Raw genomic sequence first — 57,671 nt, 5'->3', positions numbered from 1 at the left:
CCACCGGGGTAAATGGTCTGATCAAGTTATTTGAAGGTTGCTGCCGCATGGCAAAAGACGATTATATTGAAATGGAAGGCGAGGTGATTGACACCCTGCCAAATACCACTTTCCGCGTAAAGCTGGAAAACGGACACGTGGTAATTGCGCACATCTCTGGAAAAATGCGCAAAAACTACATTCGTATCCTCACTGGCGATAAGGTCAAGGTGGAACTCACCCCTTACGACCTGAGCAAGGGCCGCATTACTTACCGCGCCCGTTAAACTGCTCGCCTGGGGAAGTGCCTTACGGGCCGCTTGTCCAGACAAAAAAAAAGCCACCGCAAGGTGGCTTTTTTCGGTTGAACCTGACGTAAAGTCAGGCTGGAACCGCAGTTTTTATCGCCAGCTCATCACCCTCGATAGTGACCGCAACACGCCCACCCTCTTCTGCCAATTCACCGAACAACACAGCTTCGGCCAGGGGCTTGCGCAGCTTGTCACGAATCAGGCGCGACATTGGACGCGCACCCATTTTTTCATCATAACCACGAATTGCCAGCCACTCGCGGGCCTCATCATCTACAGCCAAGGTTACGCGGGAATCATCAAGTTGCGCCTGCAGCTCAACAATAAACTTGTCCACCACCGTCTTCACCACATCCAGCGGCAATGACCCGAACTGGATAATGCTATCCAAGCGATTGCGGAATTCCGGCGTGAACATTTTCTTGATCTCCTCCATGCCGTCGGTGGAGTGATCCTGATTTGAAAAGCCAATAGAACGCCGACTCATCAGCTCAGCACCTGCATTGGTGGTCATGATGAGAATAACATTGCGGAAATCAGCCTTGCGGCCGTTATTGTCAGTCAGAGTACCGTGATCCATCACCTGCAATAACAGGTTAAACACCTCTGGATGTGCTTTCTCAATTTCATCCAGTAACACAACACTGTGGGGATGCTTGGTCACAGAATCAGTCAGCAGTCCGCCCTGATCAAAACCGACATAGCCCGGCGGAGCACCAATCAGACGGGAAACCGTATGGCGCTCCATATACTCGGACATATCGAAACGAATCAACTCGATTCCCATCACTTTAGCCAACTGGCGACACAGCTCAGTCTTCCCGACACCGGTTGGGCCAGAGAAGAGGAAGGAACCTATGGGCTTCTCCTCCGCACCGAGACCCGCCCTGCTAAGCTTGATCGCCGTACTCAGCGCCTCAATGGCACTATCCTGGCCAAACACAACCATCTTCAGGTTGTCGTCCAATTTGGATAACTGTTCCTTATCCGATGCCGATACGCTCTTGGCTGGAATCCGGGCCATTTTCGCAATCACGGACTCAATTTCACCAACTCCAATTACTTCCTTCCGAGTCTCCGCAGGTAGCAGGGATTGGTAGGCGCCGGCCTCATCAATAACGTCAATTGCTTTATCCGGCAGGAATCGCTCGGTGATATGGCGACTGGAAAGCTGTGCCGCGGCATCCAGGGCCGCATCGGTAAAACGCACCTTGTGGTGGTCTTCGAAACAACTCCGTAACCCCTGCAGGATTTGGATGGTTTCTTCAACCGAAGGCTCACTGACATCAATTTTCTGGAAGCGCCTGGAAAGTGCCCGATCTTTTTCGAAAATCCCACGGTACTCAGTAAATGTCGTTGAGCCTATACAGCGCAGCTGGCCACTGGAAAGCAGTGGCTTAAGCAGATTGGAGGCATCCATCACTCCACCGGAAGCCGCACCCGCACCGATAATCGTGTGAATTTCGTCAATAAACAGTACTGCGTGCTCGCGCTTTTTTAATTCAGCCAACAATGCTTTAAAGCGCTTTTCAAAATCTCCCCGGTATTTTGTCCCGGCCAGAAGGGAGCCAAGATCAAGGGAATAAATAGTGCTGTCTTTGAGCGGTTCAGGAATATCTTCGTCCACTATACGGCGAGCAAGCCCCTCAGCAATGGCGGTCTTACCAACACCAGACTCACCAACAAGCAGCGGATTGTTTTTGCGGCGCCTGGCCAGAACCTGGGTTACCCGTTCCACTTCGGGCCCACGCCCTACCAGGGGGTCAATGCGGCCGAGGATAGCCTCTTGGTTCAGGTTGGTCGCATAACTTTCCAGTGGATCGGAGCCACCTGGCTCTGCACCCCCGCTGATCTCTTCATCAACCTGTTCAGGCGTCGTATCGGAGCCATGGTGGTGATTATTACCACTGGATCCTACGCGGGAAATGCCATGGGTGATGTAATTCACCACATCAATACGAGCAACACTCTGCTGTTTCAGATAGTAAACAGCCTGACTTTCCTGCTCACAAAAAATAGCAACGAGGACATTAGCCCCTGTGACTTCCTTTTTACCGGATGACTGGACATGGAAAACGGCCCTTTGCAGGACCCTCTGGAACCCGAGTGTGGGCTGAGTCTCACGGTCTGTATCAGCCTCTGGGATTAATGGCGTTGTGGAGTCTACGAACTCCAGCAACTCACGTCGCAACGCGCTTAGATCGGCTCCACAGGCATGCAACACATCAGCCGCAGATTCATTGTCCAAAAGCGCCAGCAATAGGTGCTCTACGGTCATGAATTCGTGCCGTTTAGCGCGCGCACCCTTGAACGCCAGATTAAGCGTTACCTCTAAGTCCTTGCTGAGCATCTAAACCTCAAACCCTAATCGCCAATATTTCCCGCCGACTCCGCTGGTAGGCGCGCACCCTTTGCCGGCGTCTATATCCTGGCTGATTCCCTTCAGGTGACGGGACCCTTGTTTAAAAGCAGCTCTATTCAAGATCAATCTTCTTTACTTTCATCCGCCTCAATTTCGCATAACAGGGGGTGCTCATTCTCCTGGGCGAATTGATTGACCTGCGCGGCCTTTGTCTCCGCTATATCCCGAGTATAGACACCGCACACTGCTTTTCCCCGCGTGTGTACTTGCAGCATCAACTGCGTGGCGCGCTCCCGGTTGACTGAAAAAAACAGTTCCAAAGTCTCTACAACAAAGTCCATGGGGGTGTAGTCATCGTTGAGCATAATGACCTTATACATGGGAGGCTGCTTTAACTTGGGTGGCGCCTCCTCCAGTGCAAGCCCGCCATCGGAATCCTCCAAGTCGTAACTGTCTCCCTCTGACATATCGGAGCTTAGTGTAATGATCTGCGGAATACTCATAACAATTATCAATGAATTTTTTAAAGCCTCGATGTTGCAACCTGCGCAACCATCAACAACCTGCCATTGTAACCTTATTTGACCAACGACACAGAGACATCACAGAGTCCACCTGCGTTTCTTGACATTCCCATACCAGTTGACTACAAGAGTTAGTGCCTGCACGTTCACAGCCGTTAATCGCAGATAGGATCGCAGTCGATTAATCCGCAGGTCAAATAAATATAAAAACTCTGTAAGGTGGCCAACTGGTCACTCAGGCAATTAGAGGGAATTCGTTATGCCTACCGGTACCGTGAAGTGGTTCAACAACGCAAAGGGATATGGGTTTATTCTTGCAGATGAAGGAGGGGAGGATCTGTTCGCGCACTATTCCGCCATTCAGATGGAAGGCTACCGAACCCTGAAAGCTGGTCAGCAAGTCACCTTTGATATCGTCAGGGGCGATAAAGGCTACCACGCCGCCAATATTTCTACTGTGCCCTCGGGCGATATGCCCACTGCCAGCAAACCTTCCATTCCAAACTCCGAACCGGCCTATGCCGAGAGCGCGAGAGAAAAGGAAGCGGAGGCTCTCGACTAGCCTTATTGCGGCAAGTTCGCACGCAAAAAAAGGCCCTTCACTGCACAGTGAAGGGCCTTTTTACTATCGGAACTGAGCCTCAAAGCCCGGCATCCAATTTGGCACCTTTATGCCATGTGCTTGATAACTTCGTCACCAAACGCAGAACAGGACTTCAGCTCAGCACCGTCCATCAGACGCTCGAAATCGTAGGTTACAGTTTTGGCTTCGATAGCACCTTCCATGCCCTTGATTACCAGGTCAGCAGCTTCGTTCCAGCCCAGGTGACGCAGCATCATCTCAGCGGAAAGAATCAGGGAGCCCGGGTTAACTTTATCCTGGCCAGCGTACTTGGGCGCAGTACCGTGAGTCGCTTCGAACAGGGCAACGTCGTCGGACAGGTTTGCGCCCGGAGCGATACCAATACCACCAACCTGTGCAGCCAGTGCGTCAGACAGGTAGTCACCGTTCAGGTTCAGGGTAGCAATTACGTCGTACTCCGCCGGACGCAGCAGGATCTGCTGCAGCATAGCGTCAGCAATTACGTCCTTAACAACGATTTCCTTGCCAGTCTTCGGGTTCTTGAAGCTGTGCCAGGGGCCGCCGTCCAGCGGCTGAGCGCCAAACTCGTCGCGAGCCAGCTCGTAACCCCAATCAGCGAAGGCACCTTCGGTGAACTTCATGATGTTGCCTTTGTGTACCAGGGTTACAGAATCGCGATCCTGGTCGACAGCGTACTGGATAGCCTTGCGCACGAGACGCTTGGTACCTTCTGCAGAAACCGGCTTAACACCGATACCACAGTTCTCAGGGAAACGGATCTTCTTAACACCCATCTCGTCCTGCAGGAACTTGATAACTTTCTTAGCTTCGTCAGTGTCGGCTTTCCACTCGATACCAGCGTAGATATCTTCGGAGTTTTCACGGAAGATAACCATGTCTACCTTGTTCGGCTCTTTAACCGGAGAAGGTACACCGCTGAACCAGCGCACCGGGCGCTGACATACGTACAGATCCAGCTCCTGACGCAGGGCAACGTTCAGGGAACGGAAGCCTCCACCTACTGGAGTGGTCAGAGGGCCTTTAATGCTAACAACGTAGTCTTTGATCGCTTCGAGGGTTTCAGCCGGGAACCAGTCGCCAGCGTAAGTCTCTGCCGCTTTCTCACCGCAGTAGATTTCCATCCACTCGATTTTCTTTTCGCCGCCGAAAGCTTTTTCTACAGACGCGTCGATCACCTTGCGCATTACCGGGGTGATATCCACACCGATGCCGTCACCCTCGATGAAAGGAATAACCGGGCGATTCGGAACATTCAGCGAACCGTCGGAATTGACTGTAACTTTTTCGCCGTCTGCCGGCACTTGGATATGACCCATATTGCGTAAACTCCCAAAATTCTATGACTTTTTAGGTCCAGCGTTGCTTGCACCGCTCCCCCGGGACCATTGGGCGGGGATAAAAAACGGCGGGATTATAGCAGCCTCGGTTAATTTTTGTAGTTGGATTACAATACTCAATTTTTCTTATGGCAAAGATTATTCTCCTCAACAAGCCTTTTGGCGTATTAAGCCAATTTACAGATGATCAGGATCGCGCCACTCTGGCTAACTATATCCAGCACAAGGGATTCTATGCGGCGGGCCGCCTGGACTACGATTCTGAAGGTTTACTACTGCTGACTGATGATGGAGCGCTACAACATCAAATCAGCCACCCCAAGCGGAAGATGCCCAAGACCTATTGGGCCCAGGTGGAGGGTGAAATTACTGATGATGCTCTTTATATGCTCAGGCAAGGGGTAGACCTGAAGGATGGCCGAACCGCACCGGCCAAGGCCAGGCGCCTGCCTGATATGGAGCCCTGGCCCCGCACACCGCCAATTCGCGAACGCAAGTCGATTCCAACCAGCTGGCTGGAGCTGACTATTTCCGAGGGGCGGAATCGCCAGGTAAGGCGGATGACTGCAGCGGTCGGCTTCCCTACCCTGCGGCTAATCCGGGTGGCGATAGGCAGCTGGAAGCTCGACTCATTAAAGCCTGGCGAGTATCGAACAGAAGAGGTTTTTGGCGCCCCCAAACCCCGAACAAAACCAGCACTCAACCGCAATCGACCTCGCCGAAAGCGATAATCTATAACGGAAGATCAAAGCGGTCTTGGTCAAATGGGGCGTTCGCAGGTAAAATTCGCCCCCCTTTCATGCCAGTGAAGTAGTGACTGTTCTTCTTATGCCTGATTCCACCCTCAACAAACAGCCAAAGCGCATCATCGTCGGTATGTCCGGCGGTGTGGATTCCTCTGTAGCCGCACACCTGCTGATCCAGCAGGGCTACCAGGTGGAAGGCCTGTTCATGAAAAACTGGGATGAAGATGACGGCACAGAATACTGCACCGCCAAGGCAGACCTGGCGGATGCCCAGGCAGTCTGTGAAAAGCTTGGTATCAAATTACATACCGCTAACTTTGCCGCAGAGTACTGGGACCATGTATTCGAATATTTCCTGGCAGAGTATAAAGAAGGACGCACCCCCAACCCGGATATCCTTTGTAACCGGGAGATCAAATTTAAGGTTTTCCTTGAATATGCCGAGGTTCTCGGGGCTGATGCGATTGCTACCGGGCACTACACTCGCCGCCGTGATATAGATGGCCGCACCTATCTACTCAAAGGACTCGATGGCAATAAGGATCAAAGCTATTTCCTGCACGCCGTTGGAGAAGAAGAGTTTGCCCGCTCCCTTTTTCCGCTGGGGGAGCTGGAGAAACCGGAAGTCCGACGTATTGCCGAGGAAAATGGCTTAATTACTCACAATAAAAAGGACAGCACCGGTATCTGTTTTATCGGTGAGCGTCGCTTCAAGGACTTTCTTGAGCAATATCTGCCCGCACAACCCGGGGATATGGAAACGCCGGAAGGTGAAACAATGGGGCGTCATGCGGGCCTGATGTACCACACCATTGGCCAGCGCCAAGGCCTGGGTATCGGCGGCGTAAAAGGCGCCGGTGAAGAACCCTGGTATGTTGTGGGTAAGGACCTGGAGCGCAATGTATTAATTGTCGCACAAGGCGCACATCATCCCCTGCTATACGCAACTGGCTTAGAGGCTAGCCAGACGCACTGGATTAACGCAGCCGCACCAGGTGAAACATTCCGCTGCCAGGCTAAAACCCGCTACCGCCAACCAGACCAGGACTGCACAGTGCATGTACAGGAAAATGGGAGCTTGGTCGTAGCGTTTGATGAGCCACAGCGTGCCATCACGCCAGGTCAATCCCTGGTACTGTATGATGGCGAGGTTTGCCTCGGTGGCGCGGTTATTGAGCGAGCCACAGGCATCGGCTCCGCCATACCGGAAAAATACAAGAAGCACTAAGGAGCAATTTTGAATAACTGGCGGGATCAGGCATTGGCACTGGCCGGAATTTTTCAATCCGCAACTCTGGTGGAGCGCCTTGCCAAAACTGGCACGGCGCCCCAGGCGCAACTGGAAACGGGGGTGTACAGCCTCTTCCAGATTAACCCCGACCGCACTGAGGATATTTTTGCAGGGGCAAAGCACCTGCTGCCCGGCCTTAAGGTCTCCAAACAAATATTGCAGTCCCGGCAACATCCCGAGTACACAGATTGCCTGCGCTACACACTCTCCGTCCTCTACTTGCAACGACAATTGAGCAAGAAAAAGGACCTGCTTTCCGTTATCGGCAGCCGCCTGGAGAAAGCCAAGGGTCAAGCCGAACACTTTTCACTGACTCACGAAAATATCTTTTCCAATCTGGCCAGCACCTATAGTGACACCCTCGGCACCTTCCGCTTTCGTATTCAGGTTCTCGGCGATTTTAACTACCTGCAACAGCAACGTATCGCCAATCAAATTCGCTCAATGCTGTTTGCCGGTGTTCGCTCGGCGACACTATGGCGACAGCTGGGTGGGCGTCGCCTACACCTGTTGTTCCAACGCAAAAAGCTTTTGCGTGCGACCGACGAATGGATCGCACATATCGAATCTATAGAACACTAATCCCGGAGATTTACTATGACAGTTGAGCTTTCCGCACTCACAGCGGTATCCCCTATTGATGGTCGCTACGAGAGCAAGACTGCCCCCCTGCGTGAAATTTTCAGTGAATACGGCCTGATCCGCGCCCGCGTTGAAGTGGAAGTACGCTGGCTGCAAAAACTTTCCGCACATAAGGAGATCGCCGAAGTTGAGCAGTTTGACGAAGCTGCCAACAAGCTGCTCGATAGCATTGTGGCCGACTTCTCCCTGGAAGATGCTGAACGCATCAAGGAAATCGAGCGCACCACCAACCACGATGTAAAAGCGGTTGAATACTTCCTCAAGGATAAAATCAGCAGCAATGCCCAGCTGGCAACAGTGAGCGAATTCGTACACTTTGCCTGCACCTCTGAGGACATCAACAACCTGTCCCACGCCCTGATGCTTCGCGCAGGTCGCGACAACGTCATGTTGCCTGCGATGGAAGCCCTGATTGACGCTATCGTAGACCTGGCCCAGGACTTTGCCGACGTACCCATGCTGTCCCGTACTCACGGCCAGACAGCCAGCCCATCTACTGTTGGTAAAGAACTTGCCAACGTGGCCGCGCGCCTGCGCCGCCAGGTAGCACAGATTAAAGCAGTACCGCTACTGGGTAAAATTAACGGCGCGGTAGGTAATTACAACGCTCACCTGTCCGCCTATCCCAATATTGATTGGGAGCAAAATGCTGAAGAATTCATTTCTTCCCTGGGCCTTACCTGGAACCCCTACACCACCCAGATCGAGCCCCACGACTACATTGCTGAGCTGTTCGACGCTGTTGCCCGCTTTAACACCATCCTGATCGATTTTGACCGCGATGTGTGGGGCTATATCTCCCTGGGTTACTTCAAGCAAAAAGTCGTTGCCGGTGAAGTTGGCTCCTCCACCATGCCGCACAAAGTTAACCCCATTGACTTCGAAAACTCCGAAGGCAACCTGGGTATCGCCAACGCCGTATTCCAGCACCTGGCAGCCAAACTTCCAGTATCCCGCTGGCAGCGCGACCTGACAGACTCCACCGTGCTGCGCAATATGGGGGTGGGTGCGGGCTACTCCACCATTGCCTATGCCGCCACCATGAAAGGCCTGGGCAAACTGGAAATCAACCGCGAGCGCCTGGCGGAAGACCTGGATAATTCATGGGAAGTATTGGCAGAGCCGATCCAAACGGTTATGCGTCGCTACAACATTGAAGAGCCTTACGAGAAACTGAAGGCCCTCACCCGTGGCCAGGGCATCACCCGTGAAACCCTGAAAGTATTTATCGAGAACCTGGAGATTCCCGCGGAAGCCAAGAGCGACCTGCTGGAAATGACTCCGGCATCCTATATCGGTAACGCCGTGGAACAGGCTCGTAAAATTTAAACGAGTCCGGCTACCAGCCGCACCTGGTGCGGCTGGTCATCTTTTAAAAAATACAAAAGTACGCTGGATAGTTTCCGAGCCTCAGAATATCCAGACACAAACCCCAGCCTTCTGACAGTGAGAGTTACCGTGGCCAGCCCCCTTACCCACCTTGGCGACATGCCCATCGAAGTTTTTATGCGTGACTATTGGCAGCAGAAACCCCTGCTGATACGCAATGCTTTCGCCAATTTTGAGTCGCCCATTTCCGGGGAAGAACTCGCAGGTATGGCCCTGGAGGAAGCGGTCGAATCTCGCTTGGTATTGGAGAATGGCAAGAGCGGTCCCTGGGAGCTGCGCACAGGTCCATTCACTGAAGAAGATTTTCTTTCCCTCCCTAAAACCCACTGGACCCTGCTGGTACAAGCTGTCGATCAGTGGATGTCAGAAATTGCTGAACTGAAAGATTTCTTCCGCTTTATCCCCGACTGGCGCCTGGATGATGTGATGATCAGTTACGCCGCCGATAAGGGCAGCGTTGGTCCCCACTACGATCACTACGATGTGTTTCTTCTCCAGGCCGAAGGCAAGCGTTTGTGGCAACAAGGCCCCAAGGTGGATGAAAGCAATCCTCGCCTTGAAGGAACGTCCCTCAATATCCTGAAAGAATTCGAAGCAGAAAACAGCTGGGTACTAGAGCCCGGCGATATGCTTTACTTGCCGCCCCAATACAGCCACTGGGGAATAGCCGAAGGCGGATGCACCACAATTTCCATTGGTTTCCGCGCCCCTTCCGCCGCCGCGATCCTCGAAGATCTCGCCGCTGAAATCGCTATGGATTTACCGGACAGCCAGCGCTACACCGATGCCGGTGCTGAAGTGGCGAAAAACCCAGCGGAAATTGATCCCGCCTCTGTTGCCCGCCTGCAACAACAGCTCGGCGAGTGGCTGCAGCAACCGGAAAAAATCGCCCAGTGGTTTGGCGCGGTTATGACTGAAGCAAAATACCCGGACACAGTGGCATTGGATGCAGATGACGCAGTAGATTGGCGCGAGCAGATGCCCAAGGGAGTACAACTGGTATTAAACCCCGCCTCCCGCGCTGCCTTTTGCCGCGAACCAGCCACTTTGTTTGTTGATGGTGAGGCCTTCCCCTGCCCACTGGTATTTGCCGAACAGTTCGCTGACTCCCATGAAGTAACCTGGAATGATATCGAAGCTTTCCCGGAAATAGCCGAAGTCAGCGGCCTTCTCGATCAACTGGTTGCACAGGGCACATTGATCTATCCACCTGAGGACTTCTGAAATGGACACTCTCATTCGCCCAGCTGAATGGAATAGTGAAAGGGAGAGAATTCGGGCAATTCGAGAAGCCGTATTTGTGCGAGAACAAAATGTTCCCATGGAATTGGAGTGGGATGATCAAGAAGAAAGCGCACAACACTTCCTGGTTTTTCGTACAGGCATTCCAGTTGGCACTGGTCGGTTGACAACAGATGGTAAGATTGGCCGCATGGCGATTAGCAAAGCTGCCCGTGGCCTGGGACTCGGTGCTCAACTACTAATAGCAATCTGTAATCATGCTAAACAGCATGGTTATCGCAAAGTCTACCTTCACGCCCAACAACATGCCAAAGGCTTTTATGCTAAAGCTGGTTTTACAACGGAGGGGCCTGTTTTTTATGAAGCCGGAATCCCTCATATTAAAATGTTGCAAGAGTTCGGCTGCCCCTTACAAAAGAGTTAACCGTAGTATTACACTGTACAGGCCTTTCCCATCAGAGACTAATCAGCCTCGACAAAGACATAACGCTCCATTAGGTAAGCTAATGGAGCTATACCCACAACGTACGTTATCCAAAGCGCCAATCCCCAATAGGGATTAAAGATTGTTAAGAGACATGCCAAAATGCTGGTCAGCAACATGACCATGCTCACTAATAGCACCCTTTTCCCACTCACACTCGCTCTATTTGGAGCAATAAACCACATTCCTGCAATTGCCAGCGCAGCAACTGCGTAACTGATGGACAATAAAATTACCGACCAGGCTTGATCTGGATACTCTCCCAACAAAGCCGATGGAAAAGGAATAAAAGCAACCGCACCAAGTAATAGAAAGTTAAGGCTGGTAAAGCCCACAGACTTAGACTCATGATCAGCCATCAAGTGATTGTGGTTGAGCCATAAACGACAAAGGATTGCAACACTCAATAGCCAGGAAAATATATGAGGAATCTGTTGCTGCATTTTGGTTTGAAAATCCTCGCCCGGCTTAATATCTACCAAGTCAGGAATTTGAATGTTAAACACCAGCAGGGTCATGGCGATAGCAAAAACGCCATCACTGAGTGCATTGATACGACTAGACAAAAAGGACTTGTGTTGCATCATTTCTATCGCGCAAAGCTAGCTATTACTAAGTTAAGTCCAAACCCTTCTTTTAGCCGCTGCTAGCGCAAATAGTCGCCCTTTGTTCGCTATATAACTTCAACCTTACCTTCTGATTACCGAATACTCGGATTTTTAAATTAATTAGTTAAACAATATGATAACGACTTTGTAAGTGTATAGTTTTTACATTTACTGTTGGCTAAATATGCAGTCCCCAAGCTGTATTCAAAAGATAAAAGACTTGATGCTAATGCTATTGGTGGGTCAATCGATTCCCAGCCCTTTCGCTGCGGGAGAAGCATCCAGCAGCGAAAGGTTGCTGTTCACTTGCAATTGCATATGGCGCCACAGGTATTTACGAACCCTTCGCACTTGGTAGGTCGATAGATGAGTAACAAGTAGCCAAAATTCAAGCACTACTCCCAGGAGAAGACTGCCAAATTAATTGGCTCTAAACTCTCTCCACCTCCTCTCTTTGCAGGGTAGCGACCGTAGAAATACTGGCGGTATAATTTCCTCTAGAGACAACACGCCCGACCCGCTCTCCTAAATATACTGCAGTTAGCCGATCCAGCTCATGAATACCACCCCCACTCTCCTCTACGGCAATCAAACCCAACTGGCAACCACCTCGATTTCTCCCTTGTATATCCCGACTAGGTAAGATATCGAGAGGGACCCAGAGCATTCCCATTTGGGAGGAAAATATCTGCAGGGCCTGGATGGTATTAAGCTGATCTCCACTGTAGTTGCTGCCAATAGTAAAACCCGCAGCCAACTTGTCCGCCCATTTAAGCTCACTGTAACGATCACTGGCAGCATCTATAAATGACTTAAATTGCGCTGAAACATTCCCCATAAAAGTTGGCGAACCCAGCACAATCGCCTCACACTCGTCCAACTGAGCCATTATTCTTTGGTTATCGAAGCGCCCTGCCCGTATATGCTGTCCCTCAACAGCCAAGGCTACCCCCTCACACCCGGTTAGATTATTAACCCCCTTTACAACAGCTTCTGCGAGTGCCTTGGTAGTGCCGCAAACTGAATGGTAAACAACTCCCACCTTAATCATGAGGCTACTCTGCTGATTGTTGCACCGACGTTTTTTGTACCTTGATGGAAAGGCTGCCCCTGAAAAATACTGGCCAGCCTCCGATCAACTTCGGCACCTGTCGGCACCTCAATACCAAATACATCCAACAAAGTTTGGCGAAGCTCCTTAACATTGGCGAGCATTATTACGCTTTTGGGGCCAATAATCGGCTGGTAGCTCAATTGACGATTGATCAAAGCATGTCGCCCCTCGGAAAATGCCCGCGCTGCAATCAAGTGTTCTACAAAGCGGGATTCCCGGTGGGTGCAGCAATACCAATTGGCGATTTTATAATCACCAGCCGTACGGGGGCTCAAATCAAAGCTATACATAGCTTGCCAAACCCCCTCGACCTTTACCTGTAACAGGTAATCTCTATTATCTGTTCGGGTCAAACGATAAGTGCCGTGGGGAGTAGTCTGGAGATCTGTGGAATCCAAACGCATCGGCGCAGTGAGTGTATTACTGCCAAACCCTGCATCCAACAAGTAAGGGACTTCATCTACTTCTACCAACAGTATCATGTGTGATTGTGCAGGTTGATGTCCCACAGGGGTTTGCCAAAGGACACGCGCGGCAAGGCCGATAACTGCAAAGCCTATCTGCTGCAAAGCAGCGCGCAAGAGAGCATTCTGCTCGAAACAGTATCCCCCCCTCAAGTGGCGTACGAGCTTATCCTCGATAGCGGAAATTTCAATATCTACTGCCCCCCCTAAAAAAGATGTCACATTCTCAAAAGGAATTGTCCGCACATGATGGGATAAGAGACCCTTGAGCGTCGGTAAATCAACAGCAGGCATGCGGTTATAGCCGATACGCTCCAAGTAACCTCGCAAGTTGATTCTTTGTGTTTCTGCGGTCATTTGTCTCATTTCCTCTTTGCCAATCAATTTTGCAAAGTAGTTTAATACCTCAACTTTACTTTAGGTCAACACCGATTACCCAGCTTCTTGGTTACTGTGATATCGCCAAATATACTAACTATGATTCCCTCTTCCCGACTTGACATCGTGTGTATGATTGGGGGGGCAACAACAGAGGTAAATGCTCATTGGAACTATTGTTTTTGGGTACATCGTCCGGTACTCCCACAAAGGACAGAAACGTAAGCGCTGTCGCATTAATAGAAAGTCAAGGTAAAAGCTGGTACCTGATCGACTGCGGTGAGGGAACTCAACATCAAATCCTTCATACTCCCCTGTCCTTAAACTCTCTAAGCGCAATTTTCATCACCCATGTCCATGGTGATCATTGCTATGGACTACCAGGACTATTGGCAAGTGCGGGGATGCAAGGCAGAGCTAAACCACTGACTGTAGTAGCACCAAAGGCTATACGTGACTGGCTTATATCTACGCAGGCATGCACTGAACTCTACCTACCATTTGAGTTGAATTTTTTTCCTTCGGAGAAATTACCTACCTTGGACCAAGGACAGTTTATGATTTCCCTGACTAAACTTTCCCACAGGGTGCCCTCGTACGCTTACAGTTTTACCGAGAGAAAAATACGGGCTTCCTTAGATATCGAAAAATTGTGTGTAGCAGGCATCCCCCAAGGGCCCTTATGGGGCAAACTGAGAGCCGGAATTAATATTATCTATAATGGCCGGGAATACTCTTCTACAGAGTTTCTTCACCGAAAGCAAAAGCCAAGAAAAATTGTGATCTGTGGAGATAATGACAGCCCAGAATTGTTAAAAAAAGCCTGCGTAGAGTGTGACCTTCTCGTTCATGAGTCTACTTTTACTGATGATATGGCTGAAAAAGCTGTAAAGGTCGGACACAGCTGTGCCAAGCAGGTGGCATCTTTTGCAGAGCAAGCAACTGTACCCAACCTGATTTTGACCCATTTCAGTCCGCGATACCAATCAAGAGCTGATATAACTCCCTCAATTAATGACATATACCTCGAAGCTCAATCTGTATACAGAGGCAATCTACAGCTAGCTTCTGACTTTAAACGGTTCGAGTTAGATAAAACTGGAAAACTGAGGTCGCACATTTAAAGTTATGCTCTATGTTTTCACCGAAAGCAGAACAGGAAGCCTGGATACAATTAATACTCTCCAAGATTCCTGCAATTCAATAAGAACTAATACTTCACGCTTCAACTGCTAACCTGAAGGAAATAACCGGGCAGGAAATACCAAATGGTACAAATCAATGAACTATTTAATCGGCACTTCGCAAGCAGCCAAAGATTAAGGAAGAAAGCTAAAAAGAAAATTCCGAAGTTTGCCTATGACTACCTCACTGAAGGCTGTATGGATGATATAGGCCTTAGCCGAAATCGAATTCCCTTTAAATCTGTCGAATTCACACCGCAATACATCAAGCGGCCGACTGAGCCGGATATAAGCTGCAAACTATTTGATTACCATTACAGCGCACCATTTGGAATTGCACCCGTAGGTCTCCAGGGACTAATGTGGCCAGATGCTCCTGTCATACTGGCAGATGCTGCCTATAGACATGAAATTCCTTACATTCTCAGTACCGTATCCTCTGAATCACTAGAACGCATAGCGGAAGTAACCCAGGGAATGGCGTGGTACCAACTATATAATCCCACTGAACCTTCCATCCTAACCGATCTTCTCAAGCGCTTGGAGAGAGCTCAATATCAAAATCTAGCAATTACCGTTGATGTACCCACCTTCGGTTTAAGGCCGCGGGACTTCCACAATGGTCTTGCTATGCCTCCAAAGCTTACACTAAAAAACATCTATCAAGCAGCCATCCGGCCTCATTGGAGTTTAGCCACTCTCGTGCACGGGCTGCCCCAGTTCAAGAACCTTACTCCATATATGAGCAAAGAGAGCAAGAAATTGGAACTCACTGAGTTTATGAATACAGCTACTATGGGGCCACTGGATTTTGACAGTTTAAAAAGTATTCGAGATCGTTGGCCACACAAACTAATCATCAAAGGTATTATGAGCAAACCCGATGTTGATAAAGCAATCGCATTAGGTGTCGATGGAGTGATTATTTCGAATCATGGCGCACGTCAACTAGACCAAGGAGAAGCTACATTACCCTTAGTTCAGGAGCTTAAAACGACATACCAGAGTAAGATTCCACTTCTTATAGACAGTGGGCTTAGGTCGGGCGCAGATGTAGCAAGTGCCCTTTCTCTTGGAGCACAATTCAGCTTTCTGGGTCGTTTTTTTATGTACAGTGTTTGTGCACTAGGTAAAGAGGGAGCAGATCATGCAATTTACCTATTGAAAGCACAGCTAACACAGATAATGCAACAGGTCGGAGCAAAAAAAATCTCAGAACTACCCGGAAAAGCCAAGCTTAAAAATTTCTAAATTAATAATCAAGAATACATATCTTATATTTTAAAGTTAGTGAGCCCATTCTCAATTGAATAATCAAACAACTGAATCTGGATTAATAGTAATGAGTTAATCTAAAAGCTTATCCCAGTAATGAGTACGTCTAAGCATATCCTCTATAGTTTCCTCTGGTAGTAATTCTAAAGGCATAAGTCCATCATTTATTTGCCACCCTCCCCCAAGAGACAAATATACCTGCACCAGACTTGTTGCCACTGCACCCTGTGCGACAACAAGTATATCCTGCTGATTAAGGTTGGAAACCAAGGTTGTAATGACCGTATTAAATTCTATCTCTCCACCTATATATTGTGTAAATGAGAGGTCTACAGATTCCCTCGATGCCTGAGCAGCCGTTTCATAGAAAACCTGTTGCTCTTGTGATTTAAGATAAGCAACTATTGCATTTTCTACATCCACCTGCGCTTGTAAAACAACTTGTTGGTAGTCTGAAACAAGCTGTTGGAAGGTTGCATCCTGTAACCGGACATTATTACGCAGTCGTCCATAATTAAAGATATTCCAATCAAATTCCAAAAATATATCCCATGCATCGCTACTACCATTAAGCTGCCCCCCTCTGATATCGATCGCTCCGATCAACCCCCCAATCGAAAAGTTTGGGTAAAGCTCAGCTCTCGCAACGCCAATCAGTTCCCCCTGAGCAGCAAGTAGGCGCTCTGCCTGTCGGATATCCGGGCGCTGCCTTAAGAGATCTTGAGGCATACCAATAGCTGTGATTGCGGGTACATGAGGTACCGTTGGCGATACGGAAAGTATATCGTTCAGACTATGCGGAGGCATACCAAGCAGTATTGCCAAGGTATTTTTTAGTTGCTGGAGAATAATTTCCAATCCGGGAACAGTAGCTTCTGTATTACTCAGTAAAGTTTGTGCTTGTTCAGCATCCAATGCACTAACTTCACCTGCTTGAAATTTCACTTCCGCAATTCTTAAACCTTCTCTCTGTATACGAATATTTTCTCTTGCTACTTCAATTCGACGCTTGACGGTGCGTATATTGATATATGTCTGAGCTACTTGCGCAATGATAGAAATGAGTAGCCCATCATATTCAGCCATACTAGCTTCAAGATCCGCTGCAGCCGAGTTCACCAAACGCCTCAGCTGCCCCCACATATCCAACTCCCAAGTTAAATTAAAGTTAAGATAATATTCACTTTGTAGGTTTCCAGTTATTCCCGAGCGAACGTATTTTGAACGATCTACAAGCCCTTCAATTTGCTGTATTTGTGGATATTGATCTCCAATTGCGATAGCCAAAAGCTGTTGCGCTTGCAGTGCCCTGAGAGCAGCAGATCTTAACTCCAGATTATTTTCTATTGCTTGGGCCACAAGCTCATCCAGTACCGGGTCAGAGAAAGCTGATTGCCACCAAAAGGGATTGACCGCCTCCAGGATATCTAGGCGTTTATCATTTTGGTAAACCCATGAATCCTCAATGGTTACGGGAGGTGGTACATAGTCTGGGCCCAGCATACAGCCGCTGCCAATAAATAGATAAACAATGCCCAGAGCCAATCGTTGGCTTATAGAGCTTATATAGCTGGAGTTATGGAGAGTGCGCCGCTTCATCTTGTTCGGCGCTCGCAGTATCGCTCAATATGAGCACTGAACTGGTAAACCCAACACGAAGATCAACAGACTCAGGCCTTTCCGTTAAGTGAACTCTCACAGGTATCCGCTGTGCTAGACGAATCCATTCAAATGTTGGGTTTACCCTTGGCAGCAAGTCATTACCAGCAGTTCCATCATCCTGCGCTATCCCCCAGCCAATACTCTCTACATAACCCTTGAGGGGCCTATGGGGATAAGCCATCAATGTTACAATTGCCTTATCCCCTGGCGAAATTCGACGGATAAAGGTCTCTCGAAAATAGCCCTCTATTCGGTAAGTACTAACATCTACTATTGATAGTGCCGGTTGGTTCGCCACAGCTTGATCACCATAGCGAAAGTCCAGATTTGTTACATAACCTGAAACTGGCGCAGTAACAGTTGTGTACTCAAGATTGAGTTCAGCTTGTCGCACCATCGCAAGAGCTGCACGCACACCTGGATTATCCGCTCCAAGAGCACCAAGTTGCGCCCGGACTCTCGCCAAATCTGCCTGTGACTGCTCTAAAACAGCTAAGGACTCAGCGAGGCTGGCCTCTGCACCCGCACGATACTCCACAGAGGATTCATAATCAGCTTGCGCAGCCTGAAGGGACCGCACTGAAGTGGCACGTTGAGGAAGTAATTCCTGTTGACGCTCAAACTCTGCTCTGGATTTCATGATTTCCGCATCCAGAGCATTGATATTACTCTGAGCCAGGTCTATTGCTGCAGAGGATTCCCGCAGTCTGGCTTCATAAGCCAGAATATTTTCCCTTTGTGCGTTATAGGTATCAATTGCCTCTTCATATTGAGCCCGGGCTTCCGCCAAGGCAGCCTCATAGATTCTTGGATCTATTTGGAATAGGAGTTCGCCTGCATTGACAAACTGGTTATCTCGAATTGGTAATTCTACTACTTGACCAGAAACTCTGGGAGTAACCTGAATTATATCCGCTTGGACTTTCCCATCTCTTGTCCACGGATTATTAAGGTATTTCCAGAACTGGAGAACCAACGAAAATAGAGCAAGGAAAACCATACCTCCCGTCAGTATGTATTTTCTATGCTTTTTCACCCTCATATACCCACAAATACCGACCCAATAAAGACTGAGTAAATTATGCTTAACGAAATAACTACAATTGGCGGATTTGCAAAGTATCTAGAGAGACGATAACGATCCAGAACCCTAGCAGTAAGTAATGCCGCCATAACTCCAAGTACGCCTGCAACCAGAACAGGAGAAATAAAAAACCCACCTATAGATACATCGTGAGGTACCTTTTCCATACTTTTACCTATTCGGTTCAGAGGCATCTCTCTTCACAGAAGTATTTCCAGTCCACTGATTCTGACAAACGAAAAAATTCAGCCAGATAGTTATTAATACAATGCGTAACACCCAAAAAATACAAGAAATTAGACACTCCCTCTTTTGACTGTTCGCTACACTCTCTAAGCTCCATTAGTTCGCCGACATCGACGTTGGCCCTATCAAATATCCGCCTATACCCTCTCTTTAATGAGTCGATATGAATCCTTCGTTTTCTACCTGACAAATAAAAAAATATTTTTCCTGCTAGACACCGCCATATGAATGCTTCCCGGAGCATTCTTTTTGTCGCCACTAAATTCATTTTTGACCTATCAATTCCATATAAAATTTTTACTTGATTGGCGACCAGCATAAGCAAATCAATAATCCTCCGCATTTGATCAGTAGACATACCCTTAATAGCCTTTTCATTGATTCCCTCTTTCCAATAGAGGATATTCTTATGTGAAATCATAACGATATTAAGATGATATAAGACATATAGCCGATGGAATATCGACCGATCTTTTAAACGTTGTATATCGCCCTCAACCACGAGACGAGCAGCACTATCAAGAAGCCTATCTATATTTTTCTTGAAGTTTCTCTCTGGGTGTGAGGAAAAGGGAATATTTCTTGATATAGCTAGTATGCAAAAAATTATCGCCAAGACAAATATATAGTTTGTATATACAACAAAACTATAAACTTGATCATTATTAAAATTGAATATGATCTGCGGAAAAATAAGAACCAAAGTCCTTATCATAGATTGAGCGCCAAAATACTTATTCGCAAAGTAAGAGATAACAAAAGTCCAGACAAAGATCATCGACCCCAAAGTATAATACCCAGGAAGCTTGGGCATTAAAAAAAAGTACAATGGCGCAGACATTAAACAAACTAGAATCGTGTAGGCACAAGTTTCAAACAATCTAATTTGTGGACTAACAGCAGCAATGATTGCTATGATTGTAATCAACAATACAACTAGCAATCCGCCAATCATATCCGGAACAAACAAATAGGCCAGATAGGAAATCCATATACCAACAAGCACACGAACAACATTGGCAAGCCTATCCGGATCAGGCATCAGCAAACCAAACCAATATGCGCCCTCTTCACCAGGGAATTTCAAATACGAACTCCCTAAACTTTTAATATCATTGACAGAGCTTATTAGTGCTCGAGTTTCAACCTCTAGATCATTTAATGAACGTCGTGTCACGGCTATTGCCGCGGTCTCTGAGGTTGATAGCTCCTTTACTTTATCAATATTTCCTCTAATCACTCTCTCCTGAGCACTGCCTGCTAACTGGTCTTCAGCAATGGCGAAGCGCAACCTCTTAAATCGGCTCTTCATATCCTCCAAATAGTCTTTCATTCCCAGAAGAAACTTCATTACTCCCAGATCACTGGATAGAGCCAGACCTTCTTCTAATTTAAGCAACGACTGGGTAACCGCTGTTGCACGACATCCCAAATGATTCCACTGCCTACGGCATTCCCAGATTTCGTAACTGTCAGAACTGGCATCATTAATTGCAGTACGTAAGCGTGCATCTGCTTTTAACAGTTCAACTCTCTTTTCTCTACGAATTTTCACCTTTTTTCGATCTAGAATCCTTGTAAAACACCTATCTGCAAATGCGCGGTGAGCATCTAGTAGGGAAACCGCGGCTTGATGTAGTTCTTCACGGCTACAATTCGGCCATATCAGCACAGCGACTAGGCCATAGACGATAATACCAAGCAATGACTCCTGGATACGTAAAATGCCTTCCTCATAGGAAATTGATAAGTCACCTCCTGTCGCATCCCATAACAATAAGATGACATAGCCACAAGTCATCCAAAAATATTGGTGCTTTGATCTCTGCAGAAAATATACGCAGCTTGCAACCCAAGTAGAAAGGGCAATCATAAAGAGCCAGCGATCCTGGGGAAACAACGCAACGATTATCCAGCCGCCTAATAGCGCAAAAAGAGTCCCCAAGATCCACAAAATGGCGCGATTTAAGGATTGTCCGAGATTTGCTTGGCTACACACAATAACTGCAAATCCACCCCAAAAAGGTTTCTCCCAATTAATACCCATTGCAATGGCATAAACAATTACCAGAGCCAGCGCAATTTTTATCGACTCTTTCGCATTACGAGACAGGTGCAACTTTATCTCCGAGAATTTTCACGATATAGCGGTTACGCCTTTTTATTCAATGACGCCAAAATACTAATTAACTACGGGATTGTTTATTTGACAGGAAGAAGTATGGCATATAAGGAAGCAATAAAATCAGGGATTTATAAATAGATATGGTAAGTATGGACTGTATTATAAAGTGTCAATGAGGGTTGATTGTCATCAAAGAACGTCAGAATTTTATACCCCAATACTCTATGATCGCTTGGCGAAAAGGTATGCCAATATAAATAATGACATGCAATCCTGAGAGCAAGTATTGGATATATAACTCTTAGGCAATGGGATGAGAGAAATTAAAATACAATGACGACTAAACCCATTCAAAATATATTCCCCTTTTTCAGCTCAGATCTCCGGCGTAATCACCACTTTAAATGGTATGCCACTAGAATCTATAAACTTAACTTCTGCCGGGGCATTATAAGAGGTAATTAGTGTAGGAGTCGCCAAATTCACATAGCCATTACTTTCTTGATACTCATATATACTTGCGACTACACGAAGCTGGCCTTCAGGTGTTTGTTCTTCTAATTATAGGAGCTTAATTAATTTATCTATATGTATTTCACTTTCTACATCCCCTTCATTTAGCAAGTGTAAAGAGGCCAATTTAGCACCGTTGGGGATTGCATCTACTTTTAGCACCATAGGTGATGCAGTGCTAAATAATGCATATACAAATGTCGACATAACAACCACAATAGCAATTCCTATATGCTTATATACACCCACCAATCCCCGTTCTCTTTTCCTTATCAGGCTCTTTTTCTTTCTCAACCAAAAGAATACTTTCTGGCGTCATGGAAAATGCCGAAGCTATGGATTTTACTGACTCCCGGGAAGCACTTTCGGTCTTTTCTAATCTCTGCACAATCCTTAGACTAATGAAAAATACACCGGCCAAGTGTTGCTGGCTCAAGGCTTGCAACCAAGCTACTTGCTCTTTCCAAAATTGAAGCCATCTCCAGCAAGCACTCGATGATAGATAATAAGAGGGAGGCTCTTTCCTTCTTGCGCCTAAGCGCAAAACCCATAAAATACCTTCAAAACAGGCTCGGTTATCAATGGGTTTCGCGCCACCCTTCCCACGTTTTAGCTGGGGAAGGCAAGGATGAATCACTTTCCACTGATCGTCGGGCCAACTCTGACTTTAACCGGCTCACAACTACTCGTCTTTTTACTCCGAGAGTGTGCGAGAATAGTCGATTGCTAGTTATGAAGCAGCCTCTAGTACATCATTATAATGATTGCACTACCAGAGTAAAAAGTGTAATGGCCGCATACCGATAGCCACACTTGAAGGTGGAAAAGCATCTGGGGAGAGGCTTGTAAACTGAATTTGGCCTGACAGAACACTTCCGGAAAAACCGATAAATGTCAGATCAACTCTAAACCACTATACCTAATGGGAATATGATATTAAGGCCAGCTTTATTTACCTAAATGTGTATTTGCGAGATAAGATCAACCCTACTTACTTTAAGAGGAAGTGGGGCTGATCAGCACATTAATATTTAGAAGTTTGCAGACGAACTACACCTCCAAAAGTACCCGATACTATTTCACCCTTACCCCCAATTTGAGCAGCTGAATAAACACTATTATATTTCTCTCGATATCCTAACGGAATATGAAACACACTGTCACCCGTATCCCAATTCACAGCCTCTAGTGTCCACATACCCTGTCGCTGCCCCCAACAGTAAACTAAATTAGAGGATTCGCTCATGGTCGGCACGCCATTAGGACAGCTTATTTCTTTATTCGCCCAAAGACTACTCAAACTGCGACTGTAAGAATTCCAATGAAATTGCTCGATACCATAGGGGGCATTCTCAGGGAAATTAGAAAACAACACCGTAAGCCTTTGGGGAACACCCGGCAATCGCGAAAAATCCCAGCCATAGTCATTATTAACAACAACTGCTCGATCACCTCGAACCAAGACCGATTGCTCAGATATACTCCTTGTCGCATTGGGATTACCAAAAGTAATAGGAATTTCCGCTGCAATTCTTCTATCTTTCTCTTCAGAAATCGGTTTCCAATCCATCGGTATCTGGTCTCGCCACATCACCACCAGATTCATAAGCTCCTGACCATCAGTAAACACTACCAGCTTATCATTACCCGCATTCATTAATGTGGGCGTGGAGCCGGAACCAATTCCCAGTCGACCCGGCCAAGGTGTCTCTCCCCCAGCTTCATAGGCTGCCTTCCAGGCGCCTTTTCCTTCGTCGGCGCTCACCCTATCTCCAGACCACTGAAATCGATACATCTTTTTACTGGAAACCACATAGATACCTCCTTCTTCATCTATAGAGATTGAGTTTGATACCTCCTCACCTTCATCAACCTTTGTATGATAGAACTTATCTAGGCTTCTATTGATTACCAATACCAACCCTTTGGAAGTTGCGAGACAAATATAACCATCGTAAGTCATATTCATCCCAACAATTACTTCACTCTCAGCAGTCAAAAGCTCCTCAGGTATATCAAACTTTTTATATAGATTTATACCCGATCCTGGGTCGCCCTTTATTGCATCCTCATAAACCAACAAACTTGAGCCATCCGGCACATAAAATTTGTAATCTTTATCCACAAGGACATATGCACCAGAGAGCCCTCCTGTCATTTCATCTTTTAACTTTGTATCAATCCTATTTATCTGGTTTCCACTCATGTCCATTTTAAAAACAGATCCAAGTGTACTTCCCCAAACCACTCTCTTACCATTTACTTCATAGATTGGAGAGTAAGCAAGGATAATTGGAACAGGTATTGTTTCAGAGAGCTCCTTTTGAAGGCTTGCAATATCATCTAACTCTATACCTTTTAAATATGAAGACCCCTGGTTGTAGGGATTTCTATGGCTCATGGGCCAGGGAGAACCAGCCAAGAATGGGTTCTTCGGTGGATCAATAATCGACTCCGCAATTGCTACATTGAAAAAAATAGATGCAGAAAAAAAATTAAATAAAAATACAGTTCTTAAGCACCGAATCAATCCAGGAATCATCAAAACATCCTCCATGTTTAATTAAACACCTAACTATAAAGCAGGGAAAATAAAACACTAAGAACTCCGAAAGCTTTCCTTAAGGCTTGGCTTCTCTACAAAATATTGCTTGAGTATCCTCTAGCCAATACTACGAGGAAACTATATTTAAGGAAAGTGCAACTTATAGAGGCGCCCCTCTTTTTGCAACAGAAACTGAAATATACTATAAAGAAAACTACCTGAATTCAACGTGAAAGATTATATAGTCCTGGTTATTATTCTCTACAAGTAGCTCCTTAAGCTTTTCATAATACTTGATAGCTTAAAGCATTTCATTAAAGATTACTTGGTGTCTTGAACAACACACCAACTTTGATAGATATCATTTTTTAAACTGATATTGTTGGAAACTATTTCGTAACTCTAATTCAGCTGACCTTAATGAAATGTGATTTTTTCGGTTAGCAGGTATTCTATATGTATATATTACAAATAAATAAATTGAGGGCTCTCTTATTATTTGGGTGTTTTTAAATTACGGAACTGTTTTTATCCCAAAATTATAGAATAACTATAGCTTACCCAAGTTATAATCACTGTCTCCAAGATCTATATATGTCAAATAAAATACTAATTCATTCAGTATTTTAGTAAATGTCTCCCGGAAGGCTAATTGCTAGATTCCCGGGATATACAATCTTACGTCAGTTACCTCTGCACCCCTTTCCTTGTCTAGTAGGTATTTCTTATCAACTTCCCCATAGAGAGGAGGGTACTGACGACCGCCTTAGCTCGTTAAAGTATGCGCTAGATTTGATTTCATAATGATTTGACCAGTAAAAAGACCCCTTAAGGGGTCTTGCAGCAAAATCATCATGCATTTAGAGCCTTAAATTCCCGCCTGCGACGATGCAGAACCGGCTCAGTATAACCATTAGGCTGCGCACAACCCTCGAAAACCAATTCACAAGCAGCTTGAAAGGCAATGCTTTTATCGAAGTCAGGGGCCATATTATTGTAGTTGGAATCACCCGCATTTTGGCGATCTACTATCGCTGCCATACGCTCCATGGTTTCTCGCACCTGCTTCTCACTAACAATGCCATGTTTCAACCAGTTGGCAATATGTTGGGAGGAAATACGCAGAGTTGCGCGGTCTTCCATCAGGCCAACATCGTTGATATCCGGTACTTTGGAACAACCTACACCCTGTTCTACCCAACGTACAACATAACCAAGTATCCCCTGGGCGTTATTATCCAGCTCTAGCTGAATCTCTTTGGCGCTCCAATTGGTATTATTAGCCACGGGTACGGTAAGGATATCTTCCAGCTTGGCGTGATGGCGATGCTGGATTTCTTCTTGACGGCGGTTTACATCTACCTTGTGGTAATGCAATGCGTGCAGTGTCGCGGCAGTTGGAGAGGGAACCCAGGCAGTATTGGCACCGGCCATGGGATGGGCAAGCTTGGCGTGCATCATAGCTGACATTTGGTCAGGTATTGGCCACATTCCCTTACCGATTTGAGCCCGGCCCTTTAAGCCGCAGTTTAAACCAACATCTACATTCCACTCTTCATAGGCATTGATCCAGGTAGACTGTTTCATATCGCCTTTACGAATCATCGGACCAGCAAGCATTGAGGTATGGATTTCATCGCCAGTGCGATCGAGGAAGCCGGTATTGATAAATACCACACGCTCTTTAGCTTCGGCAATACAGGATTTCAGGTTTACCGTGGTACGACGCTCCTCATCCATAATGCCCATTTTTACAGTGAAACGCGGTAGGCCAAGGACATCTTCAATACGATTGAACAGGATGTTGGCAAAAGCCACTTCTTCCGGACCATGCATCTTTGGTTTCACGATATAGATACTACCGGTACGGGAGTTCTTAATCTCTCCATCGCCGCGTAGATCGTGTAGCGCGATCAGGCTGGTAATCATGCCATCAAGGATGCCTTCAGGAATCTCCTGGCCATCACCAAATAAAACAGCATCATTGGTCATCAGGTGGCCGACATTGCGTACAAACATGAGGCTGCGACCTGGCAAAGTTAACTGATTGCCATTTGGAGTAGTGTACTCACGGTCGGCATTCAAATTACGCTCAAAGGTCTTGCCACCTTTATTAATGGTTTCTTTCAGGTCTCCTCGCATAAGGCCGAGCCAGTTACGATAAACGACAACCTTATCCTCGGCATCGACCGCGGCAACGGAATCTTCGCAGTCCATAATGGTGGTCAAAGCAGATTCCAGCAGCACATCTTTTACACCAGCATCGTCAGTCTTACCGACAGGGCTTTCCCGATCTACCTGAACTTCAAAGTGCAAGCCGTGCTGTTTAAGCAGAATACAACTGGGCTCTTCGCTGTCACCGCGATAACCGACAAACTGTTTACCATCTTTGACGGTGGCGATATCACCATTCGCCAGTACCACTTCCAGCAGGGAGCCATTTACGCGGTACTGCACAGCATCTTTGTGGCTGCCGCAGGTAAGTGGAGCAGACTGATCCAGGAAGTTGCGAGCAAACTCAATAACTTTGGCACCCCGTACAGGGTTGTATTCGGTGCCTTTTTCCGCACCGCCCTCTTCGCTGATCACGTCAGTTCCGTACAGGGCATCATACAAGCTGCCCCAGCGGGCATTGGCTGCATTGAGTGCGTAACGGGCATTCATCACCGGCACCACCAACTGTGGCCCCGCAAGAGTGGCAATCTCTTCGTCGACATTTTCGGTAGTAGCGGCAAAATCAGCAGGCTCATCTACCAGGTAGCCAATTTCACGCAAGTATTCACGATACCCTTCCAGGTCGCGAACACCCTCGGGGTTCTCTGTGTACCAACGATCCAGGGTTTCCTGGAGTTCATCACGCTTTTGCAGTAATTCGCGGTTAACTGGCGCCAGATCACGGACGATGGCATCGAGCCCACCCCAGAATTTATCGGCATCGACCCCGGTTCCTGGAATCACCTCCTCGCTAACCAGATTGTATAGTTCCGGTGCGATTTGCAGATTACCGATTTGGACTCGTTCCGTCATACCCTGGGCCTCTCGCTAATTGTTGGAATTACGGCATTCTAAACAGCCATTTCGACATACCGCTAATTTATAGGCGCAATTTCCACTATTCATAGATCAAATTTTTATGAATGCGGTTGGCGCGTGAAACCTTACCAGTAAAACTACGCATTCACCTACAAGGCGCATGCTTCCTTACTCACCAGTCACTTACAGAGCCCGACCGATATCCAAGATCAGGCGGCGTAACCAGCGGTGCGGCGCACTCTGCTGCAATAGGGGGCTCCAAGCCATTTTCAGTTCCAGAGGTGGAATATCCAGGGGGGGATCCCTTCGCACAACCCTCGGATTATCGCTGGCCAGCTGCGCCAGCCGGGTGGGAACTGTCACTATCAAATCGCTCTGTTCTGCCAATAGCATGGCTACCTGATAGTGGCGTGTAAACACGGAAATATCGCGCTTTTCCCCCAAGCGCCCAATAGCCTCATCCACCCAGCCGAGCCTCTGAACATCCTCTGGGTTTACCCCTACCCCAACCCCCATGCCCGTTTTACTGACCCAGATGTGCTGGGCCTTCAAATAGCTTTGCAGATTGTAGTCTTCAAGCATGGGGTTATCTGCCCGCATCACACAGGAGAAACTGTCTCGCCACACAGTAGCCTGATGGAAGCTCTGCGGCATGCTGTCAAAGCGGTTGATTACCATATCCACTTTGCCCTGCTCCACATCAACGAAACTCACATCACTGGGGGTCATGATATCCAGGCTGATTCCAGGAGCATCATCACGCAGCTGCTTGAGTAGCGGCGGAATCAAAGTGGATTCTGCATAGTCACTGGCCATGATTCGAAATGTTCGGCGTGTATTCGCCGGATCAAAATCCCGATTAGGCTGAATCACCCGATCGATACTGGACAGGGCTTCTCGCACCATCGGCTGCAACTCCAGGGCACGCTCGGTGGGCATCATGCCCTCGCGAGTGCGTACCAGAAGGGGGTCATCGAACAGCTCTCGCAGACGCTTAAGGCCGTTACTCATAGCTGGCTGGGATAGGCCTAGATAGTTTGCCGCACGGGTTACATTACGTTCTCGCAGCAGTACATCAAGATACACCAGCAGGTTCAGGTCAGCTCTTTCCAGTTGCATACATCATTCGCCAGATCGATAGTGAAAATAAAATCAATAAATTAGGCAAATTATGCCACTCCTCCTAAGATACTCAACACCTAATCGCAGTCACCGTTTTAAGGAAACACTGTCATGTCCACCTACACTCAAGACATCGACGCGGTAGCTAAGCTCCGTGACAGCAAAAGCGGCACTTGGGACGCTATCAATCCCGAATCTGTTGCCCGTATGCGCGCCCAGAACAAATTCAAGAACGGCCTGGATATTGCCAAGTACACTGCCAATATCATGCGCGCTGACATGGAGAATTACGACAAGGACACCTCCAAGTACACTCAGTCTCTGGGTTGCTGGCACGGTTTCATCGGCCAGCAGAAGATGATTTCTATTAAGAAGCACTTCGAAGGCAATACTGACCGCCGCTATTTGTACCTGTCCGGCTGGATGGTAGCTGCACTGCGCAGTGAATTTGGTCCGCTGCCCGACCAGTCCATGCACGAGAAAACCTCTGTTGCACACCTGATCAATGAGCTGTACACCTTCCTGCGTCAAGCAGATGCTCGCGAGCTGAACGACCTGTTTCGCGAATTGGATGCTGCCCGCGAGGCCGGTAACAAGGCTGCCGAGAAGGCTGTACAGGACAAGATCGACAACCATAAAACCCACGTTGTACCAATCATCGCTGACATCGATGCCGGTTTTGGTAACGCGGAAGCCACTTACCTGATGGCCAAGCAAATGATCGAAGCGGGTGCTTGCTGTATCCAGATCGAGAACCAGGTTTCCGACGAAAAGCAATGTGGCCACCAGGACGGTAAAGTGACCGTTCCTCACGAGGACTTCCTGGCCAAGATCCGGGCTGTTCGTTACGCGTTCCTGGAGTTGGGCGTAGATAACGGAGTTATTGTTGCCCGTACCGACTCCCTGGGTGCCGGCCTGACCAAGCAGATCGCTGTGACCAAAGAGCCTGGCGACCTGGGCGATCAGTACAACGCTTTCCTGGACTGCGAAGAAATCGACGCTTCTGAACTGGCTAACGGTGACGTTGTAATCAACCGCGAAGGCAAACTTTTGCGTCCTAAGCGCCTGGCTTCCAACCTTTTCCAGTTCCGCAAAGGTACCGGCGAAGCTCGCTGCATCCTGGACAGCATCACTTCCTTGCAAAATGGTGCTGACCTGATTTGGATCGAAACCGAGAAGCCCCATATCGGCCAGATTGGCGGCATGATGGATGAAATCCGTAAAGTCGTTCCCGATGCGAAACTGGTTTACAACAACAGCCCGTCCTTTAACTGGACACTGAACTTCCGTCAGCAGGTTTTTGATACCTGGAGTGAAGAAGGCAAAGACGTATCCGCTTACGACCGCGCCAACCTGATGAGCGCCGAGTACGACGACTCTGACCTTTCTGCAGCAGCTGATGAGAAGATCCGTACTTTCCAAGCCGACGCGGCTCGCGAAGCAGGCATCTTCCACCATCTGATCACCCTGCCAACTTACCACACTGCAGCCCTGTCTACCGACAACCTGGCCAAGGAGTACTTCGGTGAGCAAGGCATGCTGGGCTACGTGAAAGGCGTTCAGCGTAAAGAAATCCGTCAGGGCATTGCCTGTGTTAAGCACCAGAACATGGCAGGTTCTGACATCGGTGACGACCACAAAGAGTACTTCGCTGGTGAAGCTGCCCTGAAGGCTGCTGGTAAAGACAACACCATGAACCAGTTCGGCTAAGCCCTCTTTATATACCCAAAAGGTATGTTTAAGGCGGCGCCAGCCGCCTTCTTCTGATAAAAGCTGACGATTTCTCTCAGCCTGAGAGTTAAGTTTCTGCTGAAGAAGTACAGTTGAAGCAAACTGCGCTTTAATCTCTGCATTTTAAATTTGGGCCGCAATCGCGGCCCTTTTTTATTCTCACCCCCAGCCATGTTTTCAAAAGACTTTTGCGCCAACTTGGCTAGCCTTAGGGTATATACGCAGGGACACCCATCCTATGCCCAACCCCGGCTTAGTACTAATTCTGAACTGTGGCAGCTCCTCACTGAAGTTTGCCGCACTCGATCCATTCAGTGGAGAGGAATACTTATCAGGTCAAGCCGATGCCCTGGGAAGTTCCGGGGCAGTTCTCAATTGGCGTTATTGCAGTGAGGACAACAGCCAGCCGCTCTCCCCAAGCGATGACTGCGAAAGTGTGATTGGTTGGCTGGTTGAGCGGTTTGATGGGACCTGGCTCGGACTAAAAGCCCGTCTGCTCGCCATTGGCCACCGGGTGGTCCACGGCGGCGAGTTATTCGCAGATTCAGTATTGATAGACCAGCAGGTCCTGACCGCAATTCGCTCCTGCTGCGAATTGGCACCACTGCACAACCCGGCTGCTCTGCAAGGGATCCAGACTGCCCTGATCGCTTTTCCCCAAGTACCCCAAGCTGCCGTGTTCGATACAGCATTTCACCAGGGTATGCCGGACTATGCCTACCTCTACGCACTGCCCTACCGGCTATACCAGGATCACCATATTCGACGTTACGGCATGCATGGGAGCAGCCACCGCTATATTGCCGAGCGCAGTGCCGAGCTATTGGGAAAACCAACTACTGAGGCCAACGTAATTTCCGCACACCTGGGTAACGGCGCTTCCATTGCCGCTATCAAAGGCGGGCACAGTGTGGATACCAGTATGGGACTCACGCCCCTCGAAGGACTGGTAATGGGTAGCCGCTGTGGCGACCTGGACCCAGGCCTGCTATTGCACCTTGGAGAATCCCTGGACTATTCCCTGGCCGAGCTGGAGCAGCTGCTGAATAGAGAGAGCGGCCTGCTCGGCCTATCCGGTTTGAGTAATGACTGTCGCGAACTGGAAGAGGCAATGGAAAACGGCCACGAGGGAGCCCGCCTGGCCCTGGAGGTATTCTGTTATAGATTGGCTAAATATATCGCTGCCTACACTGTGCCCTTGCGCAGGGTCAGCGCCCTGGCATTTACCGGGGGCATTGGAGAAAACTCCTCCTGGGTACGCCATAGGACCATTAGCTGGCTTAGCGCACTCGGCTATCAACTGAATCAGGAGCGCAATGAGGCAACCCGCTTCGGTGCCGAGGGGCTCATATCCAAGGCGGGTACGCTGGATATCTTTGTAATCCCAACCAGGGAGGATTGGGTAATCGCCAGGGATGCCGCAAGGCTCGCATCTGAGGTGCGCTAGAAATGTCTCATCGCACTCGCACACTGATGCTCGTTCCCCTTGCCGCTGGAGTCGGAATTACTTCCGTAAGCCTGGGCTTAATTCGGGCATTGGAGCGTATCCAGGTGGAAGTTAAATTCTACAAGCCTGTGGCCGAGCCGCCGCCTCCAGACGGTACCATTGAACGGACCAACGAAATATTGCGGCAGGTTTCCAACCTGGATATTCCACGCTCCTTCAGTGCCAAACATGTTGAGTCCATGGTCTCTACAGGGAAAATGCCAGATCTGTTAGAAGAAATACTGGCCCGATATCAAAGCGGCGGCCAGCATGCAGACGTGACCGTCATCGAAGGCGTACTACCCAGCAGTGAAAATCAGTTTGCCAACCAACTCAATTACCAGATTGCCAAGACACTGGATGCGGAAGTAGTACTGGTAGCCTGCCCTCATGGTGGAGATATCAGGCAATTGCGAGAGCGGTTACAGTTCGCTGTTCACTCCTTCGGCGGAGAAAAATCCAACCGTGTAGTGGGCTGCATTATCAATAAGGTTGGAGCCCCTGAAGAGCAAACTGATACTCCCGGTGCTCAACCGGCAGGTATGCGTGCCGGACGTGAAGATCCCGCAGAAAACAAAGTCACAATCACCAGGGAATCCCTCTACCGGCAAACCCCTCTACGTATTGTCGGCTGTATACCCTGGAATGCAGATCTTCTGGCTCCCCGCGCATTAGATCTGGTGCGGCATTTCGATGCTCAACTTATCAACCGGGGAGAATTGGAGACCCGGAGATTACACAATGTAACTTTCTGCTCCCGTTCACTCCCCAATATGCTCAGGCGATTTCAGCCCGGGGCTTTGTTAGTTACTTCTGCCGATAGACCTGATGTAGTCACCGCGGCCTGCTTGGCAGCTATGAACGGGGTAAAAATCGGATGCCTGCTGCTAACTGGGGGTTATCGGCTGGATCGTGAAGTCCATAAACTCTGCACACCAGCAATGGAGACCGGCCTGCCAGTAATGCTGGTAAGTGGCAATACTTGGCGCACTGTAGTGGACTTACAGACCTTCAACCTGCGTACACCGGCAGATGACCGTGAGCGGGTGAACCGGGTGCAAGATTTTTTTGCCAGTCACCTGGATGAAAACTGGGTGAATTCTTTGAGCCAGGTTTCCAACCGCCCCCGGAGACTTTCCCCTCCAGCCTTCCGATATCATCTGACGGAACTGGCCCGCCGAAAAAAAAAGCGTATTGTACTTCCCGAAGGTGAAGAGCCACGCACCATCAGGGCAGCATTGATTTGCACCGAGCGCGATATTGCCGAACCTGTTCTGCTCGGCAATACAAAAACCATTGCCAGGGTCGCAGAGCAGCAAGGTCTAACACTCTCTGACAAAATTCACATTACCGATCCGGAAACTGTGCGTGACAATTATATTGAGCCCATGGTGGAATTGCGTAGGAGCAAGGGCCTGACAGAAGTGGTCGCAAAGGAGCAGCTCCATGACAATGTAGTACTCGGCACTATGATGTTGGCTCTGGATGAGGTCGATGGACTGGTATCCGGGGCTATTCACACCACCGCCAATACCATCCGTCCCGCTCTGCAGCTAATAAAAGCCGCACCGGGTGAAGAGCTGGTTTCCTCTATATTTTTTATGCTGCTGCCCGAACAAGTTTTGGTTTATGGGGACTGCGCTATTAACCCCGACCCAAACGCAGAGCAACTGGCAGCGATTGCTATTCAGTCCGCCGATTCAGCGAAAGCATTTGGCGTAGAGCCTCGTGTAGCCATGATCAGCTACTCTACAGGAACCTCAGGCAGTGGCTCAGATGTAGACAAGGTTCGCGAAGCAACCGAAATTGCCAAACGCAAAAGGCCCAGGCTGATCATCGATGGCCCCCTACAATACGATGCGGCCGTTACCGAAAATGTAGCCGCTCAGAAAGCACCACATAGCCCTGTTGCTGGACGTGCAACGGTATTTATTTTTCCCGACTTGAATACAGGCAACACAACCTATAAAGCTGTGCAGCGCAGTGCGGACTTGGTCAGTATTGGCCCCATGCTGCAGGGGTTGCGCAAACCGGTGAATGATTTATCCCGCGGTGCCCTGGTCGACGATATTGTCTACACCATCGCACTCACGGCAATTCAGGCGCAACAACGTGATTATCAGGGTTAAAAACAATACTAAGCAGGCAACGACTTACTCCCAACGCAGTGGGCGGCGCCTGTCGATGTGATTCCGTAATGCAGCGGCAACAATGTAAGCTTCCAGGCGGTGCTCGTAAGTTTCGGTATGATCGTAACCCATTCGCGCCAAACAACGCTGTAACCACTCAGTGCCTGTCGACTTGTCATGCCACACTTTACGTCCCTGGATCACTGCCATCAGCATTCGCCACCAGCTGCGATCCGCCGCACGCAACTGCTGCAATGAGACTGCAAGCAGGGCCTCCTCATCAGTGAAATCTGTACCCAGGGGATAATAAGGCAATATCGCCAGTGTGCTTTCGACGGAGAAAATTTCAGTGATATGTTCCGGGGTGTTGTTATTAAAAGACTGCGGGATGACAAAACTCTTTTCGATTTTGCCGGCGAATTTTGCCTGCTCCAACAATACTGCCTGGAAACGGCTATCACAAATACTCAGCATGGAAACCATTACGTCCCGATCGGTTTTTCCGCGCAGGTCCACTGCGCCATATTCAGTAACCACTACATCGCGAAGGTGCCGGGGAATAGTGGCATGGGGGTACTCCCATACAATATTGCTCTCGCATATACCACCGCGCACACGAGTGCTGGGTAATGCAATCACCGAGCGTGCTCCCGGCAACGCAAATGCCTGAGCAACAAAATTGTACTGGCCACCCACGCCACTGACGACCTGGTTGTCCACCAGCGCATCTGAAACCACTGCGCCCCCCAGCGTGACCATCATGGCGGAATTGATAAAGCGAGCCTGTTTACGTTGGGCGCGCTTCAGTTCTCCCTGGGACTGCAGATCATTGGTGAAGTCAATGGCGGTCATATCAATTCCCGCGCGCTCATCAGGAGAAAGATCCCGCAGCTCCCGATACATTAATTCCGGCCCCAAGTAGAAACCTCCATGCAACCAGATCCCGCCGCGCAGTTTCTTATTCAGGCAGCTGCCAATCAGACGTCTGCGGCCATGCTCGCTGTGCAGGTCACACTCTTCTTCCTCACCGTCAGGCGTTAATAGCTTGTGCCCGCGCCAACTGTAGCTGGGGTCGACTATACCAAAGCGTTGTAAGAATTCTGTATCTTCGGGAGTGAGAGGACAACTGATACGACCTGCATTCTTCAATCCGAGCAAGGTTTCCTCATTTACGGTATGGGTGATTTCATCCCCATCCAACAACTGTTGCAGCCCAGCATCCTGATAAACCTCCCGGGACAAAACCCCCGCCCTGCGCAAGTGCAGAAAACCATGGGGCACCATTTCACTTGCGCCATACAAACCCTGCTTAAAACTTTCCAAAAGCAGCGGAAGATCTTTCCGGTAATGGAGTGATTCACGATCAACCAGTTTTTCAATGATACTTCTGTAATGGACATTTTCTTTATGCCGCAAACGCAGTGCATGGCAGACCGCATCTCCCAAAGCCCCAATACCCACTTGCAAGGTTCCTCCATCGGCGACCATGCTAGCAATATGGAATGCGATACTGTATTCGGTAAAGCTGACCGGGATAGCCGGGGCCGCGAATAAAGGGGTATCAAAAACCTCCCCTTCTAGCAGCAGGTCAAACTCACTCTCTTCCAATTCACTGCTACCGGTCATATAAGGCAGCTGCGGATTGACCTCCCCCACTAAGAACAACCGATGATCTTTCCGATTGGCTGTCAGTTTCAACAAAGGTAAAGTCAAATCGGGATTACAGCTCAAGCTGTAACGCCCTCCCCCCTCCATCGGTGCCACCATCTGGGCAATAACATTCACTCCAAAGCGCAGAAGATCTTCAGGCACCTGGGTGTAATTCGCACTTACATAATGTCGCTGGGCATAGTGATTTCCCAACAGTGCACCTGGCTCCATAAAGAATTCAATAACATTAATATTTTTTGGTAGATGTTCCTTTCTGCGTGGTGAGACATACCCCAGGTCCTGGTAACTACTGTATAAACGATCCAGTAATGGCTGGATAAAACGACGACTGATATCGCTGTCCCCCTGAGGCCGTTCCAGTGTGAGAGCCGTAAATATGGTCAGGGAAATTGAGGGATCGGCAACAGCGCGGGCATAAAGAGCGTTGGCAAAATGGTTGGCCTTACCAAGTCCAAGGGGTAAACCCAGTACAACCTTCTTGCCAACTTTTGCCAACAGAGCATCAATACACTCCTCGACACTGGCAAAGCGTCTTGGAGCCTCTTTGGAAGAGCCTTCCATGGAGTTTTTTTGTTCCACGTAGCGTTATTCTATCTTTCCAGACTCCTCCCCCAAATGCTCAAAGTGGTCGACCTGGATTGCCTTATCCACGGCATCAGCAGCATCACGCAAAGCATCAGCCTCTTCATCACTAATCAAATTACGCTGCAAGCCCTCATCCACACTCTCACGGCTCAGGGTACGCACTCCCCCTTTCTTGAGCTTTTCCCTAGCTCTCTCTGACGCGCAAACTTTTATAAATGCCTGCTCGACAATATCCACCCCATCACCAGGGTTGCCCAGGAATACACCTCTAGTGAGACGATCCCGGGTTTTAGAGGGAGTCAGCAATAATTCCGCGCAAGCATGAGCCTGGCGATCTGATGCGGTATGTACACTGTGTCCCCAGGGCATGGTTAGAAAATGCATAACCTGGCCGAGGAATGGTCGAGGAAAATTCTGAAAAACTTCAAGAAGATTCACCTCTATTTTGTGTAGTCCATCACGCATGGAGTATTCCAACAGGGGTAAATCATCCTTGGGGTTTCCGTCGTCGTAGAAGCGCTTCAAAGTGCAGCTGAGTAAATAGAGCTGGCTGAGAACATCTCCCAAGCGCGAGGAAATCAGTTCTTTTCTTTTCAACTCTCCACCCAGGCTCATCAAAGAAATTTCTGTTACTAAAGTGAGCACTGCCGAATAGCGATTCAATTGTCGATAGTATTTTGCTGCCCCGCCGACATTGCGAGGACTGCTGGCGAAAAGCCCTACTGTCCAGCCATGGAAAAACCCTCGTAACAGAGTCTTTACCTGGAACCACATATGCTTGGGCAATAACTTATCCAGCTGGTCCAAGCCCTCTTCTTCATCTGGATTCTCCGCCGCTAACATTTCATCCAGTAAGTAGGGGTGACAACGAACTGCACCCTGACCAAAAATCATCAGGCTGCGGGTCAGTAGATTTGCACCCTCTACAGTGATCGCTACCGGTACGGCACGGTAGGCATTCCCCAGGTAATTCAGGGGGCCATCCATTATCGCCTTGCCAGCATGGATATCCATTGCATCATTAACTGCATGACGCAATCCAGAGGTGGCATTAGCCTTCATTATGGCTGTAATTACCGCTGGCTTTCGTCCATGGTCAAGGGCTCGGGTTGTGGTTTTATGGGCACTATCGAGCACGAAGGCGATAGAAGCAATCTCTGCCAGGCGTCGCTGTACTCCTTCAAAACGCCCAACTGGCACATTGAACTGTTCTCTAATACGCGCATAGGCACCTGTGGTACGCGCCGCCATCTTGGCCCCGCCAGTAGACAGTGAGGGTAAAGAAATACCGCGCCCTGCAGCCAGGGCACTCATCAGCATTTCCCAACCCTTCCCGACATTTTCCTCGCCACCAATAATCCAATCCATGGGAATAAAAACATCCTTTCCCCAATTAGGTCCGTTCTGGAAAGATTGCATGGCTGGTAAATGACGCTGGCCAATTGTGATTCCGGGAGTATCGGTGGGTACTAGTGCAACGGTAATTCCCAGCGCTTCCTTGTCTCCCAAAATGTGCTCTGGATCGTAGAGTTTGAAAGCTAGTCCCAATACCGTGGCTACCGGTCCCAAGGTAATATACCGCTTGTGCCAGTTCACACGCATGCCGAGGACTTTCTCGCCCTTATACTCCCCATAACAAACCTCACCCCGGTCAACCATGGCTGCAGCATCTGAGCCTGCCTGGGGGCTGGTCAAGGCGAAACATGGGATATCTGTCCCGTCCGCAAGTCGAGGCAGATAATAGTCTTTCTGTTCCTGAGTACCATGGGATAACAGTAATTCTCCCGGGCCCAGGGAATTTGGCACCATCACCGTCACTCCCACACAATTGCTGCGGGTGGAAATTTTGGTGACTATCTCGGCATGTGCTGTGGGGGAGAACCCAAGACCACCGTATTTCTTGGGAATGATAATGCCAAAAAAGCGATTTTTTCTCAGGAAGTCCCAAACATGCTCCGGGATATTGTGATCGACAAAGCTGATCTGCCAGTCATTTACCATTTGGCAGAGTTCTTCTGTGGGGCCATCCAGGAATGCCTTCTCTTCCTCACTCAGCTCTGGCGGCCCCATGTCCAGCAGCTGCTTCCAATCAGGCTTTCCCGATAAAAGTTCGGCATCCCACCAAACCTCACCGGCTTCCATCGCCTCGCGCTCAGTCTCGGAAATTGGCGGAAGAACCCGCTTAATGACTTTGAGAAGAGGCCTGGTAAAGAACTTCTTACGCCATTCACTCATTTTTACCTTCCATACTGGCAGTAACGGCGAAATACCCTGCCATTTCCAACGGGATATCGAGGATTACCAAAGCACAATGATAGGTGACGTTTTCCGCTGGGGAGCCACGCCCTGAGGAAATGGATGACCCGCCGGAGAACGTTGAAAGCAGGGAGGTAAAGAGATGCGCCAGCTGACACCATTGTTCAGGAAAGTCTACCTATCCTTCAGTCGCTTTAAACGGGGTGAGCAACCCTGGCAAACAAACAATTCAACAAGTTCCGCGAAAAAAAAGTTCACCAAAAGGATATATATTTGTGCGCCAAAGACCGATAACAAAAAGTAGATTTAGGAAGTTCTTATGGAAGTTATTGTGACAACAACACTTATCAGTGTAGGGCTCGTATTCCCCCAAAACTCCATGCAGACCAGGCCGATAGTCGCTAGGACACGCTCTCCAGTGCAGGCAATTGCCTTTCCCACAGAAAAAGGGCTACACATATCGCCAATCGTTGCCTATAACGCCGCTGTGTAACTTGCTCAATCAGAGAATCTGACTTCAGGTTAGTGGCTTATCGGCAATGATAATGCCGTTATTATCAGCATAGAGATATTCTCCAGGGTGGAAGGTAGCGCCGCCAAAAGTAACTGCAAGATCTCTTTCGCCAACACCTTTCTTTTCGGTTTTCATCGGGTGGGTTCCCAGGGCCTGAACACCCAGGTCCAACGCAGATATTTCATCGACATCTCGGATACACCCATACATCACTATCCCTTCCCAGCCATTTGCCACGGCCTTCTCTGCCAACATATCCCCCAAACAGGCTCTACGCATAGAACCTCCCGCATCCACCACCAATACTTTTCCCTGGCCCGGCTCCGTCACCAGTTCACGCACCAATGAGTTATCCTCGAAACACTTAATGGTTACAATTTTTCCACCGAAACGCTCTCGGCCTCCGTAATTTACAAACATCGGCTCAACCACTCGCACCTCGTCGCCATGGGCATCGCACAGATCAGGAGTAGAAATTGGCATCAGCTATCTCACAGTTATTGGGAAAAGAGGAATGATAGCGATACTGGGGCAATGCTGGCAGGGAAACAAAAAAATACCGGGTATCACCACTGTTGATAATACCCGGCCAAGCCTTCGCTGTTACAAATTCATCTAGTGGGTTACCCTAACCGGAGTACCAACACGCACATGCCGATAAAACTTTCTCGCCATATGCGGGGGCATACGCACACAGCCATGGGATGCCGGGTATCTGGGTACACTGCCTGAGGCGTGCAAGCCGATTCCACCATTAAAACGAATATAATTATTCATTCTGGCCCCACGATACACAGTACCTGCAGGACGACGATGCTTACGGGTATTAACATTAGACCGCACTACGCGGCCCGAGCGCCTGTCGACATAACTACCGTAAATCGAAGATCGGTGATAGGGGTGCTTGGAAAGAACGCGGAAGTGTCCAGGGCGTGTGCTATAACCGCGTTTACCTGAGGATATCCTGGATACCCCTACTAACTTGCCACCTTTGTACAAGTAAGCTCGCTGTTCACTTAAATCAATCCTGATTGACGGGCTTCCTCCCCTCGCGGCAGCTCGGTCATCAAACCAGTTACCACCACGTGGCTTCGCTATTGCAGGGGGCACCGCCAACAATGTCAAAAGACATAACATCAGGAAGATGTGCAAAATGGGGATCTTTAATTGTCTGCTTAACTGCATAGCTCACCTCAACAACTTTATCTGCTTTGCTGAAGTGGATGGAAAGGGAAACAGCCCAACCGAATCCACTTTCAAGCTCAACCCGGGGATAATCCCCAATTTGGTGAATCAGTGCTAAAGCAAAATACGCGAATTTTTCCGGTTAACGCGCTGCCTCAGGACTCTTCCGATTCTATTGAGGTAAATACAAAGCCTTAGAATGAATAATTCTCTGGGTGAAAAAGCATAGAGGTTTGAATTTTTTAGATAGCGTGTGATCTGCAAGTCTCACACAAAGAATGCAGGACAAATTTCGAGGATATCGAGAGAAGCAGCAACAGAAGCCTAATTTTTGGCCAGGGGCGCTTTGCGTTTGTGCAAAAAAATTTTAGCCAGGTTTTAGACTGAAAAATAGAAAAGCGGCCCAATAAGGGCCGCATCGGCGAGGAAATTAGGCTTCCTCGTTCGCCAGGAATAGCCAGGTATCTACAGCGGTATCCGGGTTGAGGGAAACACTGTCTATCCCTTCATCCATCAACCAGCGGGCAAAGTCTTTGTGGTCAGAAGGGCCCTGACCGCAAATGCCCACATATTTGCCGGCTTTCTTACAAGCCTGGATAGCGCGGGACAGCAGAGCCTTTACTGCCGGATTGCGCTCATCGAATAGATCAGCCACCAGGCCGGAGTCTCGGTCCAGTCCCAAGGTGAGCTGAGTCAGGTCATTTGAACCGATAGAGAAACCATCGAAATGCTGCAGGAACTCCTCAGCCAGCAGGGCATTTGAAGGCAGCTCACACATCATAATGACTTTGAGTCCACCTTCCCCGCGGCGCAGGCCATTCTCTGCAAGCAGGCCAACAACTTCCTCAGCCTCTTCCGGTGTACGTACGAAGGGCACCATAATTTCAACATTGGTCAGCCCCATCTCATCGCGTACTTTTTTCAATGCGCGACATTCGAGAGCGAAGCATTGGCGGAAATCTTCAGAGCGATAACGGGCAGCGCCGCGGAAGCCAAGCATCGGATTTTCTTCACTAGGCTCATACAACTGGCCGCCAACCAGGTGTGCGTATTCATTGGATTTAAAATCTGACAAACGCACAATGACACGGTTAGGCGCGAAAGCAGCGGCCAAGGTGGCGATACCTTCAACCAGCTTCTCAACAATAAAGTCTTCAGGAGAAGCATAGCCACCAATGCGCTCACGGATATTCTGTTGCAGGTCCTCCGGCAGGCTGTCCAGCTCCAGCAGAGCTTTTGGGTGAATGCCGATCATGCGGTTGAGGATGAACTCTAAGCGTGCAAGACCTACGCCCTGATTGGGCAGGTGGCTGAAAGCAAATGCGCGATCCGGGTTGCCTACATTGAGCATAATCTTAAATGGCAGATCCGGCATTTCGGAAACTTCAGTTTCCTCACGCTGGAAATCCAGCTCTCCAGACATAACGAAACCAGTATCCCCCTCAGCACAGGATACGGTCACCGGAGTGCCGCTTTCCAGCAGCTCGGTAGCATTGCCACAGCCGACCACCGCGGGAATACCCAGCTCACGAGCAATAATGGCCGCGTGACAGGTACGGCCGCCACGATTGGTAACGATCGCACTGGCCTTCTTCAGCACTGGCTCCCAGTCTGGATCGGTCATATCCGTCACCAGGACTTCACCATCCTGCATCGCCGCCATATCTTCAACAGACTTCAGCTTACGCACCCGGCCGGCGCCAATGCGCTGGCCAATCGCGCGGCCCTCACACAATACCTCTCCACGCTCCTGCAGGCTGTAACGCTCAATACTGGTACCCTGATCGCGAGAACGAACTGTCTCTGGACGAGCCTGAACAATAAACAACTCACCGGTGTCACCGTCTTTGGCCCACTCGATATCCATCGGCCGACCATAGTGCTCTTCAATCTTGCGAGCTTGCACAGCCAGGCTGGTCAACTCTTCATCATTCAGAGCAAAACGCTGGCGATCTTCTTCTGCCACCTCAACAGTTTTAACAGAACGGCCGCACTCACCACTTTGGTCGTATACCATCTTGATTGCTTTACTACCGCGGTTGCGGCGCAAAATCGCAGGGCGACCAGTATCCAAGGCAGGCTTGTACAGATAAAATTCATCAGGGTTTACCGCACCCTGCACCACTGTCTCGCCCAAACCGAAGGCAGCAGTGATAAAGATTACATCGCGGAAACCGCTCTCTGTATCCAGGGTAAACATTACACCGGCAGCACCAGTTTCACTGCGCACCATGTGCTGAATACCAGCAGACAGGGCTACCCCCACATCCGCATAACCCGTATGTACCCGGTAAGCAATAGCGCGATCGTTATAGAGAGAAGCAAAAACTTCCTTAACCGCCTGCAAAACCGCATCAACTCCGCGGATGTTTAGGAAAGTCTCCTGCTGGCCTGCGAAAGAGGCATCCGGCAAGTCTTCTGCTGTTGCGGAGGAGCGCACAGCGACAGCCGTCTCACCACCGCCCAAAGCCTCGTATCCATCACGAATCTCTTTTTCAAGCTGAGCGGGGAATGGCGTTTGCAGAATCCAGTTCCGAATTTCGTCGCCGGCCTTCGCCAGTTCCACAACATCACCAACGTCCAGCCCTTTCAAACGCTCGGCGATTCGCTGCTCTAACTGTTCGTGGGCGAGGAAAGCCTGGAAGGCCTCCGCGGTAGTTGCAAAGCCGCCCGGTACACTCACGCCGGCACCGGCAAGTGAAGAGATCATCTCACCGAGTGATGCGTTTTTACCGCCGACCTTGTCGACATCGTCCATACCCAGTTTTGCGAAGTCGATGGTGAAGTTCGTCAAGTGAAGCCCCTCTGAAATCAGGTATTAGTGGGCGCTGATTATAAGGATGAGTCTTGTAAAAAATAGCCCGTAAAATACGTTGAAAATGTTGTAAATTTTCTACAAAAATTTCAGTATCACGGAATAAAAGACCTTTTGTCCCACCCCTTTTATACTGGGCGCCTTTTCGCCGCCCGGCAACCTGCCAACAGATAGAGAAGAATTATGGCAAAAGACAAGCGCACCGCTTTTTTCATTTCCGACGGAACCGGTCTCACTGTGGAAGCTATCGGTCACAGCCTTCTGGCCCAGTTCCAGGACCAGCATGTGGAACAGGTAACCCTGCCTTATATCGACTCTAACGAGAAGGTACAGCTAGCACTTCAGCGGATTGAAAAAGCTGCTAAAGAATCGGGCCTCCAACCGATCATTATTACCAGTATCGTTTCTGACCAGATCCGCGATCAGTTACACCAAAGTCCCGCCTTGATGCTGGATGTTTTCGAAAACTACCTGACACCATTAGCCAACCTGTTCGGTAGAGACCCGGCACAGACCGTCAATGTCTCCCACGGCATTGCCGACAACCGCCGCTATAGTGAGCGCATTGATGCGGTGCACTTTGCTATCGACAACGATGATGGACGCAGGGTTAGTGAGTTTGAGCAGGCTGACGTGATACTGCTCGGCGTATCCCGGTCCGGCAAAACGCCCACCTGCTTGTACCTGGCACTGCAGTTTGGGCTACGTGCTGCCAACTACCCCATTACCGAGGAGGACATGGACTCCACCACACTGCCAAAGATTTTGCGCCCTTATCGCCGCAAGTTATTTGGTCTGACCATAGATCCCAAGCGCCTGATGCAAATTAGGCAGGAAAGACGCGCCAATAGCCGCTACGCTTCTAAGGAGCAATGTGAATTCGAAGTGCGCCAAGTGGAGCAGATGTTGCGAAGGGCACAAGTGCCTTTTCTCAATGCCACACAGCTTTCAGTGGAGGAGCTTGCGACGCGCTTAATGTCACAAGCCGGTATCGAACGCAGAATTGACTAAAGAACCACGTGGACTTTTCACGCCGCCACAAAATGTGTAGTGTGCGCCGTCTTCCGGACAGCCATGTTTTGATATGCAAATTGTCTCCCTGCCCTATTCCCTGAACACAGCAGCGGCCTTTGCCGCAGTGGCCGACCTACCCGCACCGGTATGGCTCGACAGTGGCCGACCCATTGGTGGAGGCCGCTATGACATCATCAGCGCCGACCCCCTCAGCACCCTCGAGTTGCATGCAAATAGCCCAGCCCCCTTTTCACAGCTGGATGACTTGACCTGCGAGCTGTGCCCACAGGAGCGGGACTCGCAATTGCCTTTTTGCGGCGGAGTGATCGGCTATGCGGGATATGAACTTGGGGTAGAGGGCAACTATCTTCCATCGGACACCCGCCCTACCGATTTACCGGCAGGCTTTTTTGGTCTCTATGGCTGGGCTTATATCGCAGACCACCAATTAGGCAGCTGCCACCTGGTATTCCACCCAGCCTGCCCACCTCGACAAGTGCAAGAATTGACCGAGCGTTTTAACTCGATAACCTGGGAAAAGCCTTTGAACACGGCGGAGTTCCGCCTGCTGGCCCCATTTGAACATGAGTTCAGCGCTGAGGAATATCGCGCTCGGATTGAACGCATTCTCGAATATATCGCCGCAGGAGATGTCTACCAGGCAAACTTCACGCAAAGGTTTTGCGCCCCCTATGAAGGCGACCCCTTCAGTGCCTACCTGGCCCTACGCACACGGGTCGCGGGTCCCTTTTCTGCCTATATGGAACTAGCTCAGGGAAGCCTACTGAGCATGTCGCCGGAGCGTTTTATCCGCGCAGATGGCGACAGCTTGCGCACAGAACCAATCAAAGGCACTGCTGCCCGGGTTGCCGACCCGCTAGCGGACCAGAGAGCAGCCTTCACCCTGCAGAGGAGCCCCAAGGATCGCGCCGAGAACCTAATGATCGTAGATCTACTCCGCAATGATTTTAGTAAGTTGTGTCGTAAAGGCAGTGTGCGTGTACCAGAGTTGTTTCAGCTAGCCAGCTTCGCGAATGTTCACCACCTCGTTAGTGTTGTTACCGGCGAGATGTCAGAGGACTCTGCTTACAGTGACCTCCTCGCAGCTTGCTTCCCTGGAGGCTCGATTACCGGAGCACCTAAAAGGCGCTCGATGGAAGTCATCCGCGAGCTTGAGTCCAGTCCCCGTGGCATTTATTGCGGTAGCATCGGCTACGTCAGTAGCTGTGGCCGAGCTGACACCAATATTGCTATCCGCACTTTCAGTGCTAGCAATGGGCGCATAACCTGCGCAGCGGGCGGTGGCATTGTCGCAGACTCGGATCCTGCGGCAGAACATCGCGAATGCTTAGCCAAGGTGCGCCTGCTTTTAGATACCACTGAGCAGTTTTTACGCTAATAGGATTATGGGAAGCTGACAATTCCGCGTTTGGCACCAATTCCTGTAGTGAGACTACAGTTTTTGGTTATAGCCCTATCCTGGATCGATATTTCAATGTTATTAGACCTTCTGATAAATTCGTGGTTAATAGCACTAATTTCGGTGCTTATAACGGATCAAGGAATTTATTGTGAAGATCACACTGGTCAAAAAAGTACTCGCCGATGGCTCTCCCTGCGCCAAGTGCCGCGACGTGCAGGAAAAGCTGGAGGGAAATGATCAGCTCAAGTTTATCGACCAGACGCTGATAGCCGATGTGCGCGACCCACAGAGCGCCGGAATAAAAATCGCCCAGCAATACAAAGTAGAGCGCGCACCCTTTTTTGTCGTTGAGCGGGAAGGCCAGGAAGCGGTGATTTATACCGTTTATTTCAAGTTCGCTAAAGAAGTACTGCAACCAATGATTCAGGTAGAGGCCTCCTAGCCTCTACCTTTAAAGCATGGTCTCTTAAATAGCTGGACTAGTAAACTGGCAGTTCCATGCCAGAAAACAGCGCATCAACCTCTGCACGACTCCCAGCATGTGCCGCTTGATCAACCAGCTCACGGGTTAGATGCGGGGCAAATTGCTGGATAAATTCATACATAAAACCGCGTAGAAAAATTCCTTTTCGGAAACCAATCTTTGTCACGCTGGGTTCAAACAAATTGCTGGCATCCAGCGCTACCAGATCCTCATCCTCTCCATCCACTGCCATATCCGCCACAATACCAATCCCCAAGCCAAGGCGCACATAGGTCTTGATCACATCCGCATCAGCAGCAGTAAATACCACTTTCGGTGACAGTCCTTTTTCCAGAAAGGCCTCATCTAGTTTTGAACGACCAGTGAAGCCGAATACATAAGTCACTATTGGGTACTTTGCAACCTCCTCAAGATCCAGTTTGCTGGCCTGGCACAGGGGGTGGTCTTTCGGCACCAGTACACAGCGATTCCAGCGATAAACCGGCATCATCACTAAATCACTGAACAATTCCAACGCTTCAGTGGCAATTGCAAAATCCGCAGTGCCATCCGCTGCCATTTCTGAAATTTGCATTGGAGTGCCCTGATGCATATGGAGGGACACTTCCGGATAACGGGAAATAAACAGCTTGATAACCGGGGGCAATGCATAGCGAGCCTGGGTGTGAGTGGTGGCAACAGACAGACTGCCCTTCTTGTCATTACTAAACTCTTGCGCAACCTGCTTGATATTCTCAACCTTGCGCATGATTTCGCCGGCCGTCTTAAGAATTGCCTCACCAGCAGGGGTGACCCTTGTAAGGTGCTTGCCGCTGCGAGCGAAGATTTCGACACCTAACTCATCTTCAAGCAAGCGGATCTGTTTACTGATACCCGGCTGAGAAGTGTAGAGACTCTGCGCAGTAGCAGAAACGTTGAGATCGTGATGCGCCACTTCCCAGATATATCGCAACTGCTGCAGCTTCATAGGTCCTCCCTTACTATCAATCACCCCGCCCCAGAACGAGCGCAACCCTGACAGATAAATTGTTTGTTATAAAAAACACATTGAGTTATGCGCGAAAAGAATAGCAGCGAATTAGAGCCCGGGCCAACAGACAGATGAATATCCGGTGAAGAGGAGCTAGTGTCAATCGACTTTGAGAGATAAATCCCATTCTGGCGGGATTCTTTGATCAGGCTTCAGCATTGGCAATACCATGGGGCACATGTCCCGTGGCAACATGCTCCGCGGCTGAGGCACAATGTGTCGGCTGATCATCAAAAAAGACATCGGCCCCAAAAGCACGCAGGAACTCGCCTTTTGGCAACCCACCCAGAAACACCGACTCATCTACACGAATATTCCAGGCCCGCAGGGTGCGAATCACTCGCTCATGAGCCGGCGCAGATCGCGCAGTAACCAAGGCAGTACGAATAGGACAGGAATCCAGGCCGAATTCCGACTGGAGCTTTTGCAGGGCCTCAAGGAACCCTTTAAATGGACCCCCGCCAAGTGGTTCCTGGGCTGAAGCCCGCTCCGCCTTCGCAAAAGCGGCAAGGCCATCGCGCTTATAAATTCTCTCAGCCTCATCAGAAAAAATAACGGCGTCGCCATCAAATGCAAAACGCAGCACGTCATCCCGATACTCGCGACTCCCACCTGCCACCAAGGTAGCCGCAGCCACCCCCTGCTCCAGTGCACGCTGGACATCCAGCCCATCTGTAGACAGAAACAGATTACAGCCAAAGGGGCCGATATAGCGGTAAGGGCTCTCGCCATTACAAAAAGCTGCACGGGTAATATCCAAACCATAGTGCTCGATGGAGTTAAACACCCTCAAGCCGGTATCAGCACTGTTGCGGGAAAGTAATATCACTTCAACCCGGGGCTCTCCCTCTAGCAGCTCATTAATCTTTAAAAACTTCTCAACAAGAGGAAAAGCGTCTCCCTTATCCAGCACATCGTTCTCCCGGTCAATCTGGTAACGGGAAAAGGCTTGCAACCCCTGCTCCTCAAATACCTGGTGGCTCTCACCCAGGTTAAACAATGCACGCGAAGAAATTGCAATTACCAGCTTATCGGGTCGAGCATCCATTAAGGCCCCTCCACATACTCATGCCCAGCGGGCCTTGTGTTGCCATGCCACTTTTCCAGCAGGGCACCCAGCACCCGCCGTAAATCTTCCAGAGTACACTTAGACATACCTCTTGGCTCGCCACCAGCAATTGGGCATCGCTAACTTCCAAAACAAACTTTAGAAGACCGTTCAACTCATTCGGTGGGCATGCAACCTCTATACGCTGATAAATTTCCACCAAATGACCGATAAGCAGCCCGCCGCGCCGCCAATCCAACTCATAGGATTGAGCTCCCTCCCGCATAACTTAAGCCTGCAATGGAGTGTCTCATGATTATTGAAAAAAACAATGCTAGGGAGAGTCTACGGAAACCCCCATTACAAGCACAGCCAGAGTTAGAGACATAGACCGATCTCTTCGGGAGTCGAGTGGTATACAGGGGCCTTTCACGAGCAGAAGACTATAGAGATATCCACCAAGGAGATAATTGTCCTGGTCATCCTCGCTGGTGGCAAGACAAGGCTCCGAAATGCCGAGGTAGCAACTACCGCCCAAACCTATCCATCATACTGTGATAGAACATACCCAACACAAGCCCCGGCCAACGTAACAGGGTGCCGCCAGGAAAGGTATCTGTTGGTATCCTGGCCATAATATCGAAGCGCTCTTCGATCCCAGCAATTGCCTCAGCAAGGACCTTACCTGCAAACGTAGCCGTGGGGACCCCATGCCCGGAATACCCCTGACTGTAATAAATATGGGGTTCCAGCCTGCCCATGTGTGGCATGCGGTTTAAAGTAATTGCCAAAGCCCCTCCCCAGCCATACTCAATGTGAGTCCTCTCCAGCTGCGGATATACCTTCAACATGTTTTTACGCACAAACTTGCGAATATCAGCTGGGAAGCGAGTCGTGTAATTCTCACCACCGCCAAAGATCAAGCGGTTATCGCCTGAGAGCTTCCAGTAATTGATAACAAAAAGCGTGTCCTGTACCGCGTGATCGTTGGCAATCAACTCTTGTGCCTGTGAATCGGGCAAAGGCTCGGTGGCGATTACAAAGTTATTGATAGGCATTATCTTGCCTGCCATGCGCGGTTCGAGTTTACCTAAGTAAGCATTACAAGCCAGCACCACATTGCGTGACCTGACTCGCCCCTTGGCAGTTACGATCTCACAGGGACTTCCACCTCGATAACGCAGCACTCTGCTGTGTTCAAAAAGTTTTACCCCCATCCCAACACAGGCCGCTGCCAATCCCAGTGCATAGTTTAGTGGGTGCAGGTGCAACGAATCGCTATCAATTTGAGCTCCGAGATAACGCGTGGAGCCAACCAGCTCCTGTACTTCCTGCTCATCCGCGTATCGCACCCCCTGGTAGCCATAGCGATCCCGCAACAGCTCCGCTTCCTTACGCAGATAGTTATCATGACTGGGCTTGGCTGCCAGGTGCATAATGCCGCGTTTGAGATCACAGGGGATATTATGCTTAACAATTAACCGCTCAACTAGTTGCACCGCCTCGATACTGAACTTCCAGAGCCGGGCCGCAATATCGGCGCCAAACATTTCCTCCAGATCACTTTGGCAGCGGCGTTGGCCCACCCCAACATGACCACCATTTCTCCCAGAAGCGCCCCAGGATATTCGCTCAGCTTCAAGCACCGCAACCTTATAGCCTCTCTCAGCCAAGTGCAGTGCCGTAGATAGACCGGTGTATCCAGCGCCAATCACACAGACATCCGCCTCTATATCCCCATTTAGCAAGGGGTATTCGAGAGCCATATTGGCACTCGCAGCGTAGTACGATTCTGTATGTCCACTCAGCACTTTCATTAAAATAATTCCCTGAGCTGATAAGAGCGCCCGAAAAGCACTAACTTATAAGATTAGCAACAACACACTCCTGAATACTAACTCAGGCTTTTTGTCACAATCATAGTCAACCCTACACATTAATCTGCAGCGCCCTTTCCCCAGCCCTCGCTCACAACAACGCAAGCAGGCGCCCAAGCGTATACTGAAGTCACCACAGGGAGAGGTCATTTTACCTAAGGGGCTAAGATGCGGAAGATTACAAACTGGCTTGCAGAGCACCAAATCGCCGAGGTGGAGTGCCTGGTACCTGATATGTCGGGCAATGCCAGAGGAAAGTTCACCCCAACCGACAAATTCCTCACCCAGGACAGCCGCCTTCCGGAAAGCATTCTGGTTCAGACTGTGACCGGCGACTACGTCGATGAACATAACGAACTGGTAGACCCGGCCGATACGGATATGCTTTTGGTACCCGATCCCGATTCAGTTCGCCTAAACCCCTGGGCCAATGATCCCACTGCTCAAATTATTCATGATTGCTATACACGCGATGGTCGACCCCATCCGATTAGTACACGCAATATTCTCAAATTTGTTCTAGAAAAATATTCAGCTAAAGGGTGGAAGCCGATTGTTGCCCCTGAAGTGGAATTCTACCTGGTGAAACGAAATTTAGACCCGGATGAAAAACTTTCCGCACCCGTTGGTCGCTCTGGCCGTACAGAAAAAACCCGGCAATCTTATAGCATCGATGCGGCCAACGAATACGAACCTATCATTGAGGATATGTATGATTTCTGTGAGGCACAAGGCCTGGATGTGGACACGCTTATCCATGAGTCTGGCACCGCGCAAATGGAGATAAATTTTCTGCATGGAGACCCTTTACGACTCGCTGACCAGGTTTTCACTTTTAAACGGACAGTAAGGGAAACTGCACTGCGCCATGGAATTTATGCAACCTTTATGGCGAAACCGATGGAGGATGAGCCTGGCAGCGCACTACACTTACATCAAAGCGTCATTAATGAAAAAACCGGAAAAAATATTTTCACTGACAAAAATGAAAAAGAAAATGAAACATTCTTAAACTTTATTGGCGGCATGCAGAAATATACACCTGGATTTATCAGCTTTTTTGCCCCGAATGTAAACTCCTATAGACGTTTTACTCCGGAAATGGCTGCACCGACCAGCCTGCACTGGGGCTATGACAACCGCACAACTGGATTGCGAGTTCCCGACAGCTCCCCTCAAGGAAAAAGACTGGAAAATCGTTTTCCAGGAGCTGACTGCAATCCATATTTAGCCATTGCTGCCTCTCTCGCCTGTGGCTATTTAGGGATGATCAATAAAGTGGCACCCAGCGCACCTTACCAGGGCGACTGCTCCATGGAGCCCATCACCCTACCCCGCACGCAAGAACATGCCCTAAATCTTTTATTGGAGTGTGAAGAAGCAGCAGAAATGTTTGGCAGGAAATTCGTAAAAGCATGGAGTGCAATTAAGCGCGATGAATACGAGGAGTTCAACAGGGTAATTAGCTCATGGGAGAGGGAGTACCTCCTTCTAAATGTTTAACCTTAAAAATGATCACATTATTTTTTTAAAAATAATATTTAACTGGCACCCCACTCATTCAGCAGGAATAATTAGGCGTATCTTTCGGATTTCTCCGGCAGGATATTAATTGCTGATTTGTGACTACCTGAGCAAAAATATCGAAAACAATTCAAATATATAGGTTTATCATCACCTTTTTGTTGCCACTATGCGTACGCAAGGTAATCTCAGGTTGCCCGTTAAAATCGGGTAACAGGTTTGAGAAAGCGTACGTCATTACCGCATGTGCGGTCCCACCTCTGACGTCTGGTTATCTTCTGCTGTCTTACCGCACTAAAAGACCGGCCCGTACCGACCAGCCATTTTTTTGTAGTAACCCATAAGGGTATCTCCCGGCCCCGGACGTCCGGTTTCATATAAAAAGTTATAAAGGGAAAGCTAGCAATGAAACATCTAATAGGAGTTACCTGCACTTTAGCTTTGGCTATAAGTGCCCAGGCTGCCGATCGCATCCCCGCTACACCGGATATGCTCTCGCCGCAGACGCTAACCGCTGCCGCAGGGTCCGATATGGCTCTGGTAAAAGTCCGTGAGCGGACCCTCGGAAGCGGAAAAACTGTTGCCCGCTATCAGCAGACACATAAAGGCATACCGGTTTGGGGACAGACCGTAACCAGTTCAGGCCAGGGTTTAATTACTGAAGTTCACGGCGACGTTCTGACAGGACTGGAAATCGAAGTACCGACTGTCCGCGCATCTATTGACGGTGATAACGCCCTCGATCGCGCAATGAACCACCAGATTACTCAACGAGCCCAACAAGGAATTATGCAGGGAGCGTTATCCCTGCCAGTTCTGAAGCTGGAAGCCAAGAACCAGAAAAAAGAGCTGTTTGTTTACATTAATGAGCAAGATGAGGCTCGTCTCGCTTATCTGGTGAACTGGGTTGAATACGGCGAAGAACCCAGGCGCCCCTTCTACTTCATTGACGCCATGACTGGCGAAGTAATCAAGCACTGGGACGGCCTTACGTTCCAGGATGCTCAGGGCCCTGGTGGCAACCAAAAGACTGGCCGCTATGAATACGGCACTGACTTCCCCTCTATGGAAGTGGATGCCAACTGCCGCATGGATACCACTAACGTGGAAACTGTGGATTTGAACCACGGTACCAGCGGCGGCAGCGTTCACCAGTTCACCTGCCCTTATAATGATTACAAGGAAATCAACGGCGCCTACTCACCGCTGAACGATGCCCACTTCTTTGGAGGTGTGGTCTTCAATATGTTCAACGATTGGTATAACACCTCACCGTTGACCCAGAAGCTGCGTTTACGTGTGCACTATGGCAACAATTACGAAAACGCTTTCTGGGATGGCAGCCAAATGACATTTGGGGATGGCCGTAACACCTTCTACCCATTAGTCAGCCTGGATGTAACAGCACACGAGGTCAGCCACGGTTTCACCGAGCAGAACTCGAATCTTGTTTACAGTGGTCAGCCGGGCGGTATCAACGAAGCCTTCTCTGATATTTCAGGTGAAGCCGCCGAGTACTTCATGACCGGTAGCAACGACTGGCTGGTTGGAGCCCAGATTTTCAAGTCCAGTGGAGCCTTGCGTTATTTTGAAGACCCCACCCAGGATGGAAGCTCCATCGGCCATGCCGATGACTACTATAACGGCATGGATGTGCATTACAGCTCCGGGGTTTACAACCGCGCATTCTACCTGATAGCCAACACCTCTGGCTGGAATACCCGCACGGCGTTTGATGTGTTCGTCCTTGCCAATCAGATGTACTGGGGAACCAACTCTGACTATGACGAAGCTGCCTGTGGCGTTGAGCAAGCGGCTGTTGACTTGGGATACACCAAGGCTGACGTTACTGCAGCCTTCAATACTGTCGGTGTTACCTGTGACGATACTCCTCCCCCCCCTCCCGGTGAATTAGAAAATGGTCAGTCTGTGGATGGCCTATCCGGCAGCTCTGGTGATGAACTTCATTACACTCTAGAGGTTCCAGCAGGAGCTACTGGCCTGAGCTTTGCTATGTCTGGCGGAAGTGGAGATGCAGATCTCTATGTACGCTTCGGCGCTGCTCCAACTACTTCCAGTTACGACTGTCGTCCTTTCAGCGGGGGCAATAATGAGACTTGTGATATAGACGATGCAGACGTGCAAGCAGGTACCTATTACGTCATGGTACGCGGTTATAGTTCCTTCTCCGGTGTCAGCCTGGTAGGCAGCTTCACAGGTGACGACGGAGGTGGCAACTCAGACGGCTGGGAGGAAACTAACCTTTCCGGCTCTGCGAATGCATGGCAGCACTTCACCCTGGAGGTAGGCAGTGGTGCATCAACCTTGAATGCAACGATGTCAGGCGGTAGTGGTGACGCAGATCTCTATGTTCGCCATGGTTCAGCACCAACTCGCAATACCTGGGATTGCCGTCCATACAAGTGGGGCAATGATGAAAGCTGCAGCATCAGCAACCCGCAAAGCGGTACCTGGCATATCAGCATTCGTGGCTATCAGTCATACTCCGGTGTCACCCTGAGTGCTCAAGCAGAGTAAATATATCTGCTGAGGAGTTCGATTCCCTTGCCATACCAGCGGAACCGAACAATAAAAAAGGCAGCCATCAGGCTGCCTTTTTTCGCTTCAGGTTAGAGTCCCTAAGAACCACACTATTTGTGGCTGGGATCCTTCCAGTAATCCTTCACCGTATTCTTCATCTCTTTCGCCAATACGGTAATACCGAACAAGTTGGGCAGAGTCATTATGACAATGGCTACAGCGGATAGATTCCAAATAACAGTCGTATCCTCAATTGCCGCCCAGAAGAAGGCGATAACATACACAATTCTGTATGGCATAACCGCTTTGGGGCCAAATAGGTAGATCATGGAACGATCACCATAGTAAGACCATGCGATTGCGGTAGAGAAAGCGAACAGCAAAATTCCCAGGGTAACAATCAAGCCACCATACTCACCGAAGAAACCGCGCTGGAAAGCCTTATTGGTAAGCGCTACTGAGTGCACCAGGGATTTCCCCCAAATATCCACATCTTCATTGGCAAACTTACCATCCACCACATTAAGTACACCGCTGAATTCATCTTCACCCACCCGGAAATCCAAGTCTTCAGCGATAGAGCGCGCATGGATCAAGGTAAAATCCTGAGCGTTTAGCGGGCGACCATCGGTTACAACCACCGAGCCATTATAGGGTTTCACATCGCTGGGCTGGCTACTGAGGTAGTTAAATAACTGCTTCACCTCCTCGGGGTTACCTTCGTCATAACGCCCTTCCACTACATAAGTATCCGCACCCTCAAACAGGTTTTCATGTTTTTCGCTCCAGACACCGGAAGACAAGATTACCAGGCCGGTCAAGGTACAGATAATGATGGTATCGATAAATGGCTCGAGCAGGGAGACCATGCCCTCGGAAACAGGCTCATCGGCACGCGCAGCGGCGTGAGCAATCGGCGCAGAGCCCTGCCCCGCTTCGTTGGAAAAGAGGCCACGGTTTACACCACGGTTAAAGGCATAGGCGAAGCTGGCTCCCAGGAAGCCCCCTACTGCAGCGCTGCCAGTAAAGGCATCGCGGAAAACGGCCACAAAGGAGGGAACGATATTTTCTATGTTGTAGAAAATCACACCCAGTGCACCAATCACATAGATCAGCGCCATTGCAGGAACAATAGTGGAAGTCACCTTGGCGATTCGGGTAATGCCGCCAATAATCACCATTCCCAACAGGATGGCGAGTACACCACCGGTCAGGGCTTTTTCAATACCAAAGGAGTCATGCATTGCCTGAGCAATATTATTCACCTGAGGCAGGCTTCCAGTACCGAAAGAGCAGATCACTGTAGCAATGGCAAACAAGACTGCCAGCCACTTCATATTGAGGCGGCGCTCCATATAGAACATGGGGCCACCAGCGTAGTAGCCATCTGCGGCTTTAATACGATACTTATGGGAGAGCGTTACTTCGACAAACTTGGTTGTCATACCCAGGAAGGCGGTCATCCACATCCAGAACAGTGCGGCCGGACCACCCAGGAAAATAGCAAGACCTACACCACCAATATTACCGGTACCCACGGTACCGGAAAGCGCGGTAGCCAGGGCCTGGAAGTGCGAGGTATCACCCGGATCACCAGGTTTATCGTATTTACCCTGGACGATCTTGATTGCGTGCCCGAAATAGCGAATTTGCGGGAACCCAAGATAAATGGTGAAAAAGAAACCTACCCCGAGCAACACCCAGGGAAACCAAGGTGCCGAACCGAGCATGCCGTCCAATGACAGCAGCAGTTGATTAAAGGAATCCAAGCTAACCCCCCACTCCTCTGAATTAATTCTGATTGTTTTATATACAGCAACAGCCGTAATTTGTTGCGCAGGTTAGCAGCTTACGCAGCACTAGAACAGTAAAGGGGCGTTAAACCGTTTGAAATGAAAAGTTTTGCCGGTAGGGAAACAAAGCAAATTGTCCGCCAGTGTGAACAAAAACTATATTGCTGCAACCTTCATAGCTACCATTGCGCAACTGATGTAAAAGCCCGTGAAAGGCTTTGCCGGTGTAGACGGGGTCAAGCAAAATTCCCTCGAGGCTGGCCACCTCATTGATTGTCTGGTAGACCTCAGGACCGGCTGCTCCATACCCAGGCCCGATAAAATTCGCATTTACATCAACCTCGAGAGATGAAAGATTGATCTCGTTTCCCGTCAAGCGGCTCCAGTGAAAGATATCCTCGCGAACTTTGTCCTCGAAGTAGGCTGCACTATCACATACTGCGTACCCGGTGACCTTCGTTTTAACTTGAAGCAACTGGCAACCCAGGGTCAAACCTGCCTGAGTTCCACCACTGCCGGTGGCACTTACAATATACTCTGGCTCAAAGCCTTGGCTGTGACAATCCTCTATTAGCTCCTGCGAAGCAGACAGGTACCCCCAAATCCCCAGCCCGTCACTAGCGCCAGTGGGAATACAAAGGGAGCGATGCCCCAGGCCCAGATATTCCTCTTGCCAATAAGCAAAGTTCCTTCCAAGTTCAGCTGTATATTCTTTGGGCGGATAGATGGATACTTTTGCACCAGCGAGATGGTCCAGAAGCAAGTTCCCATCCACTAAAGTATCAGGCTCTCCCCGCAAAATAAGGTGTACTCCAAGCCCTAGGCGCGCACCGACAAGTGCCGTTGTTCGACAGTGGTTGGATTGAATCCCCCCACAGGTAATCAAAGTGTCACAACCCCGGCTGAGTGCCTCTGCCGCTACAAACTCCAGCTTTCGCAGCTTGTTACCAGACATCCCAAATTCAGTCAGATCGTCCCTTTTTACCCAGATTCTGGGGCCACCAAAAGGAAGGGAGTAACGCTCACTGATTCGATCAAGAGGCTGCAGTGGTGTTGGCAGGTTGCCAAGACAAAGGCGCTCAGGCAACTCGACAGGCAGGCTTTTGGGCACAAGAGACTCCTTTTCTATGGACAGGGCTAATATTGGCGTCGTTGCTCTGTCTGTTTTTACAAAATTGCGGTCGTAGAAAGGGTTACTTAAAGACGAAAACAGCCTTCGTCATAATTCGAGTACCCACCTGAATTTTGTATAATTCTGAAAAGCCCATTATTTTTTGGATTATCGCGGGCTTCGATTCACGCTGACTATTAGCTTGCACTGCTCTTCCAAAAGATTTTTTCTATAAGGGATAACATAGAGTGCAAAGAATCAATCTCACAGAAACGAGAAAGCCCGGCAATCGCCGGGCTTTCTCAACTGGACAATTGTAAGATCAAGCCAAAAGGCTATCAGATCTTTTTAATTGTGCCTTTTGGCAAAACAGCGTGAACTGCCACTTTCTGGAATTTCAAGGACATGTTGTCCGCAACTTCCAGAACAATGTAGTCCTCATCCACCTTATCAACACGACCGAGCATACCACTGCTCATCACCACTTCATCACCTTTTTTCAGGGCACCAACCAGCTCCTGGTGCTCCTTTTGACGCTTGCGTTGAGGGCGAATAATAAAAAACCACATGAACGCGAACAGGCCTGCAAACATCAGCAAGGTAATCATTGGATTACCTTGTGGTGCCGGCGCTGCCTGCTGTGCCATCGCAGAGGGAATAAAAAAGCTCATGCAAAACCTCAAAGAGTCAGCCTATAAAATTGCCGCCAACTCTAACGGGTTTACCCCGTCGAGGCAACGGATCGGGCCGACCAGAGCAAGATCGGCCAAACCAATTTCCACTTAAAAGCGCTGGCGAACCTGGCGTCGATAGCCAGTAGGCGACATACCGGTCCAACGTTTAAAAGCGCTGGTAAAGCTGGTTCTGTCGGAGAAATCCAGAATTCTTGAAATTCCATCAACACTGAGCGCAGTATCCTTCAGGAAGTGCACTGCATGGCGAAAACGCACATGATCGCGCAGTGAGGCGAAGCTCAGATTGTGCTCTTGTAAACGACGCTGCAGTGTCCGGGTAGACATGCTTAAGTCGGAAGCAACGGGGCGAATTGCGAGAGAGGCCTTACCGATGCGCTGCTCAAGCACATCGATCACTCTGGCAGCAATGCCAAAGCTGGTAGCCTCGGGGGGAGCCAGCAGCTGGTCGAGGATATTCGGATCACCGGATATCCTAGCCTGCTGAAGGGATTTATC

At 49.3% G+C, this 57,671-nt stretch carries 44 protein-coding genes and 1 pseudogene (1 of these 45 running past the window's edge); 19 read left to right on the top strand and 26 right to left on the bottom strand.

What is annotated here, in order from left to right:
• Positions 1–47 precede the first annotated feature (47 nt).
• Complete coding sequence (infA, locus tag G367_RS0121635) at positions 48–266, top strand: translation initiation factor IF-1 (RefSeq protein ID WP_010130378.1); 219 nt, start codon at positions 48–50, stop codon at positions 264–266.
• A 94-nt stretch (positions 267–360) separates the two neighbouring features.
• Here the strand turns inward: infA and clpA are convergent, their stop codons facing one another.
• Together clpA and clpS are read right to left on the bottom strand one after the other, a co-directional pair.
• Positions 361–2,640 carry an ATP-dependent Clp protease ATP-binding subunit ClpA gene (gene clpA, locus G367_RS0121630; protein WP_020415262.1) on the bottom strand — a complete coding sequence of 760 codons (2,280 nt, stop codon included), beginning with the start codon at positions 2,638–2,640 and terminating at the stop codon, positions 361–363.
• A gap of 134 nt (positions 2,641–2,774) precedes the next feature.
• Positions 2,775–3,155, bottom strand: coding sequence for an ATP-dependent Clp protease adapter ClpS (gene clpS, locus G367_RS0121625; RefSeq protein ID WP_020415261.1), 381 nt, complete (start codon positions 3,153–3,155; stop codon positions 2,775–2,777).
• Between the two features lie 280 nt (positions 3,156–3,435).
• Here clpS and cspD point away from each other — a divergent pair, with 280 nt between their 5' ends.
• Positions 3,436–3,738, top strand: a complete 303-nt coding sequence (gene cspD, locus G367_RS0121620; RefSeq protein ID WP_020415260.1) for a cold shock domain-containing protein CspD — start codon at positions 3,436–3,438, stop codon at positions 3,736–3,738.
• Between the two features lie 107 nt (positions 3,739–3,845).
• Here the strand turns inward: cspD and icd are convergent, their stop codons facing one another.
• The gene (icd, locus tag G367_RS0121615) at positions 3,846–5,096 is read right to left on the bottom strand and encodes an NADP-dependent isocitrate dehydrogenase (RefSeq protein ID WP_020415259.1); all 1,251 of its coding nucleotides are present in this window, start codon (positions 5,094–5,096) and stop codon (positions 3,846–3,848) included.
• A gap of 149 nt (positions 5,097–5,245) precedes the next feature.
• Between icd and G367_RS0121610 the strand changes: the two genes are divergently transcribed.
• The 6 genes from G367_RS0121610 (at position 5,246) to G367_RS0121585 (ending at position 10,851) form a co-directional block, all read left to right on the top strand.
• Complete coding sequence (locus G367_RS0121610; protein WP_020415258.1) at positions 5,246–5,848, top strand: pseudouridine synthase; 603 nt, start codon at positions 5,246–5,248, stop codon at positions 5,846–5,848.
• A gap of 97 nt (positions 5,849–5,945) precedes the next feature.
• A complete protein-coding gene (gene mnmA / locus G367_RS0121605; RefSeq protein WP_020415257.1) occupies positions 5,946–7,091 on the top strand; it encodes a tRNA 2-thiouridine(34) synthase MnmA in 1,146 nt (381 codons plus the stop codon).
• A 9-nt stretch (positions 7,092–7,100) separates the two neighbouring features.
• Positions 7,101–7,736 (top strand): high frequency lysogenization protein HflD, encoded by a 636-nt coding sequence (gene hflD, locus G367_RS0121600; RefSeq protein WP_020415256.1) that lies wholly within the window; start codon positions 7,101–7,103, stop codon positions 7,734–7,736.
• Between the two features lie 15 nt (positions 7,737–7,751).
• Complete coding sequence (gene purB / locus G367_RS0121595) at positions 7,752–9,125, top strand: adenylosuccinate lyase (protein WP_020415255.1); 1,374 nt, start codon at positions 7,752–7,754, stop codon at positions 9,123–9,125.
• 129 nt (positions 9,126–9,254) lie between these two features.
• Positions 9,255–10,409 carry a cupin domain-containing protein gene (locus tag G367_RS0121590; RefSeq protein WP_020415254.1) on the top strand — a complete coding sequence of 385 codons (1,155 nt, stop codon included), beginning with the start codon at positions 9,255–9,257 and terminating at the stop codon, positions 10,407–10,409.
• A gap of 1 nt (position 10,410) precedes the next feature.
• A complete protein-coding gene (locus G367_RS0121585) occupies positions 10,411–10,851 on the top strand; it encodes a GNAT family N-acetyltransferase (protein WP_020415253.1) in 441 nt (146 codons plus the stop codon).
• A gap of 38 nt (positions 10,852–10,889) precedes the next feature.
• On the opposite strand, the gene G367_RS25410 is transcribed toward G367_RS0121585, so the two are convergent.
• The 3 genes from G367_RS25410 to G367_RS24625 form a co-directional block, all read right to left on the bottom strand.
• Positions 10,890–11,498 (bottom strand): TMEM175 family protein, encoded by a 609-nt coding sequence (locus tag G367_RS25410; RefSeq protein WP_083922847.1) that lies wholly within the window; start codon positions 11,496–11,498, stop codon positions 10,890–10,892.
• 451 nt (positions 11,499–11,949) lie between these two features.
• Entirely contained in the window at positions 11,950–12,570 is a 621-nt protein-coding gene (locus G367_RS0121575) for a flavodoxin family protein (RefSeq protein WP_020415251.1), read from the bottom strand.
• A complete protein-coding gene (locus G367_RS24625) occupies positions 12,567–13,454 on the bottom strand; it encodes an arylamine N-acetyltransferase family protein (RefSeq protein WP_020415250.1) in 888 nt (295 codons plus the stop codon). The genes G367_RS0121575 and G367_RS24625 overlap by 4 nt, the downstream gene beginning before the upstream one ends.
• Positions 13,455–13,642: 188 nt before the next feature.
• Between G367_RS24625 and G367_RS0121565 the strand changes: the two genes are divergently transcribed.
• On the top strand, positions 13,643–14,599 hold the full coding sequence (locus tag G367_RS0121565; RefSeq protein ID WP_026305317.1) for a ribonuclease Z: 957 nt from the start codon (positions 13,643–13,645) through the stop codon (positions 14,597–14,599).
• A 144-nt stretch (positions 14,600–14,743) separates the two neighbouring features.
• Positions 14,744–15,910 (top strand): alpha-hydroxy acid oxidase, encoded by a 1,167-nt coding sequence (locus G367_RS0121560; protein WP_020415248.1) that lies wholly within the window; start codon positions 14,744–14,746, stop codon positions 15,908–15,910.
• Between the two features lie 96 nt (positions 15,911–16,006).
• Here G367_RS0121560 and G367_RS24620 read toward each other — a convergent pair whose 3' ends face one another.
• From G367_RS24620 to G367_RS0121510, 8 genes and pseudogenes are all read right to left on the bottom strand, one after another.
• The gene (locus tag G367_RS24620) at positions 16,007–17,533 is read right to left on the bottom strand and encodes an efflux transporter outer membrane subunit (RefSeq protein ID WP_020415247.1); all 1,527 of its coding nucleotides are present in this window, start codon (positions 17,531–17,533) and stop codon (positions 16,007–16,009) included.
• Positions 17,511–18,596, bottom strand: a complete 1,086-nt coding sequence (locus G367_RS0121550) for an HlyD family secretion protein (protein WP_020415246.1) — start codon at positions 18,594–18,596, stop codon at positions 17,511–17,513. The genes G367_RS24620 and G367_RS0121550 overlap by 23 nt, the downstream gene beginning before the upstream one ends.
• Before the next feature lie 38 nt (positions 18,597–18,634).
• A complete protein-coding gene (locus G367_RS27210; protein WP_169337146.1) occupies positions 18,635–18,847 on the bottom strand; it encodes a DUF1656 domain-containing protein in 213 nt (70 codons plus the stop codon).
• Between the two features lie 17 nt (positions 18,848–18,864).
• Positions 18,865–21,045 (bottom strand): FUSC family protein, encoded by a 2,181-nt coding sequence (locus G367_RS0121540; protein ID WP_020415245.1) that lies wholly within the window; start codon positions 21,043–21,045, stop codon positions 18,865–18,867.
• Positions 21,046–21,799: 754 nt separating this feature from the next.
• Positions 21,800–22,204: pseudogene (locus G367_RS27205) on the bottom strand (transposase); the annotation flags it as partial.
• A 384-nt stretch (positions 22,205–22,588) separates the two neighbouring features.
• The gene (locus G367_RS0121520) at positions 22,589–24,121 is read right to left on the bottom strand and encodes a hypothetical protein (RefSeq protein WP_157533710.1); all 1,533 of its coding nucleotides are present in this window, start codon (positions 24,119–24,121) and stop codon (positions 22,589–22,591) included.
• Positions 24,122–24,961: 840 nt separating this feature from the next.
• Positions 24,962–27,136, bottom strand: a complete 2,175-nt coding sequence (locus G367_RS0121515; RefSeq protein ID WP_020415241.1) for a malate synthase G — start codon at positions 27,134–27,136, stop codon at positions 24,962–24,964.
• A 189-nt stretch (positions 27,137–27,325) separates the two neighbouring features.
• Positions 27,326–28,261, bottom strand: coding sequence for a LysR family transcriptional regulator (locus G367_RS0121510; RefSeq protein ID WP_020415240.1), 936 nt, complete (start codon positions 28,259–28,261; stop codon positions 27,326–27,328).
• Between the two features lie 114 nt (positions 28,262–28,375).
• Here G367_RS0121510 and G367_RS0121505 point away from each other — a divergent pair, with 114 nt between their 5' ends.
• From G367_RS0121505 to pta, 3 genes are all read left to right on the top strand, one after another.
• Positions 28,376–29,974: an isocitrate lyase gene (locus G367_RS0121505; RefSeq protein ID WP_020415239.1), complete on the top strand. Its 1,599-nt coding sequence runs from the start codon at positions 28,376–28,378 to the stop codon at positions 29,972–29,974.
• 259 nt (positions 29,975–30,233) lie between these two features.
• Entirely contained in the window at positions 30,234–31,442 is a 1,209-nt protein-coding gene (locus G367_RS0121495) for an acetate kinase (RefSeq protein WP_020415237.1), read from the top strand.
• Positions 31,443–31,444: 2 nt separating this feature from the next.
• A complete protein-coding gene (pta, locus tag G367_RS0121490; protein ID WP_020415236.1) occupies positions 31,445–33,610 on the top strand; it encodes a phosphate acetyltransferase in 2,166 nt (721 codons plus the stop codon).
• A gap of 24 nt (positions 33,611–33,634) precedes the next feature.
• Here the strand turns inward: pta and G367_RS0121485 are convergent, their stop codons facing one another.
• Entirely contained in the window at positions 33,635–35,860 is a 2,226-nt protein-coding gene (locus G367_RS0121485) for an acetyl-CoA hydrolase/transferase C-terminal domain-containing protein (RefSeq protein ID WP_245556728.1), read from the bottom strand.
• Positions 35,861–35,866: 6 nt separating this feature from the next.
• The gene (locus G367_RS0121480; protein WP_281166132.1) at positions 35,867–38,122 is read right to left on the bottom strand and encodes an acyl-CoA dehydrogenase; all 2,256 of its coding nucleotides are present in this window, start codon (positions 38,120–38,122) and stop codon (positions 35,867–35,869) included.
• Positions 38,123–38,441: 319 nt separating this feature from the next.
• On the opposite strand from G367_RS0121480, the gene G367_RS26295 reads away from it, so the two are divergent.
• On the top strand, positions 38,442–38,615 hold the full coding sequence (locus tag G367_RS26295; RefSeq protein WP_020415233.1) for a hypothetical protein: 174 nt from the start codon (positions 38,442–38,444) through the stop codon (positions 38,613–38,615).
• A 24-nt stretch (positions 38,616–38,639) separates the two neighbouring features.
• On the opposite strand, the gene rraA is transcribed toward G367_RS26295, so the two are convergent.
• The 3 genes from rraA to ppsA all read right to left on the bottom strand — a co-directional run bounded on the left by rraA (position 38,640) and on the right by ppsA (position 42,615).
• Positions 38,640–39,119, bottom strand: coding sequence for a ribonuclease E activity regulator RraA (gene rraA, locus G367_RS0121475; protein ID WP_020415232.1), 480 nt, complete (start codon positions 39,117–39,119; stop codon positions 38,640–38,642).
• A gap of 132 nt (positions 39,120–39,251) precedes the next feature.
• Positions 39,252–39,821: a L,D-transpeptidase family protein gene (locus G367_RS25835; RefSeq protein WP_245556727.1), complete on the bottom strand. Its 570-nt coding sequence runs from the start codon at positions 39,819–39,821 to the stop codon at positions 39,252–39,254.
• Between the two features lie 430 nt (positions 39,822–40,251).
• On the bottom strand, positions 40,252–42,615 hold the full coding sequence (ppsA, locus tag G367_RS0121470; RefSeq protein WP_020415231.1) for a phosphoenolpyruvate synthase: 2,364 nt from the start codon (positions 42,613–42,615) through the stop codon (positions 40,252–40,254).
• Positions 42,616–42,819: 204 nt separating this feature from the next.
• Between ppsA and ppsR the strand changes: the two genes are divergently transcribed.
• The 3 genes from ppsR to G367_RS0121455 all read left to right on the top strand — a co-directional run bounded on the left by ppsR (position 42,820) and on the right by G367_RS0121455 (position 45,515).
• Positions 42,820–43,647, top strand: coding sequence for a phosphoenolpyruvate synthetase regulatory kinase/phosphorylase PpsR (gene ppsR, locus G367_RS0121465; protein ID WP_020415230.1), 828 nt, complete (start codon positions 42,820–42,822; stop codon positions 43,645–43,647).
• A 73-nt stretch (positions 43,648–43,720) separates the two neighbouring features.
• Positions 43,721–45,049 carry an aminodeoxychorismate synthase component I gene (pabB, locus tag G367_RS0121460; RefSeq protein WP_020415229.1) on the top strand — a complete coding sequence of 443 codons (1,329 nt, stop codon included), beginning with the start codon at positions 43,721–43,723 and terminating at the stop codon, positions 45,047–45,049.
• A 172-nt stretch (positions 45,050–45,221) separates the two neighbouring features.
• A complete protein-coding gene (locus tag G367_RS0121455) occupies positions 45,222–45,515 on the top strand; it encodes a hypothetical protein (RefSeq protein ID WP_020415228.1) in 294 nt (97 codons plus the stop codon).
• Positions 45,516–45,552: 37 nt separating this feature from the next.
• On the opposite strand, the gene cysB is transcribed toward G367_RS0121455, so the two are convergent.
• From cysB to G367_RS0121435, 3 genes are all read right to left on the bottom strand, one after another.
• Positions 45,553–46,524: an HTH-type transcriptional regulator CysB gene (gene cysB, locus G367_RS0121450; protein ID WP_020415227.1), complete on the bottom strand. Its 972-nt coding sequence runs from the start codon at positions 46,522–46,524 to the stop codon at positions 45,553–45,555.
• A 208-nt stretch (positions 46,525–46,732) separates the two neighbouring features.
• Positions 46,733–47,635 carry a 5'-nucleotidase gene (locus G367_RS0121445; protein ID WP_020415226.1) on the bottom strand — a complete coding sequence of 301 codons (903 nt, stop codon included), beginning with the start codon at positions 47,633–47,635 and terminating at the stop codon, positions 46,733–46,735.
• A gap of 527 nt (positions 47,636–48,162) precedes the next feature.
• The gene (locus tag G367_RS0121435) at positions 48,163–49,452 is read right to left on the bottom strand and encodes an NAD(P)/FAD-dependent oxidoreductase (protein WP_020415224.1); all 1,290 of its coding nucleotides are present in this window, start codon (positions 49,450–49,452) and stop codon (positions 48,163–48,165) included.
• Between the two features lie 228 nt (positions 49,453–49,680).
• On the opposite strand from G367_RS0121435, the gene G367_RS0121430 reads away from it, so the two are divergent.
• Together G367_RS0121430 and G367_RS0121425 are read left to right on the top strand one after the other, a co-directional pair.
• A complete protein-coding gene (locus G367_RS0121430; protein ID WP_020415223.1) occupies positions 49,681–51,015 on the top strand; it encodes a glutamine synthetase family protein in 1,335 nt (444 codons plus the stop codon).
• Positions 51,016–51,441: 426 nt separating this feature from the next.
• On the top strand, positions 51,442–53,574 hold the full coding sequence (locus tag G367_RS0121425) for a M4 family metallopeptidase (protein WP_020415222.1): 2,133 nt from the start codon (positions 51,442–51,444) through the stop codon (positions 53,572–53,574).
• 113 nt (positions 53,575–53,687) lie between these two features.
• Here the strand turns inward: G367_RS0121425 and G367_RS0121420 are convergent, their stop codons facing one another.
• The 4 genes from G367_RS0121420 to G367_RS0121400 all read right to left on the bottom strand — a co-directional run.
• Complete coding sequence (locus G367_RS0121420) at positions 53,688–55,346, bottom strand: alanine/glycine:cation symporter family protein (RefSeq protein ID WP_020415221.1); 1,659 nt, start codon at positions 55,344–55,346, stop codon at positions 53,688–53,690.
• A 109-nt stretch (positions 55,347–55,455) separates the two neighbouring features.
• Positions 55,456–56,481 carry a D-cysteine desulfhydrase family protein gene (locus G367_RS0121415; protein ID WP_020415220.1) on the bottom strand — a complete coding sequence of 342 codons (1,026 nt, stop codon included), beginning with the start codon at positions 56,479–56,481 and terminating at the stop codon, positions 55,456–55,458.
• Positions 56,482–56,819: 338 nt separating this feature from the next.
• Entirely contained in the window at positions 56,820–57,152 is a 333-nt protein-coding gene (gene yajC, locus G367_RS0121405) for a preprotein translocase subunit YajC (RefSeq protein WP_020415218.1), read from the bottom strand.
• 111 nt (positions 57,153–57,263) lie between these two features.
• Positions 57,264–57,671 carry the 3' portion of a helix-turn-helix domain-containing protein gene (locus G367_RS0121400; RefSeq protein ID WP_020415217.1) on the bottom strand. It continues 39 nt past the right edge of the window, so only the last 408 of its 447 coding nucleotides appear in the window; the start codon falls outside the window, past its right edge — the gene reads right to left on this strand; it ends in the stop codon at positions 57,264–57,266.

The organism is Microbulbifer variabilis ATCC 700307, from assembly GCF_000380565.1.
GTDB classification, from domain to species: Bacteria; Pseudomonadota; Gammaproteobacteria; order Pseudomonadales; family Cellvibrionaceae; genus Microbulbifer; species Microbulbifer variabilis.
Note: the sequence above shows the minus strand (reverse complement) of the source record. Positions and strands in the feature narration are given on the sequence as shown.

Coding starts and splice junctions, on each gene's coding strand:
- G367_RS0121435 (WP_020415224.1), bottom strand. CDS start 49,452: ATGAAAGTGCTGAGTGGACATACAGAATCGTACTACGCTGCGAGTGCC.
- G367_RS0121425 (WP_020415222.1), top strand. CDS start 51,442: ATGAAACATCTAATAGGAGTTACCTGCACTTTAGCTTTGGCTATAAGT.
- cysB (WP_020415227.1), bottom strand. CDS start 46,524: ATGAAGCTGCAGCAGTTGCGATATATCTGGGAAGTGGCGCATCACGAT.
- cspD (WP_020415260.1), top strand. CDS start 3,436: ATGCCTACCGGTACCGTGAAGTGGTTCAACAACGCAAAGGGATATGGG.
- G367_RS26295 (WP_020415233.1), top strand. CDS start 38,442: ATGGAAGTTATTGTGACAACAACACTTATCAGTGTAGGGCTCGTATTC.
- icd (WP_020415259.1), bottom strand. CDS start 5,096: ATGGGTCATATCCAAGTGCCGGCAGACGGCGAAAAAGTTACAGTCAAT.
- G367_RS0121610 (WP_020415258.1), top strand. CDS start 5,246: ATGGCAAAGATTATTCTCCTCAACAAGCCTTTTGGCGTATTAAGCCAA.
- G367_RS0121510 (WP_020415240.1), bottom strand. CDS start 28,261: ATGCAACTGGAAAGAGCTGACCTGAACCTGCTGGTGTATCTTGATGTA.
- ppsR (WP_020415230.1), top strand. CDS start 42,820: ATGGCAAAAGACAAGCGCACCGCTTTTTTCATTTCCGACGGAACCGGT.
- G367_RS25410 (WP_083922847.1), bottom strand. CDS start 11,498: ATGATGCAACACAAGTCCTTTTTGTCTAGTCGTATCAATGCACTCAGT.
- G367_RS0121495 (WP_020415237.1), top strand. CDS start 30,234: ATGCCCAACCCCGGCTTAGTACTAATTCTGAACTGTGGCAGCTCCTCA.
- G367_RS0121560 (WP_020415248.1), top strand. CDS start 14,744: ATGGTACAAATCAATGAACTATTTAATCGGCACTTCGCAAGCAGCCAA.
- G367_RS0121445 (WP_020415226.1), bottom strand. CDS start 47,635: ATGGATGCTCGACCCGATAAGCTGGTAATTGCAATTTCTTCGCGTGCA.
- pta (WP_020415236.1), top strand. CDS start 31,445: ATGTCTCATCGCACTCGCACACTGATGCTCGTTCCCCTTGCCGCTGGA.
- G367_RS0121575 (WP_020415251.1), bottom strand. CDS start 12,570: ATGATTAAGGTGGGAGTTGTTTACCATTCAGTTTGCGGCACTACCAAG.
- G367_RS24620 (WP_020415247.1), bottom strand. CDS start 17,533: ATGAAGCGGCGCACTCTCCATAACTCCAGCTATATAAGCTCTATAAGC.
- G367_RS0121520 (WP_157533710.1), bottom strand. CDS start 24,121: ATGGAGGATGTTTTGATGATTCCTGGATTGATTCGGTGCTTAAGAACT.
- yajC (WP_020415218.1), bottom strand. CDS start 57,152: ATGAGCTTTTTTATTCCCTCTGCGATGGCACAGCAGGCAGCGCCGGCA.
- G367_RS0121515 (WP_020415241.1), bottom strand. CDS start 27,136: ATGACGGAACGAGTCCAAATCGGTAATCTGCAAATCGCACCGGAACTA.
- rraA (WP_020415232.1), bottom strand. CDS start 39,119: ATGCCAATTTCTACTCCTGATCTGTGCGATGCCCATGGCGACGAGGTG.
- pabB (WP_020415229.1), top strand. CDS start 43,721: ATGCAAATTGTCTCCCTGCCCTATTCCCTGAACACAGCAGCGGCCTTT.
- infA (WP_010130378.1), top strand. CDS start 48: ATGGCAAAAGACGATTATATTGAAATGGAAGGCGAGGTGATTGACACC.
- G367_RS24625 (WP_020415250.1), bottom strand. CDS start 13,454: ATGACCGCAGAAACACAAAGAATCAACTTGCGAGGTTACTTGGAGCGT.
- G367_RS0121505 (WP_020415239.1), top strand. CDS start 28,376: ATGTCCACCTACACTCAAGACATCGACGCGGTAGCTAAGCTCCGTGAC.
- G367_RS0121430 (WP_020415223.1), top strand. CDS start 49,681: ATGCGGAAGATTACAAACTGGCTTGCAGAGCACCAAATCGCCGAGGTG.
- G367_RS27210 (WP_169337146.1), bottom strand. CDS start 18,847: ATGGAAAAGGTACCTCACGATGTATCTATAGGTGGGTTTTTTATTTCT.
- clpA (WP_020415262.1), bottom strand. CDS start 2,640: ATGCTCAGCAAGGACTTAGAGGTAACGCTTAATCTGGCGTTCAAGGGT.
- mnmA (WP_020415257.1), top strand. CDS start 5,946: ATGCCTGATTCCACCCTCAACAAACAGCCAAAGCGCATCATCGTCGGT.
- G367_RS25835 (WP_245556727.1), bottom strand. CDS start 39,821: ATGCAGTTAAGCAGACAATTAAAGATCCCCATTTTGCACATCTTCCTG.
- clpS (WP_020415261.1), bottom strand. CDS start 3,155: ATGAGTATTCCGCAGATCATTACACTAAGCTCCGATATGTCAGAGGGA.
- purB (WP_020415255.1), top strand. CDS start 7,752: ATGACAGTTGAGCTTTCCGCACTCACAGCGGTATCCCCTATTGATGGT.
- G367_RS0121585 (WP_020415253.1), top strand. CDS start 10,411: ATGGACACTCTCATTCGCCCAGCTGAATGGAATAGTGAAAGGGAGAGA.
- G367_RS0121550 (WP_020415246.1), bottom strand. CDS start 18,596: ATGGTTTTCCTTGCTCTATTTTCGTTGGTTCTCCAGTTCTGGAAATAC.